The following is a 56,226-nucleotide window of genomic DNA, read 5'->3' on the forward strand; positions in this document are numbered from 1 at the left end:
CTCCCCCTGCCCATCCGCCCCCCCGTGCCCTTCCGACGCCGAGCCCCGTTGCCACTGCGCCCCGACGCCCCTCGGCATGCACCCGCTGCGTCCCCGTCCCGTTCTCTCCGCACCGTCCATTCCCAGGAGCTCGCCATGACCGCCGCCTCTCCCCGTTCCCGGCTCCGGCCCCGTTCCCGGCTCCGGCCCCGTTCCCGGCTCCGGCCCCGTTCCCGGCCTCGGCCCGCCCCGCGCGACCGCGGGGCCGTCACCGCCGAGACGGCCGTGCTCCTGCCCGCGCTCGTGCTGCTCCTGGCCGTGCTCCTCGCCGCGGCGGCGGCCGGGATGACACTGATCCGGTACGAGGAGGCGGCGCGGGCCTCGGCCCGCGCCGCGGCCCGGGGCGAGAGCGCCGCCGTGGTCCGCTCCACGGCGCTGCGAGTGGCCGGGGAGGACGCCGCCGTCCGCCTCGGCGGGGACTCCGGTACGGCCACGGTCACGGTGACCGGCCCGGCCCCGGGCATCCTCGGCACCTGGGGCGGCTGGGAGCTGCGGGCGGACGCCTCCGCCGAGACCGAGGGGGCCGGAGCGGCCGGTGGGAACGGTGGCTGAGCCGCGCGGCCGCCGCCAACGGCTCGACCGCCGCCCCGACCGGCACCGGGACCGAGACCGCGGGAGCGGCACGGTGCACGCGCTGACGCTCACCATGGTGCTGGGGGTGCTGCTGCTGGCCGTGCTGATGCTCGCCCAGGCGGGGATCGCCACCCACCGCGCCGGCAAGGCCGCCGACCTCGCGGCGCTGGCCGCCGCCGACACGGCCCGGGGACTCGTGGCCGGCGACCCGTGCGGCACCGCTGCGCGCGTGGCCGGGGACAACGGGGCACGGCTCGAGCTGTGCGAGCTCGTGGAGCCGGAGCGGGTCGTCGTCGACGTGCGCACCACCGTGGCCCTCGAGGGGCCGTTCGCCCGGATCGGTCCCGCCCGCGGCGTGTCCCGGGCGGGGCCGCCGGCGTCCTCCGGCGGCCCGTGAGGGGCTCAGGTCCGGGGGGCGTCGTGCAGCACCGCGTCGATCAGCCGCACCGCACCGCGCTTGTCCAGCGGGTTGTTGCGGTTGCCGCACTTGGGCGACTGCACGCAGGACGGGCACCCGTGCTCGCACTCGCAGGAGGAGATCGCCTCCCGGGTGGCGTGCAGCCACGCGACGGCCGTGTCGTAGCCGCGCTCGGCGAACCCCGCCCCGCCGGGGTGGCCGTCGTAGACGAAGACCGTCGGCAGCTCCGTGTCGGCGTGCAGGGCGGTCGACAGCCCGCCCACGTCCCAGCGGTCGCACGAGGCCACGAGCGGCAGCAGGCCGATCGCGGCGTGCTCGGCGGCGTGCAGCGCCCCGGGGACGTCGGGCTCCTCGATCCCCGCACCGCTCAGCACGGCGCCCGGCACGGTGAACCACACGGACTTCGTGAACAGGTCACGGGCCTCGAGCTCGAGGGGCTCCTCGCCCAGCACCTCGTTGGAGAGCACGGACTTGCGCTGGAACGAGACCACCTTCGTGGTGACCTGGACCCGGCCGAAGTGGACGGTCACGGGCCCCCAGCGCTCCGAGCGCTCCTCGGCCACCACGCTCACCTGCGTGATGTCCCGCGCGGTGGTGTAGAAGTCGGGGTGCGCCCGCGTCACGGCGGCGACCGAGCCCTCTTCGTCGAGCTCGTCCACGAGATAGGTCCGGCCCTGGTGCACGTACACGGCCCCCGGGTGGGCCTGGTAGTGGGACTGGGGGGAGTCCATCGTGCCCAGCACCGCGCCGGTGTCCGTCTCGATGATCCGGATCGGCCCGCCGCCGTCCGAGCGCAGGGACACCATCCCCGCCGCGGACTGCGGATGCGTCCAGAACCAGCCGTTCGGCCGTCGGCGCAGGTGCCCGCTGTCCACGAGCGAGCGGAGCACCTCCGGGGCGGTGGGTCCGAAGCGGCCGACCTCCTCCGCGCGCAGCGGCTGCTCCGCCGCGGCCGCGCACAGGTGCGGCGCCAGCACGTAGGGGTTCGACGGGTCGAAGACGGTGGCCTCGACGTCGACGTCGAAGATCGCCTCCGGGTGGTTCACCAAGTACGTGTCGAGGGGGTCGTCGCCGGCCACGAACGTGGCCAGGGCCTCCTGCCCGGCCCGGCCCGCCCGGCCGATCTGCTGGAAGAAGGACGCCCGGGTGCCGGGCCACCCCGCCACGACCACGGCGTCGAGTCCGGCCACGTCGATGCCGAGCTCGAGCGCCGACGTGCTGGCGATCCCGAGCAGCCGTCCGTCCCGCAGCGCCTCCTCGAGCGCCCGGCGCTCCTCGGGGAGGAACCCGGAGCGGTAGGCCGCCACCCGGTGGGCCAGCGAGGGATCGACCTCCTCGAGCTGCCGGTGGGCGATCTGGGCGATCGTCTCCGCCCCCCGGCGGGACTTGATGAACGCGATGGTGCGGACCTGGCGGAGCACCAGGTCAGTGAGCATGTCGGCGGTCTCGGCCAGGGCGGTGCGGCGCACCGGGGCGTCGTTCTCGCCGCCGCCGGCCGTCTGCTCCGGCTCCCAGAGCACCACGGTCACCGGCCCGTGCGGGGAGAAGTCCGTGGTCACCGGTGTCACGTCCGCCTCCGGGACGCCGACCAGCCGGGCGAAGGAGGCGTGCGGCTTGAACGAGGTCGCGGACGCCCCGATGAAGACCGGGTCCGCCCCGTAGAGCCGGCAGATCCGGTGCAGCCGCCGCATGAGGTTGGCCACGTGCGAGCCGAAGACGCCACGGTACGAGTGCGCCTCGTCCACCACGACGTACTTCAGCCGGCGGAGGAAGCGGGACCAGCGGGCGTGGTTGGGCAGCACCCCGTAGTGCAGCATGTCCGGGTTGCACAGCACCACGTCGGCGTGGTCCCGGACCCACCGGCGCTCGGCCGGGTCGGTGTCGCCGTCGTAGGTCGCGGCCCGCAGGGTCGGCAGCCCGAGCGCGTCCAGGCCCTTGAGCTGGTCGGCGGCCAGGGCCTTGGTGGGCGAGAGGTAGAGGGCCGTCGCCTCGTCCGGGTGGCGGACCATGCCCGGGTTCGCCAGCGCCGCGAGCCGGCCGCGGTGCACGGCGTCGGCCACGGGCGCCTGGTAGGCCAGGGACTTCCCGGACGCGGTCCCCGTCGCGACCACCACGTGCCGGGGGGCCAGCACCGCCTGGACCTGGTGCAGGTACGGCGCGTGCACACCGAGCCGTTCGTAGGCGCCGACCACGTCCGGGTGGAGGTGCTCGGGCCACGGCGCCGTCACGGCGTCCCGGTCCGGGATCTCCCGGACGTGGCGCACCTGCTCCGGCGCGTCGCCGCGGCCGAGCAGGGGAAGCAGGGAGTCGTGGTCGGGAGACGGCACCGGTTCATTCTGCCACCGCCGCCCCGGCGGTCCCACCGGCGGACGAGACGGCGGACGAGACGGCGGAACCGCGGCGGGAGGTGCCGGCCCGGGACTCAGCCCCGCGCCGCGGCGGCGGTCCGCCGGTGCACGCGGGCCTCCCACGGACGCAGCACCCCCTCGTCCCCGGGGGCGACGACGTCGGTGCGGTTGCCGATCAGCACCTCGGCGCCGGCCCAGCCGCCGGGCAGGTCGGTGCGGACGTCCTCGCCGGAGACGTTGGCCAGCACCAGCAGCTCCACGTCTCCGAGCCGCCGGGTGAAGGCGTAGAGCTGCTCGTGGTGGGGGAGCAGCATGGTGAAGTCGCCCAGGGCCACGACGGGCTCGGTGTGGCGCAGCTCGATGAGCCGCCGGTAGTGGTGGAACACGGAGTGCTCGTCGGCGCGGGCGGCCTCGGCGTTGACCACCCGGTGGTTGGGGTGGACGGGGATCCACGGGGTGCCGGTGCTGAACCCGGCGTGCTCACCGGCGCTCCACTGCACGGGGGTGCGGGCGTTGTCCCGCCCGGTCCGGCGCAGTCCGGCCAGCACGGCCTCCGGGTCCGCGCCGGCGGCCACGGCGTGGTGGTAGTGGTTGACCGACTCGATGTCGCGGAAGTCCTCGATCGAGCCGAGGTCGGCGTTGGTCATGCCCAGCTCCTCGCCCTGGTACACGTAGGGGGTGCCGCGGTGCAGGTGCAGCAGCGTGGCCAGGCACGTGGCGGAGGCCACCCGGTGGGCGGGGCTGTCGTCGCCGAAGCGGGAGACCACCCTCGGCTGGTCGTGGTTGTTCCAGTACAGCGAGTTCCACCCCGTCTCCTCCAGGCCCTCCTGCCAGCGGCCCAGCGAGGCCTTGAGGTCGGTCAGCCGCAGCGGGGCCGGGTCGAACTTCCCGCCGGGGCCGTGGTCCAGGCCCACGTGCTCGAACTGGAAGACCATGTCCACCTCGGCCCGGGCCGGATCCGTGAACAGGACCGCCTGCTCCACGGTGACCCCGGGCATCTCGCCCACCGTGATGAGCTCGGCGTCCCGGTGCGCGAAGACCTCCCGGTGCATCTCCTGGAGGAACTCGTGGATCCGCGGACCGCAGAGGTAGGAGCCTGACCCGTCGCCCCAGGGCGTCCCGTCCACCGGCGGCCCGTCGTGCAGGCGGCCGTCGGGGGCGACGTCCTTGCTGATCATGTTGATGACGTCCATCCGGAAGCCGTCCACCCCGCGGTCCAGCCACCAGCGCATCATGGCGTACACCGCCTGCCGCACCCGGGGGTTCTCCCAGTTGAGGTCCGGCTGCTTGGCCGAGAACAGGTGCAGGTAGTACTCGCCCGAGGCCTCGTCCAGCTCCCACGTCGAGCCGGAGAAGAAGCTCTGCCAGTTGGTGGGCTCCGCCCCCGGGGCACCGGCCTCCATGCCCGCCCGGGGGGACCGCCACCAGTACCAGTCGCGCTTCGGGGAGTCCGGGGAGGAGCGGGACTCCACGAACCACGGGTGCTCGTCGGAGGTGTGGTTCACCACCAGGTCCATCACCAGCTTCATGCCGCGTCCGTGCACCGCGGCGAGCAGCGCGTCGAACTGTTCCAGGGTGCCGAAGACCGGGTCGACGTCCTGGTAGTCGCTGATGTCGTAGCCGTTGTCGTCCTGCGGGGAGGAGTAGATCGGCGACAGCCAGATCACGTCCACGCCCAGGTCCTGCAGGTGGTCCAGGTGGGCGAGGACGCCGCCGAGGTCGCCGATCCCGTCGCCGTCGGAGTCGGCGAAGGACCGGGGATAGATCTGGTAGACGACCGCGTCGGTCCACCACGCGGGGGCGCCCCCGGTGCCGCTGCCGGTGCCCGGCCGCTGGGCGGTGCTGTCCTGCTGCTGGTGATCGGTGCTCATTCGGCTGCTCCTCGGGTGACGCCGCGGACGACCGCCCGGCGGCAGGCGACGGCACCCCCGGGTGGCGGCGTCGTCGCGCCGGGGCGGCCGGTCTCGATACCCGACCAGTCTGCTCGAACGGAGTGCGTCGGCGACACCGCCGGCCCCGGACGGGAAGCAACACCATCGCACGCGAAGTGTGTTCAAATGAACACCATGTGGATGGCGTCCGTCCGAGCGCCACGATGCACCGCACGGACGGCCCGACCGACCAGGAGAACGGATGACCGACATGCTTCCCGACCGTCGACGCCGGGAGATCCTCGACCGCGTGCGTGCCGCCGGTGCGGTGCGGGTCGCCGACCTGGTCGCCGAGCTGGGCGTGTCCGACATGACGGTGCGCCGGGACCTGGACCGGCTGGCCCGGGACGGGGAGCTGCAGAAGGTGCACGGCGGCGCGAAGCTGCCGGCGGGGTCCTCCGCCGCCGAGCCCGGCTTCGCGCGCAAGTCCGAGCTGCAGCTGCCGGAGAAGGCGGCGATCGCCGCGGCCGCCGAGGCGATGGTGGTCCCGGGGATGTCCGTCGCGCTGAACTCCGGGACCACCACCTTCGCCCTGGCCCGCGCGCTGCGCCGCGTCTGCGGCATCACGGTGGTGACGAACTCCCCGCGCATCGCCGACGTGCTCCGGGACGCACCGGCCACCGGCCAGACCGTGGTCCTGCTGGGCGGCGTGCGCACGCCCTCCGACGCCCTGGTGGGCCCGCTGGCCACCGCGGCCCTGCGCACCCTGCACGTGGACCTGTGCTTCCTGGGCGTGCACGGGCTGTCCGAGCGGGACGGGCTGACCACCCCGAACATGATGGAGGCCGAGCTCAACCGCCTCTTCCTCCAGCGCTGCGACCGCAGCGTGGTGCTGGCCGACTCCACCAAGTGGGGTCTGTCCGGGCTCCACCGCATCGCCGGCCTCGACGAGGTGGACATCGTCCTGACCGACGACGGTCTGGGCGCCGCGGCCCGCGAGACCCTGAGCCGATCCGTCCCCGACCTGCGACTGGAGCCCGTCCGATGACACCGCCCCTGCCCACCGAGCGCGCCGCGACCGTCGCGCACCGGACCCACCACCTCGCCGACGGCCGGGAGGCCGTGTTCTTCAGCGACCGCGGCACCGCACCGGTGGAGCAGGTGGTCGACCGGCGGCCCCTGGACGCCCGCTCCGGGCACGGTGAGGTGCGCTTCGACCGGCTCACGGGGGAGTGGGTGGCGGTGGCCGCCCACCGGCAGGCGCGCACCTACCTGCCCCCGGCCGACCAGTGCCCGCTGTGCCCGTCGGCGGGCGGGCGGGAGTCCGAGGTCCCGGCGGCGGACTTCGACGTCGTCGTCTTCGAGAACCGCTTCCCGTCCCTGGGCCCGGAGCTGGGGGTGCTGCCCGATCCGCACGAGGCGGGGGAGCGGAGCCTGTGGGGCTCCCCGTGGCCGGCGTACGGGCGGTGCGAGGTCGTGGTGTTCACGCCCGAGCACCGGGGCTCCTTCGCGTCCCTGCCCCCGGAGCGGGCGCGGACGGTGGTGGAGGCCTGGGCCCAGCGCACCGACGCACTGTCCGCGCTGCGGGGGGTCCGGCACGTGTTCCCGTTCGAGAACCGGGGCGAGCAGATCGGGGTGACCCTGCACCACCCGCACGGGCAGATCTACGCCTACCCCTACCCCGCACCGCACGCGGCACGCCTGGCCGCGCGCTCCCGGGCCCACCTGGACCGGACCGGCCGGGCCCTGATGGGCGAGGTCCTGGCCGACGAGGCCGAGGCCGGGGACCGGATGGTGCTGGCGGGCGAGCACTTCTCCGCCTACGTCCCCTACGCCGCCCGGTGGCCGCTCGAGGTGCACCTGGTGCCGCACCGGCAGGTCCCCGACCTCGCGGCGCTCACCGGTGCCGAGCGCGACGAGCTCGCGGTGGTCTATCAGGATCTGGTCCAGCGCGTGGACCGGCTCTACGACACGCCGACCCCCTACATCGCCGCCTGGCACCAGAGTCCGGTCGCGACCGCCGACCGGGAGGCCGGCTGGCTGCACCTCCAGCTGACCAGCCCGCGGCGGGCGGAGGACAAGCTGAAGTTCCTCGCCGGCTCCGAGGCGGCCATGGGGGCGTTCATCAACGACGTCACCGCCGAGCAGACCGCCGCACGACTGCGGGAGGCCGCCCGATGACCCGCGGGCGCACCGCCCCGGGGTCCGGGCACGACGACGCCCGGGCGCGGCAGCTCGCGCGCCGCTTCGCCGGGGTGTTCGGCCACGCCCCGGACGGGGTGTGGCGGGCCCCGGGCCGGGTGAACCTCATCGGGGAGCACACCGACTACAACGACGGCTTCGTGCTGCCCTTCGCCCTCGACCGCTCGGCGATGGTCGCGGTCCGGCTGCGCCGCCCCGAGGAGCCGGGACCCGACGGCGGGGCGGCCGGGCACGACGTCGTCGACCTGGCCTCCACCTGGACCCCGGACGGCACCGGGCTGTCCCGGGCCCGGCTCCGGGTCGCGGACCTGGTCCCGGGAGCCGTGGCCGGGTGGGGGGCGTACCCGGCCGGGGTCGTGCACGTGCTGTCCGGGCCGGACGGCGTGCGGGTGCCCGGCTTCGAGCTGCTGCTGGACTCCACCGTGCCGGTCGGGGCGGGGCTGTCGTCGTCGCACGCCGTGGAGGTCGCCACGATCGTGGCGCTCGACGACCTGCTCGCCCTGGGACTGGACCGCCCGGCCATGGCGCGGCTGACCCAGCGGGCGGAGAACGAGTTCGTCGGCGCGCCCACCGGGATCATGGACCAGTCGGCCTCGCTGCGGGGCCGGGCCGGCGCGGCGCTGTTCCTGGACTGCCGCTCCCTGGAGGCCGAACTCGTGCCCCTGCCCCTCGCCGAGCACGGGCTCACCGTCCTGGTGGTCGACACGCGAGTCGCCCACTCCCACGCCGACGGCGGCTACGCCGCCCGCCGCGCCGCCTGCGAGCGCGGGGCCGCCGCCCTCGGGGTGGGCTCCCTGCGCGACGTCCCCCGCGACACCGACCTCGGGGCGCTGGACGAGGAGACCGCCCGGAGGGTCCGCCACGTGCTCACCGAGAACGACCGGGTCCTGGAGACCGTCGAACGGCTGCGGGCCGGGGACGTGACCGGGATCGGGGAGCTGCTGGCGGCCTCGCACGCCTCCCTGCGCGACGACTACGAGGTCTCCTGCCCCGAGCTGGACCTCGCCGTCGACACCGCACGGGGCGCCGGCGCGGTCGGGGCGCGGATGACCGGCGGGGGGTTCGGGGGCAGCGCGATCGCCCTGGTCCCCGCGGACGCGGCCGAGCGGATCGCCGCCACCGTGGCCGAGGCCTTCGCCCGGGCCGGCCACCGGGCCCCGGACGCCTTCCTCGTCGCACCCGGCGACGGCGCCGGGCGGGTGCTCTGAGGACCCGGCCCGGCGCCTCCGGTCACGAACCTGACACGGGTCACGTCCTCGGGGGCCGCGTGCCAGAATGACCGCATGAGCAACCCCATGAACATCTCCGGGCAGCACCCCGACCAGGAGGACCGCGCGCACCGGCCCCCGGTCACGGAGCTGTCCCCGGAGCAGTGCTGGGAGCACCTCTACAGTTCGCGCTTCGGCCGGATCGCCACCACGGACGGCGAGGAGATCGAGATCACCCCGATCAACCTCGTGGCCGACGACGAGAAGATCTACTTCCGCACCGCCCGGGGCACCAAGCTGCTGCACCTGGTGCTCGACGAGCACGTCGCCGTGCAGGTCGACCAGGCGCAGGGCGGGGAGGCGTGGTCCGTGCTCGTGCGGGGCCGGGCCCGCCGGCTGACCGACCCGGAGGAGACCGCACGGGTGGACCAGCTGCCGCTGCGGCCGTGGGTGGGCACCACCAAGCCCGAGTACGTCGAGGTGGCCCCGGCCAAGGTGACCGGCCGGGTGTTCCGCCTGGGCCACTGACCCGGGCCGCTGACCCGGGCCGCTGACCCGGGCCGCTGATCCGGTTCCGGCGGCGGGGCCGCCGTCCCGCACGGCGTCCCGGGCCCCGCCGCGCTTGTAGCCTGGAGGCGTGGCACAGCACCGGATCGTCCTCCACTACGTCTTCACCCCGCTCCCCGACCCCACGGCCGTGATGCTCTGGCAGCGCGCCCTGTGCGAGGGCCTGGGCCTGCGCGGACGGATCATCGTCTCCCGGCACGGGATCAACGCCACCGTGGGCGGCGAGATCACGGCCCTCAAGCAGTACACGCGGGCCACCCGCTCCTACCCCGGCTTCCGGGACACGGCGCCCACCTGGTCGGACGGCTCGGCCGAGGACTTCCCGCGGCTGTCCGTCAAGGTCCGCGACGAGCTGGTGTCCTTCGGTGCTCCCGAGGAGCTCGAGGTCGACGAGGTCGGGGTCGTCGGCGGCGGCATCCGCCTGGCCCCCGCCGAGGTGGACGAGCTGGTGGCCCGCCGCGGGGAGGACGTCGTGTTCTTCGACGGCCGCAACGCCCACGAGGCGCGGATCGGGCGCTTCCGCGGGGCCGTGGTCCCGGACGTGGCGCACACCCGGGACTTCGTGGCCGAGCTCGACTCCGGGAAGTACGACCACCTCAAGGACCGCCCCGTGGTCACCTACTGCACCGGCGGGATCCGCTGCGAGGTGCTCTCCGCACTGATGCGCAACCGCGGCTTCGAGGAGGTCTACCAGCTCGACGGCGGCATCGCCGAGTACGGCCGCGAGCGTGGGGACCGGGGGCTGTGGGAGGGCTCCCTGTACGTCTTCGACCGGCGGATGCACATGCGGTTCACCCCGGCGGCGGTCACCCTCGGGCGCTGCGACCGGTGCGCCGCCCCCGCCAACCGCTTCCTCAACTGCGCGGACGCGACCTGCCGCGCCCTGGTCCTCGTGTGCCCGGACTGCCAGGAGGAGCTCCCGGAGCTCACCTGCCCCGCCGGGTGCGGGGCCGATCCGGACGACCCGCCCGACGACGCCCTGGCCGCCTCCGTGCCGGCCGCGGGCCCCCGTGCCCGGACCGGGGAGCGCTGACATGGCCACCGACGTGCCCCGCCCCGCCGCGGGCCCCGCCTTCTCCCGGGTCCCGGGGACGCCCGCCTCCGACGACCCGCGGGCGCTGGCCGAGCTGCACACCGCCCTGCGCCGGACGGGCTTCACCCACGACCGCGTGGCGGACCTGCTGGGCGGGGCCGCCATGGACGCGCTCGCCCGGGACCAGGCCGTGCCCGCCCTGCGGGTGCTCGAGCCGGCCCTCGGCGCGCCGGGGCACCCGGACCGGGGACTGGCCGGCGTCGTCGCGCTCTTCCTGCTCGGGCGCACCGTCCCCGCGGACGTGCTCGGCGGGGCACCCGTGCAACCGGCGCAGCTCGTGGGCGCGGGTCTCGCGGAGGAGACGGCGGGCGGGCTGCGCGCCACCGTGGACCTGCGCCCCCACGCGTCCGACGACGGGACGGAGCTGTACGTGGCCAGCGACCTCGGCGAGTCCCAGCGCCCCGGCGTGCTGCGCCGCGACCACGTGCTGGGCATCGGGCAGGCGTCCCTGACACTGGCCCGGACCACCGACCGCCGCCGGGTGGACCGGGCGCTGGACCTGGGCACCGGGTGCGGCATCCAGACGTTCCACCTGCTCGCCCACGCGGGGCACGTGACCGCCACCGACGTCTCGGACCGGGCGCTCGGCTTCACCCGCTTCAACCTGCTGCTCAACGCCCGCGCCCTGGACGTCGACCCCGACCGGCTCGAGGACCGGGTGAGCCTGCGCACGGGCTCCCTGCTGGATCCCGTGCGCGGCGAGCAGTTCGACCTCGTGGTGTCCAACCCGCCGTTCGTCATCACGCCCCGGACCGCCGGCGAGGACGCGGAGGACCGCTTCACCTACCGGGACGGCGGCCTGCCGGGGGATCGGATCGTCGCCGACCTCGTGGAGGGCCTCCCCGGTGTCATGGCCCCCGGAGCCACCGCGCACCTGCTCGGCAACTGGGAGGTGGCCGCGCCGCCGCCCGGGGACGGGCGACCGGCCGCCGAGCGCTGGATGCTCCGGCCCGAGCGGTGGGTCCCCGAGGACGTGGACGCCTGGTTCGTGCAGCGGGAGCTGACCGGCCCGGAGGAGTACGCCGAGACGTGGCTGCGTGACGCCGCGGAGTCCCGCGACCCCGACCGCTACGAACGCGCCTACCGCGCCTACCTCGACGACTTCGCCGCCCGCGGCGTCGAGGCCGTGGGCTTCGGCATGATCAGGCTCCGCCGTCCGGCCCGGACCCGGCACGGCGGCGCGCTGCGCCGCTTCGAGCACGTCCCCCACCCGGTCCAGCATCCCCTCGCCCCCGCGCTCGCGGCGACGTGGGAACGGGCCGACTGGCTCGCCGCGCACCCGCAGGACTGGACGGACACCCGGTTCGTCGCCGCCGAGGACGTCACCGAGGAGCGCCACCAGCGTCCGGGCGCCGAGCACCCCGGCGTGATCCTGCTCCGGCAGGGAGCCGGGCTGCGCCGGACCGTGGTGCTCTCGAGCGAGGCCGCGGGCTTCGCCGGGGCGTGCGACGGCGAGCTGAGCGCCCGGCAGATCCTCGGGGCGCTCGCGGCCCTGCTGGAGTGGGAGGGCGACGAGCGCCGGAGGCTGACCGAGGAGGTCCGCCACCTCGTGCACGACGGGTTCCTGGTGCCGCAGGAACCCACGACGACTCCGGCCTGAGCACCCCGGTGGACGGATGGGCAGGAGACGCCGCGGCGGTGGCAGTGGAAGGATGGGAGCATGACCATCGGAGAGAACCTGAACCCCATCAAGACCCTCGACAAGGACACCGTCTGGAGGCTCCTCGACAAGCACCCGTTCGGCCGGCTGGCCGTCGAGGCGGCCGGACTCGTGGACATCTTCCCCGTGAACTACGTGGTCCACCAGCACAAGCTTTACTTCCGCACCGCCCAGGGGTCCAAGCTCTCGAGCCTCATCGTCAACGACCAGGTCGCGTTCGAGATCGACGAGGTCTCGCCGGACGACGTCGTGCGCTCCGTGGTGGTGCACGGGAGGGCCCGCCGGCTCGAGACGCGCGCGGAGATCGACGCCGCGGAGGAGCTGCCGCTGAAGCCGTGGGCGCCCACGCTGAAGTACAACTTCGTGGTCATCGACGTGGAGACGGCGACCGGCCGTGAGTTCACGATCGCCGACGAGCCCGAGCACCACCCCGCCTGAGCCCGCCCACCGCCGGCCCGGCCCCCGCCGTCCGCGGGCGGCCGGGCGCCCGTCCGGGGCCGCGGTCGTCCCCGGGTCCCGCCGCGCGGGGGTTGACGACGGTGACGCGTTATGGTGGAGCGCAACGGCGGGCCGACGCCCGTCCGCCCCGACGTCCAGCAGCGCCGCGGCCCGCGGCACCGCGGACCGCAGCAAGGAGTACCGTGCCAACGAAGGCCCCCCAGAGCCCGGGAACGGGCAAGAGCCTGCTCATCGTGGAGTCCCCGTCGAAGGTCAAGACCATCGCCGGGTACCTCGGCGACGCCTACGAGGTCGAGTCCTCGATGGGTCACATCCGCGACCTCCCGCAGCCCTCGGAGCTGCCGGCGGAGCTCAAGAAGGGGCCCTACGGGAAGTTCGCGGTGGACGTGGAGCACGGCTTCGAGCCGTACTACGTGGTGAACCCGGACAAGAAGAAGAAGGTCACCGAGCTCCGGCGCAAGCTCAAGGACGCGGACGCGCTCTACCTCGCCACCGACGGCGACCGCGAGGGGGAGGCCATCGCGTGGCACCTCCTGGAGGTGCTCAAGCCCAAGATCCCCGTCTACCGGCTGACCTTCTCCGAGATCACCCGCGAGGCCATCGAGCGCGCGTTCGGCGAGCTCCGTGAGCTCGACCAGGACCTGGTCGACGCGCAGGAGACCCGGCGCATCCTGGACCGGCTCTACGGCTACGAGATCTCCCCCGTGCTGTGGCGCAAGATCGCCTCGGGCCTGTCCGCCGGGCGCGTGCAGTCCGTGGCGACGCGGCTCGTCGTGGAGCGGGAGCGCAAGCGCATGGCGTTCGTGCCCGCCGACTACTGGGACCTCAGCGGGACGTTCGCCCGGGCCGACGGCGAGGACGCCGGCACCGCCTTCAGCGCCCGGCTGTCCTCCGTGGACGGCAAGCGGGTGGCCGGGGGCCGGGACTTCGGCGACGACGGCGTGCTCAAGGGCGCCGCCGACAAGCTCGCGCACCTGGACGAGCCGGCGGCGCGCGAACTGGCCGCCGGCCTCGAGGACGCGGCGTTCACGGTCCGGTCGCTGGAGACCAAGCCCTACACCCGCCGCCCGGCCGCGCCCTTCACGACCTCCACGCTGCAGCAGGAGGCGGCGCGCAAGCTGCGCTTCACCTCCCGCACCACCATGCAGGTGGCGCAGAAGCTGTACGAGAACGGCTACATCACCTACATGCGCACCGACTCCGTGGCGCTGTCCGACCAGGCGGTCACGGCCGCCCGGCGGCAGGCCACGGACCTCTACGGCGCCGACTTCGTGCCCGGCTCCCCGCGCCTCTACAGCTCCAAGGCGAAGAACGCCCAGGAGGCGCACGAGGCCGTGCGCCCCGCCGGCGACTCGTTCCGCACCCCGAACCAGGTCCGCGGGGAGCTCACCGCGGACGCGTACCGGCTCTACGAGCTGATCTGGAAGCGCACGGTCGCCTCCCAGATGGCGGACGCCAAGGGCTCGACGGCCACCGTGCGGCTCGGCGCGACGTCGTCCGCCGGTCGCGACGCCGAGTTCTCCGCGTCCGGCACCGTCATCACGTTCCGCGGGTTCCTCGCGGCCTACGAGGAGGGCCGGGACGAGGACCCCGCCGAGGGCAAGGAGGCCAAGGACGGCAAGGACGGCGACAAGCGCCTCCCGAGGATGGCGGAGGGCGACCGGCTGGACGCCGCCGAGGTCGAGGCGGACGGGCACCGCACCTCGCCGCCCCCGCGCTACACCGAGGCGTCCCTGGTCAAGGTGCTCGACGAGCTGGGCATCGGCCGGCCCTCGACCTACGCGGCCACCATCTCCACGATCATGGACCGCGGCTACGTCCGGGTGCGGGGGTCCGCGCTGATCCCCTCGTGGACGGCGTTCTCCGTGGTGCGCCTGCTCGAGGAGCACTTCTCCGACTACGTGGACTACGACTTCACGGCGGAGATGGAGGAGGGGCTCGACCGCATCGCCCGCGGCGAGGAGGACAGCACCGACTGGCTGCAGGACTTCTACTTCGGCTCGCAGGGCCACGAGAACGGGCTCAAGCCCATCGTGGACGACCTCGGCGAGATCGACGCCCGCGCGGTGAACTCGATCCCCGTGACCGGGGACATCACGCTGCGGGTCGGCAAGTTCGGCCCCTATCTCGAGGTGACCGGGGCCGTGGACCCGGAGACCGGGGAGATCACCGAGCCGATCCGGGCGAACGTGCCGGAGGACCTCGCCCCCGACGAGCTCACGCCGGACAAGGCCCGCGAGCTCATCGAGACGGGCAAGGCCGACGGGCGCGAGCTCGGCCGGGACCCGGAGACCGGGCGCGCCATCGTGGCCAAGGACGGCCGCTACGGGCCCTACGTGACGGAGGTGATCCCCGAGCCCACCGCCGAGGAGCTCGCGGCCCTGCCGGTCGAGTACTACAAGAACGGCAAGCCCAAGCCCCCGAAGAAGCCGGTCAAGGCGAAGCCCCGCACGGGGTCGCTGCTGTCCACGATGACCCTGCAGGAGGTGACCCTCGAGGACGCGCTCAAGATCCTGTCCCTGCCGCGCACGCTCGGCACGGACGCGGAGGGCACCGAGATCACCGTGCAGAACGGCCGGTTCGGCCCCTACCTCAAGAAGGGCTCCGACTCCCGCTCGCTGCAGTCCGAGGAGCAGCTGTTCACGGTGACCCTCGAGGAGGCCCTGCAGATCTACGCCCAGCCCAAGCAGCGCGGCCGCGGCAGCGCCAAGCCGCCGCTGGCGGACCTGGGGGTCGACCAGATCACGGAGCGGCCCATGGTGATCAAGGACGGCCGCTTCGGTCCGTACATCACCGACGGGGAGACCAACGTGACGGTCCCGCGCGGCGAGACCGTGGAGCAGATCACCCCGGCGCGCGCCAGCCAGCTGCTCGCGGAGAAGCGTGCCCAGGGCCCCGCTCCCAAGAAGACGGCACGCTCCGCGGCCAAGGGCACCACGACGAGGAGCAGCGCCAAGAAGACCGGCACGACGAAGACCGGCACGACGAAGAGCGCCGCCAGGAAGCCCGCGGCGGCCAAGCCCGCCCGGGCCGGGACCAAGGGCTGAGCCGCCCGCCCGCGGGTCGGACACGGAACTCGAAGGAGCACCACCGCATGCGTCTCGGAGTCCTCGACGTGGGGTCGAACACCGTCCACCTCCTCCTGCTGGACGTCTACCCCGGCTCCCGGCCCGAGCCGTACGCGTCGCACAAGCTCGCGCTGCGGCTGGTGCAGTACCTCGACGCGGACGGCAACATCTCCGACGCCGGCCGGGACGCCCTCACGGCCTTCGTGGTCGAGGCCCGGGACTTCGCCGTGGAGAACCGCGCCGAGGACTTCCTGGCCTTCGCGACGTCGGCGATCCGCGAGGCCGGCAACGGGGCGCAGGTGCTGGACCACGTGCAGTCGCGCTCGGGCGTCACCCTCACCGAGCTGGCGGGGGACCAGGAAGCGGCCGTCACGTTCTTCGCGGTGCGCCGCTGGTTCGGCTGGGGCGCGGGGACCGTCCTGGACCTGGACATCGGCGGCGGGTCCTTCGAGATGGCCCTGGGCGGCAACGCCCTGCCCACCGCGGCGACCTCCGTGCCGCTGGGCGCGGGGCGGCTCACCCGCACCTTCATCGCCGGTGACGTCCCGACCCCGAAGGAGATGAAGGCCATGCGCAAGCACGTGCGCCACGAGCTCAAGCCCGCCGTCGCCCGCATCCGCGAGGCCGGCGAGCCCACCTGCGTGGCCGGGACCTCCAAGACCTTCCGCTCCCTGGCCCGGATCTGCGGGGCCGCCCCCTACGACATGGGACCGTACGTGCCCCGCACCCTCCACCTCGAGGACCTGCGGCTGTGGGCCCGCCGGATGGAGGCCATGTCCCCGGACGAGCGCGCCGAGCTGCCGGGGGTCTCCTCGGCCCGGGCCCGTCAGATCCTCGCGGGAGCCGTGGTGGCCGAGTCCGCCATGGACGCCTACGGCATCGACTCGATCCGGATCTGTCCGTGGGCGCTGCGCGAGGGGCTCATCCTGCGCCGCCTCGACCAGCTGAGCAGCCACTCCGACGTCCGCACCGTGGACCCCCGCCACCTCGTGGGTGCCGCATGAGCGAGCAGCCGGGCTCCGCGGCGGAGCCGTACCGTCCCCACGTGGCGCTGTCCACGAGCTCCCTCTACCCGCTCGGCGTCCCGGAGACCTTCGAGGCGGCCGTGGAACTGGGCTACGACAGCGTGGAGGTCCTCGTCACGCACGAGCGGATGAGCCAGCTCACCCACCAGCTGCAGGACCTCGTGCAGCGTCACCAGCTCCCCATCTCCACCATCCACGCCCCCACCCTGCTGCTGACCCAGCAGGTCTGGGGCAAGTCCTGGACCAAGATCCAGATGGCCGCCGCGCTGACCGAGCAGGTGGGCGCCGAGGTCGTGGTGGTCCACCCGCCCTTCCGCTGGCAGCGCCGGTACGCCGCGAACTTCGTGGAGGGCGTGCGGGTGGTCTCCCGGGCCACGGGCGTGAAGATCTCCGTGGAGAACATGTACCCCTGGCGGGTCCGCGGTCGCGACACCGTCGTCTACGCCCCGCACTACAGCCCGCTGGGCCTGGACTACGACTGGGTCACGTGGGACTTCTCCCACGCGGCGACGGCCCGGATGGACTCCCTGGCCGCCATCCAGGAACTGGGCTCCCGGCTGGGGCATGTGCACCTCACCGACGGGTCGGGGGAGACCACGGCGGACGAGCATCTGCTGCCCGGCCACGGCGTGCAGCCGGTGGCCGAGTCCCTCGAGTTCCTCGCCTCCACCCGGTGGCAGGGCATCATCGGGGTCGAGGTCTCGACGCGCCGCTCGAAGAACGCCGAGGAGCGCACGCAGTGGCTCGCGGAGTCCCTCGAGTTCGCCCGCCGGCACACGAGCCTGCCCCACACGTCGGACGGCGCGGGCGGCACTGAGGACACCGGCAGCACCGGAGCCTCCGGCCGCACGGGGGTCGCCGACGGCTCGGAAGCCCCCGGCGGCACGGAAGCCACCGACCGCACCGAGGCCACCGACGGCTGACGTCCGCGGACGCCCCGCGCGACCGACCGCGCCCGTCGGTCCGCCCGTGACGATCCCACCGTGAAGTCTTATCGCGACGATCCCACCGCGACGATCCGACTGCACCGACCGCCCACGACCGAACCACCGTCACCGAAGCACCCGCACCGATGAGAGGACCTCACCGACCATGACCCCTGTACTCGCCTTCCTGGGCTGCGGCTCCATGAACGGATCCATCCTGCGGGGGGTGCTGGCCTCCGGCGTGCCCGTCGAGCAGATCAGGGCCACCGTGCGCTCCGCGGAGAGCGCCCGCCGGCTCGAGGACGAGACCGGGGTGCGCCCGTACGTCACGGGGGAGGACCCGGAGGCCAACCGGCGGGCCGCGCAGGAGGCCGACGTCGTGCTGCTCGGCGTGAAGCCGGTCGGCATCCTCGACCTCGCGCGCGAGATCGCCCCCGCCGTGCGCCCCGGCACCGTCGTGGCGTCGGTGGCCGCGGGCATCTCCGTCGGTGCCCTCGAGCGCGCTCTCCCCGCCGGGCAGCCGGTGGTGCGGACCATGCCGAACACGCCCTCCAGCGTGAGGCGCGGGGTCGTCTCGGTGACTCCGGGTGCCGCCACGACCCCGGAGCAGACGGACTCCGTGCGCGCCGTGCTCGAGGCCGTCGGCACCGTGGTCGAGGTCCCCGAGGAGCAGGTCGACGCCGTGACCGGCGTCTCGGGCTCCGGGCCCGCCTACGTGTTCCTGCTCGCCGAGGCCATGCAGCGGGCGGGAGAACGGATGGGGCTGCCCCAGGACGTGGCGCGGGTCCTCGCGAAGGAGACCGTCTCCGGCGCGGGGGAGCTGCTGCGGCCGGCGGAGGCCGACCCCGGGGCCCTGCGCAAGGCCGTCACCAGCCCCAAGGGCACCACGGACCGGGCCATCACGACCTTCCAGGACAACGGCTTCGAGGACCTCGTGGCGTCCGCCGCCCGGGCCTCGGCCGACCGCTCGGCGGAGCTCACCCGGGAGTTCAGCGCGGAGTGAGCCTGCCCGGGGGCGGACCCCCGGGTCAGGGACGGGCCGCGAAGCGCTCGAGCAGGTCCACGTGGCCCGAGACGATGAGCAGGTCGCGGGACGTGACCTTCGTGTCGGGGCGGGCGTACGTGAAGTCCTCGCCCGGCGACTTCACGCCCACCACCGTCACGCCGTACTTCGAGCGCACGTTGGAGTCGCCCAGTGTGAAGCCCTGCACCTCCCGCGGGGGATACATCTTGACGATCGCGAAGTCGTCGTCGAACTCGATGTAGTCCAGCAGCCGGCCGGAGACGAGGTGCGCGGTGCGCCGCCCCGCGTCCGCCTCCGGGAAGATCACGTGGTGCGCCCCGATGCGGGACAGGATCTTGCCGTGCGAGGGCGTGATGGCCTTCGCCCAGATCCGGCTCACGCCGAGGTCCACGAGGTTCGCCGTGATGAGCACGCTCGACTCGATGGAGGTTCCCACGCCCACCACGGCCGAGTCGAACTCGGCCGCGCCCAGCTGGCGCAGGGCGTCGATGTCCGTGGCCTCGGCCTCCACCACGTGGGTGAGCTGCCCCGAGAGCTTCTGGACCAGGTGGGCGTCCTTCTCCACGCCCAGGACCTCCCGGCCCTGGCGCGCCAGCTGGAGCGCGGTGGCCGTGCCGAAGCGGCCGAGGCCGATCACGAGGACGGGCACGCTGTGGGACGAACGGTCAGCCAATGATCGGCCTTTCCTCGGGGTAGTTGTACAGACGCCGGCGCGAGCGCAGCGCCAGGGCGGCGGCCACGGTGGTGATGCCGATGCGACCGACGAACATGGTCGCGACGAGCACGTACTTGCCCTCCGGCGGCAGCTCCGCGGACAGGCCCACGCTCAGCCCGCACGTGGCGTAGGCGGAGATCACCTCGAAGAGCACCCGGTCCAGGGGGGCGTCCGTGAGCGCCAGCAGGAACCCGCAGGCCACCAGCACGATGGTCGCCCCCATCATGATGACCGAGATGGCGATCCGCAACGCCTCCTCGGGCACGGTCCGGTAGAAGGCGATCACGGACCGGTCGCCGCGGGCCTCGGCCAGGACCGCGAGGAACACGACGGCCAGCGTGGTGACCTTGATGCCGCCGGCGGTGGACGCCGAGCCGCCGCCCGCGAACATCATGGCGTCCGTCATCAGCAGCGTCTGCTGCAGCTCGCTGTTGGTGTCGACCAGGGCGAATCCGCCCGAGCGCATGTTGACCGAGGAGAAGAAGCCGTTGAAGATCTTCTCGCCCACGGAGAGGTCCCGCAGCGTCCCCGGGTTGGACCACTCGAACGCGGTGTACATGATCCACGCCAGCACCAGCAGCACGGTCGTGGTCGTCACGGTGAGCTTCGTGTTGAGGTTCCACCGGGTGAACCGCAGCCCGACCTGCCGCACCACCAGGATGACGGGGAAGCCGAGGGAACCGATGAACACCCCGAGGGCGATGGGCACCACGATCAGCCACGAGGTCGTGTAGGGCCCGAGACCGGCCTCGTTCGGGACGAACCCGCCGTTGTTGAACGCCGAGATCGCGTAGAAGATCCCGTGCCACAGAGCCGTCGGGATCGGCTCGCCCTCGACCAGGAACCCGACCGTCAGCACCGCGGCCAGCACCGCCTCGATGCTCACGGACGTCAGCACGATGACCTGCAGGAGCGAGCCGACCTCGCCGAGCCGCCCGATGTTCAGGGCCTCCTGCGTCAGGAGCCGCGACCTCAGGCCCAGCTTGCGGCCCACGGCCAGCGCGAGGATCGACGTCATCGTCAGGGTGCCCAGCCCGCCGATCTGCATCGCGATCATGATGACGAACTGGCCGAAGAACGACCAGTGCGCGCCGGTGGGGACCGTGGTCAGCCCGGTCACGGTGACGGCGGACGTCGCGGTGAACACCGCGTCCTCCAGCGACGTCTGCACGCCGGGCGCGGCGGACACCGGCAGCCACAGCAGGAGCGAGAAGAGGGTGAGCACGACGGCGAAGACGATCAGCGCCAGGCGGGCCGGGGAGGACGCCGCGATCCGGTCCACGAGGTCGCGCAGGGAGGTCAGCCGCCAGAACCGGCCCCGCTCCTCAGGGGGGACCCACTGGCCGCGCTGCAGGTTGCTCACGGGCCCTCCTCGTGGTGTCCGGACCGCCGGATCGCACCGGGGCGGGCGCGGCGGTCGCCGCGGCCGCTGACAGTATCGCACTGCCCGTACCGCGGGGGCGCGACGACACATAGTCGGAGGCGGGCGGGCCCCGGGACGCCGGCCGGCGCCCCGGGTGATCTAATGTCGGTGTGACTCCTGCTACATCCGGGCCCGGCGCCCCGTATCCGACCCGTCTGTTCTGGGACCCCGCCCTGCTCGAGTACAACTTCGGGGACCACCACCCCATGCACCCGTCCCGGCTCGAGGCCACGTACCGCCTCGTCCAGGAGTTCGGCCTGGACGGCCGGGACAACGTCACCGTGGAGGCCCCGCAGGTGGCCCCGGACGAGGTCCTCCACCTCGTGCACCCGCAGCACTACGTCGACTCGGTCCGCGCCGTCAGCGCCGACCCGTCCGTCCACGTTCCCGACTGCGGCCTCGGCACCGATGACACCCCCGCCTATCCGGGGGTGCACGAGGCGAGCGCCCGGCTCGTGGGCGGCAGCTACCAGGCCGCGGCGGCCGTCCTCGCGGGGGACGCGGTGCACGCCGTGAACTTCGGGGGCGGGATGCACCACGCCCACGCGGAGAAGGCCAGCGGCTTCTGCATCTACAACGACTGCGCCGTGGCGGTCCAGCACCTGCTGGACCAGGGAGTCCGGCGGGTCGCCTACGTGGACGTCGACGGCCACCACGGGGACGGGACCCAGTCGATCTTCTACGAGGACCCCCGCGTCCTGACGATCTCGCTGCACGAGACGGGCCTGTCGCTGTTCCCGGGCACGGGGTTCGCCAACGAGACCGGCCGCGGTGCGGCGGAGGGCCACGCCGTGAACGTCGCCATGCCCACGGCCTCCGACGACTCCATGTGGCTGCGCGCCTTCGACGCCGTGGTCCCGCCCCTGCTGCGCCAGTTCCGGCCGGAGGTCGTGGTGAGCCAGCACGGCTGCGACTCCCACTTCGCCGACGAGCTCACCCACCTGCGGGTCAGCGTGGACGCGCAGCGGCAGACCGCCGTGGCCCTGGCCGGGCTGGCCCACGAGCTGTGCGAGGGCCGGTGGATCGCCACGGGCGGGGGCGGCTACAACTGCTACGACGTGGTGCCCCGCTCCTGGACGCACCTGGTCGGCATCGCGGCCGGCCACCCGATCGACGTGCGCACGGCGGTGCCGCAGCCGTGGCGCGACCACGTGCGCGAGCGCTACGGCGCCGACGCGCCCCGGGTCATGGGCGACGAGGTGGACCTGTGGTGGCGCTCCTGGGAGGTGGGCTTCGACCCGAACGACGAGACGGACCGCACCATCATGGCCACCCGCAAGGAGATCTTCCCCCAGTGGGGGCTGGATCCGTGGTTCGACTGAGCCCGCTGCACGAGGGCCGCGGCGACCCCGGCAGTGACCCGGGCAGTGACCCCGGCAGTGGCCCCGGCGGCGGCACGGACGTGCCGGTGCCGGGAGCCGCGGGGCATCCCGTTTACAGTGATCGGATGGGCAACAACGACGTGTTCGCGGTGATCGCCGACAAGACCCGGCGGGGCATCCTCACCGCACTGAAGGACGGCGAACGCCCCGTGGGGGACCTCGTGGCCGAGCTGGGCGTCTCCCAGCCCACCGTCTCGAAGCACCTGAAGATCCTGCGGGAGGCCGGTATGGTGTCCATGGAGGCCCAGGGGCAGCGGCGTCTCTACGCCGTGCAGCCGGAGCCGCTGGCCGAGGTGACCGCCTGGATCGACGAGATCGCGGACGGGGCGGCGCCGGTCCCCCCGGCGCTGCCGGATCCCGGCACCGAGGACGTCTCCGCGACCGGCCACGGGACCGAGGTGCCGGACGGTGCCGGCACGGAGGCCGGGCCGGGGCCCGCGGCCGCCGTTCCGCCGCCGCCCCTCGCACCCCGTCCGGAACGGTCCGCGGGCGGCACGACAGCACGCCCCGACCGGGGGACGGGGAGCCGCGCGGCGGACATCCTCTCGAGCCTCTCCGGCCTGCGCCGCCGCAGACGGCCCCCGCGGCGGTGACCGGCACGACCCACACGATCCGAAAGAGGAGCACCATGCACGAGGACCTGTACCCGATCCGACAGGCAGTACTGGCCCGCAACCCGGGAGAGGTCGAGTTCCACCAGGCCGTGGACGAGGTCTTCGACTCCCTCGGACCCGTGGTGGCGCGCCACCCCGAACTCCTCGACGCCGCGGTGCTCGAGCGGGTCTGCGAACCGGAGCGCCAGATCATCTTCCGCGTCCCGTGGACCGACGACCAGGGCCGGGTGCACATCAACCGGGGGTTCCGCGTGGAGTTCAACTCCGCCCTCGGGCCCTACAAGGGCGGTCTGCGCTTCCACCCGTCCGTCTACCTCGGCATCGTGAAGTTCCTGGGCTTCGAGCAGATCTTCAAGAACGCCCTGACCGGGATGCCCATCGGCGGCGGCAAGGGCGGCTCGGACTTCGACCCGAGCGGTCGCTCCGACGCGGAGGTCATGCGCTTCTGCCAGTCCTTCATGACCGAGCTCTACCGCCACATCGGCGAGTACACCGACGTCCCCGCCGGTGACATCGGGGTCGGCGGGCGCGAGATCGGCTACCTCTTCGGCCAGTACAAGCGGATCACCAACCGCTACGAGTCCGGTGTGCTCACGGGCAAGGGCCTGAGCTGGGGCGGGTCGCTGGTGCGCACCGAGGCCACCGGCTACGGGACCGTCGTGTTCGCCCAGGAGATGCTGCGCACCCGCGGGCAGTCGTTCGACGGGCAGACCGTGCTGGTCTCCGGCTCCGGCAACGTGGCGACCTTCGCGATCGCCCGGGCCCAGCAGCTGGGCGCCACGGTGGTGACGGCGTCGGACTCGAGCGGCTACGTGGTGGACCCCGACGGCATCGAGCTGGAGCTGCTCCGCCAGATCAAGGAGACCGAGCGCGGCCGGATCTCGGAGTACGCCGAGCGTCGCGGCGGACGAGCCCGGTTCATCGCGAAGGGCTCCGTCTGGGACGTCCCCGGCACCGTGGCCCTGCCGTGCGCCACGCAGAACGAGCTGGACGGCTCCCACGCCAAGAAGCTGGTCGAGCACGGCGTGCTCGCCGTGGCCGAGGGGGCCAACATGCCCACCACCGGCGAGGCCGTGCGACTGTTCCAGGAGGCGGAGGTGCTCTTCGGGCCGGGCAAGGCGGCCAACGCCGGTGGCGTGGCCACCTCGGCCCTGGAGATGCAGCAGAACGCCTCCCGCGACTCCTGGACCTTCGACTACACCGAGGAGCGCCTCGAGCAGATCATGACGTCGATCCACGACCGGTGCGCGGAGACCGCCGAGGACTACGGCATGCCCGGGAACTACGTGGCCGGCGCCAACATCGCCGGCTTCGTCAAGGTCGCCGGCGCCATGATGGCGCAGGGCCTCATCTGATCCCGGCCGGACCGGGCCCCGCCGCGCCCGGTCCGGCCGCCGACCGGGGCTCCCGACACGTCGGGACCCGCGATCACCCCCCGGAGGGCCGCATTGGCCCTACCCTGGAGACTATGGCAATGCATCAGCAGGTCCTGCAGTGGCTGGAGAACGAGCTGTTCGACGGCCACCTCGTGCTGGGCCAACAACTGCCCTCGGACCGCGATCTCGCGGCCATCCACCGCGTGTCCCGCAGCACCATGCGGGAGGCGCTCAAGACGCTCGAGGCCCAGGGCATCGTCCGTCTGTTCGACGGGCCGCGCAAGTCGATCCTGCCCATGCTGGTGCGGGAGCCGGCGGCCTCCGCGGGTCCCGCGCTGCAGCTGCACATGGCCACGTCCGACTACCCGCTGCGGGACATCGTGCAGACCAGGGTGCTGCTCGAGACGTGGGCCCTGGAGCGCTCGGACCCGGACCACCCGGCGATGGCCGAGCTGCGGGCGCTGCTCGAGCAGATGGCCCGGGACGACCTGTCCCTCAAGGAGTTCCACCACCTCGAGGTGAGCTTCCACATCGCCCTGTGCAAGACCGCGGGCAACTCGGTGGTCTCGGCCCTGATGTCCTCCCTGCGGGACTCGATCTACGAGTACACGATGGCGCTCGTGGGCCACGTCCCCCTGTGGAGCGCCACCTCGGAGCGGCTGCGCGCCGAGCACCAGGCGATCTACTCCGCCGTGGCGGCCGGTGACCGCCGGCTCGCGTCCCGCCTGGTGGCGGAGCACATCGAGTACCAGTACCGGGAGGCCGGCGTGGACCCCGAGCAGGAGCAGCGCACCCCGGGGCCGGCGCCGGAGGCGCCCACCGAGCTCAGCCCGGCCGGTCCGGCAGCGGGGCTGCCGGACGCGGTCGGGGAGGAACCGGGGAGCGGGCCCGCACCGGTGTCCCGCAGCGCCTGAGGCCTTCTCGCCCGGGCCGAATGCAGCATTCCCCGCCCGAGACGGTAGGGTGTCAGTGAACGTTTGCCCGGCCGTTCCCGTCCGAGGGCCGGCACCCCCGGTTCCCGCCTGTCGGGCGGAGATCCGGGGGACCACCACCGAGACATGAAGATGCGAGGGATCCTATGGGTTCAGTGATCAAGAAGCGCCGCAAGCGGATGTCCAAGAAGAAGCACCGCAAGCTCCTCCGCAAGACCCGTCACCAGCGCCGCAACAAGAAGTGACCCTGCGCTGAGCGCGCACCGGGGCCGCCGTCCACTCCAGGACGGCGGCCCCGGTGCGTTCCCGGCCCCGGTCGTCCGGTGCGGCGGGCCGTACCATGGGCCCATGAGCTCCTCCCCGCCGCCGGCCGTGACCCTCCTGACCCGGCCCGGGTGCCACCTCTGCGAGGACGCCCGGCGATCCGTGGACCGCGTCACGTCCGCGCTGGGACTGGGATGGGAGGAGGTCGACGTCGACGCCGATCCCGAGCTGGCCCGCCGGCACGCCGAGGAGATCCCCGTGGTGCTGGTCGACGGCGTCCCGCGCGACTTCTGGCGGATCGACGAGCGCCGCCTCGCCCGGCTGCTGCGCGAGCGCCCGGCCGGCTGAGCCGCCCGCCCTTTTGGGGCCTGCCCGTCCGGTCTGGGATCATGGGTGCCATGCCCTCCTCGACCGTCCACCTCCTGCGCCACGGCCAGGTCCTCAACCCGGACCGCATCGTCTACGGGAGGCTGCCGAGCTACGGCCTCACCGAGCTGGGTGCGCGGATGGCCGAGGCCGCCGCCGCCGAGTTCGCCCGCCGGACGAACGGCGGCGCCCGCATCGTCCACCTCGTCTCGTCCCCGCTGCAGCGGGCCCGGGAGACGGCCGCGCCCGTGGCCCGGGAGCTGCACCTGCCGGTGCACCCCGACGAGCGCGTCCTCGAGGCCCACAACCACTTCGAGGGCCTGCACGTGGACGCGGCCGAGCTGCTGAGGCCCCGGCACTGGCCGCACCTGCGCAACCCCCTGCGCCCCTCGTGGGGCGAGCCCTACCGGCTCCAGGTCGGGCGCATGGCGGAGGCCGTGCTGGACGCCGGGCGCACCGCCGCGGAGCGCGGCGGGAGCGGCGCGGAGGCCGTCCTGGTGTCCCACCAGCTGCCCATCTGGCTGACCCGGCGCTCCGCCGAGGGGCGCACCCTCCCGCACGACCCGCGCCGACGGCAGTGCAACCTCGCGTCCATCACCTCGCTCGTCTTCGACGATCTCGATTCCGGGCGCCCGCCCCGGGTCGTCTACAGCGAGCCGGCCGCCGCCCTCTACCCAGGGGTCAACCAGCTTCCCGGTTCATAATGGCCGGGCGCCGCAGCCCTCCCCGTCCCCTCCAGAGCACCAGGTGATCCGTCCGTGACCTCCCTCCCCTCGCCCGCCCCCCGCCCGAGCCGCCGCCGTGTGCTCTCGCTCGCGGGCCTCGGCGTCCTCGGGCTCGCCCTCGCGGGATGCGCGGAGGAGGACTCGCTGGCCCAGCAGGCGAACTCGGGCGACCGGAAGGGCTACATCGCCGGGGACGGCACGGTCTCCGAGTACCCGGCCGCCGAGCGCGGGCAGCCGGTGCAGTTCTCCGGGACCCTGTTCGACGGCACCACCGTCTCCGCCGAGGACCTGCGGGGACGTCCCGCGCTGCTCAACTTCTGGTACGCCGGCTGCGCCCCGTGCCGCGTCGAGGCTCCCGACCTGCGGGAGCTCGCGGAGCGGTTCGACGGGCAGGCCGCGTTCTACGGCGTGAACCTGCGCGACGAGCAGGCCACAGCCGAGGCGTTCGAGCGCACCTTCGAGATCCCCTACCCGTCCTTCGAGGACAAGGACGGGGGCGTGCTCATGGCGCTGAGCGCCTACGTGCCGCCGCAGGCCGTGCCCACCACCCTCGTGCTCGACGCCCAGGGGCGGGTGGCCGCCCGCATCCTCGGCGTCGCGGACCGTTCCGTGCTCGAGACCCTCCTCGAGGACACGGTGGCCGAAGCGGCATGACGGCAGGCAATCCCTTCGCCGAGATCGTCCTCGACGGCTCCCTCCTCGTCGCCCTGCCCGTGGCGCTGCTCGCGGGCCTCGTCTCCTTCGCGTCCCCGTGCGTGCTGCCCCTCGTGCCGGGCTATCTGGGCTACGTCACCGGACTGACCGGTGCGGATCTGCAGGAGCAGCGGCGCGGGCGGGTGCTCGCGGGGATCACGCTGTTCGTCCTCGGCTTCTCGGCCGTGTTCCTGGTGATGTCCGTGCTGCTGGCCCAGCTCGGCGCGTACGCGTGGTTCCTGGGCCAGCACTGGATCACCGTGGTCCTCGGCGCCCTCGTGGTGCTCATGGGGGTCGTGTTCCTCGGCGGGGTGTCCTTCTTCCAGCGGGACCGCAAGATCGGGCGCCGCCCACCGCCCGGCCTCTGGGGCGCGCCGCTGCTCGGCGTGACGTTCGGCCTCGGCTGGGCGCCCTGCATCGGCCCCACCTTCGCGGCCGTGCAGGCGCTCGTGTACGTGGACGGCGCCTCGACCGGCAAGGCGGCCGTCCTCACGGTCGCTTACTGCCTGGGCCTCGGCGTGCCGTTCCTGGTGCTCGCCCTGGCGCTGCGCCGGGGCATGGGCGCCATGGGTCTCTTCCGCCGGCACCGGCTCGGGATCCAGCGCGCCGGCGGGGGCCTGCTCGTCGTCGTCGGCCTGCTCATGATGACGGGGGCGTGGACCGCGTTCGTCTCGTGGGTGCAGGCCGAGCTCGTCACCGACTGGGTGATGCCGATCTGAGCACCTCCGAGCCCCGGTCGGACACCGCCAACAGAAAGGCCGGCATGAGCACCTCAGCGCCCCCGTCGTCGGGCCCCTCGTCCGCGGCGTCCCCGGAGCGGTCCGGGCGGGACGACGACGTCGAGCTCCCCGCGCTCGGGCCGCTCGGCATGGCCCGGTGGGCCTGGACGCAGCTGACGAAGATGAACACCGCACTGTTCCTCCTGTTGCTGCTGGCGGTCGCGGCGGTGCCGGGCTCCATCTTCCCGCAGCGGATCCAGGACCCGGCCGCCGTCCAGGACTACCTCGACAGCAACCCCGTCCTGGGGGAGTGGCTGGACCGGGTGCAGATCTTCGACGTCTTCTCGTCGGCGTGGTTCTCCGCGATCTACATCCTGCTCTTCGTCTCCCTCGTGGGCTGCGTGCTCCCGCGCGCGGCCAAGCACTGGCGGGCGTGGCGCGCCGAGCCCCCGCGCACCCCGCGCCGGCTCGAGCGGCTGCCCGAGCACCGGTCCCTGGCCCTGGGCGGGCGCGACGGCGCGGCGGCACCGGCCCCGGACGACGTGGTCGCCGACGCCGCCCGGCTGCTCCGCAGGCGCGGCTACCGCGTGGCGGTGCGGGACACCGGGACGGCCGCCCCCTCGGTGGCCGCCGAGCGCGGCATGTGGAAGGAGGTCGGCAACGTCGTCTTCCACCTGGCCCTGCTGGGCGTGCTGGTGTCCGTGGCCGTCGGCTCCCTCTTCGGCTACAAGGGCCAGCGGGTCGTGGTGGAGGGCGAGTCCTTCGTCAACACCCTCATCGGCTACGACTCCTTCACCCCGGGCACCAACTACGACGCCGACTGGCTCGAGCCCTTCTCCGTGCGGCTCGACAGCTTCGAGGCGGTGTTCAACCGCGACACCACCGACCCGCGCAGCTACGGGGCGCCCCTGGACTTCACGGCCGAGGTCACCGTGCAGGACGAGCCCGGCGCCGAGCCGCGGCAGGAGGTGCTGAAGGTGAACCAGCCGCTGAACGTGCACGGCGTGAAGAGCTACCTCGTGGGCAACGGCTACGCCCCGGTGGTGCGGGTGACCGACGGCAACGGGGACGTCGCGTTCGAGGGCCCCGTCGTGACCGTCCCCTCCGACGGCGTCTACACGTCCTCGCTCGTGCTCAAGGTCCCGGACGCCCGCCCCGACCAGCTCGGCCTCGTGGGGCTGCTGCTGCCCACCGCCGTGGGCGGGGAGGGCGAGATGCCGCGGTCGGTGGATCCCGGCCTCGCCAACCCCCGGCTGATCCTCTCCGCGTACGCCGGCGACCTGGGCTTGGACGGCGGGGAGCCGCAGAACGTGTACGTGCTCGACGTCGAGCCGCTCACCGAGCTCAACGCCATGACCAACGAGAACGGCGCCATCACGCTCGACGCCGCGAATCCCCGGTACGAGCTGCCCGGGGGCCGGGGCGCGGTCGAGTTCCTCGACGTCAAGCGCTACGTGGGCCTGGACGTCCACTACGACCCCGGCAAGACCGGCGCGCTCGTCTCCTTCGTCGCGGCCTTCACGGGCCTGCTGATGTCCCTGTTCATCGCGCGCCGCCGGGTCTGGGTGCGCGCGGCGGAGGGCCTGGACGGGGACGGCCGGACCTGCACGGTGCTCGAGTACGGGCTGCTGGCCCGCGGCGAGGACCCCCGGCTCGCCGCCGAGGCCGAGCGGCTGGACCGGCTGTGGACCGAGCAGTGGGAGGACGCCGGCGTGCGGGACACGGACACCCGGTCGGACAACGAGTGAGAGGATGGGCGGCATGACCGTCAACGAGACCCTGGGCGCCTGGAGCGAGCTGTTCATGCTCCTGGCGGCGATGACCTACCTGGTCGCCTTCGTGGCCTTCGCCTGGGACGTGGCGTCCCACTCCCGGACCCTGCGCGGGACCGCGGAGGCCGGTGGGCGGGAGCTCGTGGGCGCCGCCGCAGGATCCTCCGCGGCGACCTCGGGGGACGCCGCCGAGCCCGCCGACTCCCGCGCGGGCCACGGTGCGGGCCACCGCGGGCGCGGCTACCGGACCGGTGCGCGGTCCGCCCTCGCCGGGCACGTGGCGGACGAGGAGATGCGCTACACCGGCGAGCGCCGTCCCGCGGCCCGCGTGGCCGTGGCCGTCATGGTCCTCGGCTTCGCCGTCCACACCGCCGCGGTGGTCAGCCGGGCCTTCGCGGCCGGACGGGTGCCGTGGGGCAACATGTACGAGTTCTGCACCACGGGCGCCCTGGTGGTCGCCGGCGTGTTCCTGCTGGCCCTGCTGGCCCGGGACCTGCGCTTCGTGGGCTCCCTCGTGTCGGGGCTCGTGGTGATCATGCTGTGCGCGGCCACCATCGGTTTCCCCACCCCCGTGGGGCCGCTGCAGCCGGCCCTGCAGTCCTGGTGGCTGGTGATCCACGTGTCCATCGCCGTGGCCGCCTCCGGGGTCTTCACCATCACGTTCGCCATGGCGCTTCTGCAGCTGCTGCAGGCGCGCCGCGAGCGGGCGATCCTCTCCGGCGAGCGGCCCGGCGCGGGCTTCCTCGCCATGGTCCCGTCCTCCCAGGCGCTCGAGAACCTCTCCTTCCGGCTCAACGCGGTCGGCTTCGCGTTCTGGACCTTCACCCTCGCCGCCGGCGCGATCTGGGCCGAGCAGGCCTGGGGCCGCTACTGGGGCTGGGACACCAAGGAGGTCTGGACCTTCGTGATCTGGGTGGTCTACGCCGCCTACATGCACGCCCGGGCGACCCGTGGCTGGACCGGCAACCGGTCGGCGTGGCTGTCGATCGTCGGCTATCTGTGCGTCATCTTCAACTTCACCGTGGTGAACACGGTCTTCCCGGGCCTGCACTCCTACTCCGGGGTCTGATCCGCACCGGCCCGGCCCGGCCCGATCCGGCGCCCGCCCCGCCGACGACGAACGGCCCGCACTCGGTGCGGGCCGTTCGTCGTGCTGCGGTCGTTTCGGGCGGGCCCGGTCGGACGGTGCCGCCGGGCGGGTCAGTCGCGCGGAGGCCGGTTGCCGGGGGAGTCGTCGGACTGGCCGTCGGGACGGCCGGCGGAGGAGCCGCCCGAGGGGTCGTCGTCGGGCCGGTCCCCGGGGCCGTCGTCCTGCCCGGTGCCGTCGGACGTGCCCGGTCCGTCGTCGCGGTGCAGGTCCTCCTCCCACTGGCGGAGCTTCTCGGCCTGCTCCTGCTGCCGGCGCCGCTCCTCGAGGTTGCGCAGGAACTGGGGGTCGTCGTCGGGGCCCCTGCCGCGCACGGGCCGGGACGAGCCGGCGGTGCCCTTGGGGCGCCCGAGGAACAGCCACAGGAGGGCGCCGACGAACGGGAGGAGGAGGATCACCGCGATCCAGCCGCCCTTGCGGAGGCCCCGCATCTCGGCGCTGTCGGTCCGGGCGCACTCGATGAGGGAGTAGACGATGACGCCCACCGCGAGTGCGGCCGCGCCGATGATGAGGATGGCTCTGCCCATGCCGACAATCGTAGGGGAGTTGCCTGGACGTCAGCTCGGCGACCCGGGAGTTCTTCCAGGCAGCGCCGGTAGACTGGGGGCGTGAATTTCCTGAAGTACTCCCTGCTCCGTTTCGCGCTGGTCGTGCTGGCCTTCCTCCTCAGCATGTGGCTGGGCGTGGGGCTGGTCCTGTCCGGGATCGCCGCGGTGGTCATCTCCTTCGCGGTCTCCTACCTGTTCTTCCCACGCCTGCACCGGGCCGCGGGGGAGGAGTTCCACCGGTGGTTCGCGCGGGCGCCGAAGCCCCGCAACCGGGTGGCGCTCGAGGACCAGGAGGTCGAGGACGCCTACGTGGACCGGACGCTGCGCGAGGACGGCCGCGAGCTCTGAAGCCCTCGGCGTCCGGGGCCCCGGCCGGGGATCACCCCCACTGCCGCAGCAGCACCGCCAGCAGGAAGAGCACGGCCCAGCCGACGTTGAGCACTCCGCACTGCCGGAGCACGGGGATCAGCTGGCGCCGGTCCCGGACCCGCAGCACGGTGGCCACCGGGGGCAGCGCCAGCGGCACGAGCAGCAGGACCAGGAGCATCCACGGGTTGTAGGGCACCAGGAACAGCACCAGCGCGAGCGCCACGGCGATCTCGGCGGTGAACACCACCCGTGCCAGCGGGTCCCCCAGCCGCACGGCGAGGGTCCGCTTGCCGACCTCCCGGTCCCCCGGCAGGTCCCGGATGTTGTTGGCCATCAGCAGGGCGGTCGCGATCAGGCCGGTGGACAGCGCCGCGATCCACGCCTCGAGGTTGAGGGTGCCGGCCTGGGTGAGCGTGGTGCCGAGCACGGCCACGAGCCCGAAGTAGACGAACACGAAGAGGTCCCCGAGCCCCCGGTACCCGTACGGGGTCCTCCCGCCGGTGTAGCCCCACGCGGCCAGCACGGCCGAGAGGCCGACCGGGACGAACCACCACTGGCGGCTCAGCGCCACCAGGACCGCGCCGGCGACGGCGGCGAGGCCGAAGCAGAGCAGCGCGGCCGACCGCACCTGCCCCGGGGCCGCGACCCCGGAACCGGTCAGGCGCAGGGGACCCACGCGGACGTCGTCCGTGCCCCGGACGCCGTCGGAGTAGTCGTTGGCGTAGTTCACGCCGATCTGCAGGAACAGGGCGACCAGCAGGGCGAGGAGCGCGCGGACGAGGTCGAACGAGTGCAGGGCCTGGGCCGCGGCGGAGCCGGCCACGACCGGGGCGACGGCCATGGGCAGGGTGCGGAGCCGGGCCCCCTCGATCCACTGTGCTGGCGTGGCCACGGGGTACCTCCGTCGGGAACGACTCGCGCGCGATGCGGGATGCGGGATGCGGGCCGCGGCGGGGGTGCGGGGCCGCGCACCATTGTGCCACGGTCCCGCCACGGTCCCGCCCCGGTCCCGCTCCGGTGCCGCTCCGGTGCCGCCCCGGTGCCGCCCCGTTCCGGCCCCGGCCACGACCCGGTCCGGGCCCTGTTCCGTCCGCGCCCGCACCGGGGACCGGACGGTGGTCAGGCCAGCAGCCGGGCCACCGCCGCGCGGTCCGGCTTCCCGGTGGGCAGCAGGGGCAGCTCGTCCGGCCAGGCCCAGCGCCGGGGCACCGCGGCGGCGCCGTGCTCGGCGCGCACCGACTCCTCGAGCTCGGCGCGCAGCCGCTCCCGGTCGGTGCCGGGGGCGGCGACCACCGCCGCGCCCACCGCCTGTCCCCACTCGGCGTCGGGCACGCCCAGCACCAGGGCCTGACGCACCGCGGGGTGCCCGGCCAGCGCGGCGCCCACCAGCCCCGCGGCGACCTTGACCCCGCCGGTGTTCACGACGTCGTCGACCCTCCCGTGCACCGTGAGCACGCCGCCGGGGGAGAGCACGCCGAGGTCGTCCGTGCGGTACCAGCGGGTCCCCGCCGCCTCGCGGAAGTGCTGCGCGGTCTGCGCCGGGTCGCCGGCGTAGCCGGCCGCGACCACGGCGCCGCCGAGCCAGATCCGGCCCGGCCGTACCGGTCCGGGCTCGCCGGGGCGCGGGGCGTCGTCGTCGCTCCCCGCCGTCCCGACGTGCACGGACACCCCGTCCAGGGGCACGCCGTCGTAGACGCAGCCCCCGCACGTCTCGGACATCCCGTAGGTGGTCACCACCCGCACGTCCGCGGCCCGGGCGGCCGCCAGCAGCCGCGGCGGCGCCGCCGAGCCGCCCAGCAGGACGGCGTGGAAGCTCTTCAGCGCCGACACGGCGTCCCCGTTGCGCACCCCGGAGGGCGGCTCGAGGATCCGCTGCAGCTGGGTGGGCACGAGCGAGGTGAAGCGCACGGGATCCTTCAGCTCCTCGGCGGCCGCCGCGAAGCCCTCCGGGGTGAAGCGGGCCGCCGGGTCGAGGACCACGGGGTCCGTCCCGGCGTAGAGGGAGCGCACGAGCACCTGCAGCCCCGCCACGTGGTGGGCGGGCAGCGCGAGCAGCCACTGGCCCACCCCGCCGGTGCGCACCGCGGTGGCCATCGAGGACGCCGCGAGCGCGTCCCGGGTGAGGACCGTGCGCTTGGCCCGGCCGGTGGACCCGGACGTGCGCACGACGACGGCGGGGCCCTCGCGTCCCAGCGCACGGGTCAGCGGCGACAGCAGCCGCAGGGGGTCGCCGGGTACTGGCCCGTCCAGGACCACGGCGTCGCCGGGGACGATCAGCTCGGCCATCGGGGCCCTCCTCGTCGACCTGCCGGTGGGGCCGGGACCCGGTCGCGGCCCCACCCGCAGGACCTAGAAGTAGTAGGGGAAGCCGGACCAGTCCGGGTCGCGCTTGCCGAGGAACGCGTCCCGCCCCTCGACCGCCTCGTCGGTCATGTAGGCCATGCGGGTCGCCTCGCCCGCGAAGACCTGCTGGCCGACCATGCCGTCGTCGGGCAGGTTGAAGGCGAACTTCAGCATCCGGATCGCCTGCGGGGACTGGGCGGCCACGTCCCGGGCGGCGGCGATCGCCGCCTCCTCCAGCTCCGCGTGGGGGACGACCTCGTTGACCGCGCCCATCTCGTGCATCCGCTGCGCGTCGTACTCCCGGGCGAGGAAGAAGATCTCGCGCGCGGCCTTCTGCCCCACCTGCCGGGCGAGCAGCGCGGAGCCGTAGCCGGCGTCGAAGGAGCCCACGGTGGCGTCCGTCTGCTTGAACCGCCCGTGCTCGCGCGAGGCGATGGTGAGGTCGCAGACCACGTGCAGGGAGTGCCCGCCGCCCGCGGCCCACCCGGGGACGGCCGCGACGACGACCTTGGGCATGGTGCGGATCAGCCGCTGCACCTCGAGGATGTGCAGCCGCCCGGCGCGGGCCGGGTCGATGCCCTCGGCGGTCTCCCCCTCCGCGTAGCGGTAGCCGTCGCGGCCGCGGATGCGCTGGTCCCCGCCGGAGCAGAAGGCCCAGCCGCCGTCCTTGGCAGAGGGCCCGTTGCCGGTGAGGACCACCGCGCCCACGTCGGAGCTCATCCGCGCGTGGTCGAGGGCCCGGTAGAGCTCGTCGACCGTGCCCGGGCGGAAGGCGTTGCGCACCTCGGGCCGGTCGAACGCGATCCGCACCCACGGGAGGTCCCGGACCACGGAACCGTCCGCGTCCCGCTCCACGCCGCGGTGGTAGGTGATGTCCTGCAGGTCGCCGAAGCCCTCGACCGTGCGCCACTGCACGGGGTCGAAGAGCTCCGAGACCTGCTCGGGGAGGGCGCTGCCGGTGGTCGGGGTGGAGTCAGTCACGCCCCCGAGTCTACGTGGGGCGCCGACCGGAGGCGGGCGCCGGCGGCGCCCGCTGTCCGGGCCCGTGCCGGCTGTGGTCCCGCCGGCCGGAGGCGGAAGTGCCGGCGGCTGTCTAAGCTCGGGGCATGGCTGACTTCCGGACGAGCACCCTGCACACGACCCGCGTCGGGGACGACGGCGAGCCCGTCGTCTTCCTGCACGGCCTGTTCGGCCGGGGCAAGAACTTCACCCGGATCGCCAAGGACCTCCAGCCGGACTTCCGGAGCCTGCTGGTGGACCTGCCCAACCACGGTGCGTCCGAGTGGACGGACCGGGTGGACTACGAGCAGATGGCGGACTCCGTGGCCGAGACCCTGCGGAACGACGTCGCCTCGGGCGGACCGGTCGCCGTCGTCGGGCACTCCCTCGGCGGCAAGGTGGCCATGGTGCTGGCGCTGCGGCACCCGGAGCTCGTCTCCCGGCTCGTCGTGGTGGACATCGCGCCCGCCCGGGCCGGGGGCGGCGAGGGCGAGTTCGCGCACCTGCTGGACAGCCTCGCCGCCGTGGACCTGACGGCCGTCGAGCGCCGCTCGGACGCGGACGAGGCCCTCCGGGAGCCCATCCCGCAGGACACCACCCGGAGCTTCCTGCTGCAGAACCTGCGCCGCGGCGAGGAGGGCCTCTCCTGGGAGCCGAACCTCGAGCTGCTGCGCTCGAGCCTGGACAGCATCGGCGGCTTCCCCGACACCGGGGACGCCGTCTACGAGGGGCCGGTGCTCTGGGTCGCCGGGGGCCGGTCGGACTACGTGCGGGACGAGCACGCGCCGGTCATGCGCGGCCTGTTCCCCAGGACGCACCTGGTGACGATCCGCGAGGCCGGGCACTGGGTCCACTCGCAGGAGCCGGAGACGTTCGTCGAGGTGCTCCGCCAGTTCCTGGCGCACACCGGGGACTGACCGCCCTCCCCGTGCGGGACCCGGCCGTTCCGGACGGCGGCCGGCGGGGCGGCGGCTCCCGGACCACGACCGGCACCGGTGGGACACTGGGACGATGAGCTCCGTCCCGTTCGACCTCGCCCGGATCGGCGCCGGGCTGCCGGTCGCCGGGGTGCTCGGCGAGCTCCGCGCGGCCCTGGCCGGCGGCGCCGCCGTGGTGCAGGCCCCGCCGGGCACCGGCAAGACCACCCTGGTGCCCCCGCTGGTCGCCGATCTGCTGCACGAGCGCGCCGGCGGGACCGGCCCGGGCCGCGTGGTCGTCACCCAGCCCCGGCGGGTCGCGGCGCGCTCGGCGGCCCGCCGGCTGGCGCACCTCGCCGGGACCCGGGTGGGGGAGCTCGTCGGGCACACGGTGCGCGGCGACCGGCGCACCGGCGCCGGCACGGTCGTCGAGTTCGTCACCCCCGGCGTGCTCCTGCGCCGGCTGCTGCAGGACCCCGGGCTGCCCGGCGTGGGCGCCGTGGTCCTCGACGAGGTGCACGAGCGCGGCCTCGAGTCCGACCTGCTCGTCGGCATGCTGGCCGAGGTCCGGCAGCTGCGCGAGGAGCTGGTCCTCGTGGCGATGTCCGCGACCCTCGACGCCCCGCGCTTCGCCGGCCTGCTCGGCGCGGAGGGCCCGGTGCCGGTGGTCGACTGCCCGGCCGCCCTCCACCCGCTCACGGTCCGGTGGGCTCCGCCGCCCGGCCGGCGCACCGACGACCGCGGGGTCACCCGCCCGTTCCTCGACCACGTCGCCCGGACCGCGGCCGACGCGCACGCGCAGGCCCTGGCCCGGGACGGCGCCACGGACGCGCTCGTGTTCGTCCCCGGCGCCCGCGAGGTCGCCCAGGTCGCCCGGAGGCTGCGCGAGAGCCGCCCCGGGACGGAGGTGCTCGAGCTGCACGGCCGGGTCGGGGCCGCCGAGCAGGACCGCGCCACGTCGGGACGCCGCCCGGGGGACCCGCCCCGCGCGGTCGTCACCACGTCCCTCGCGGAGTCCTCCCTCACGGTGCCGGGGGTGCGCCTCGTGGTCGACTCCGGCCTGTCCCGCGAGCCCCGGCGCGACGCCGGCCGCGGCATGACGGGCCTGGTCACGGTCGCGGCCTCCCGGGCCTCGGCCGAGCAGCGGGCCGGCCGTGCGGCCCGGCTCGGCCCCGGCGAGGTCGTGCGCTGCTACGACGAGCGGACCTGGGCCGCGATGCCCCGCCACCTGACCCCGGAGCTCGCGGCCGCCGACCTCACCGGGGCGGCCCTGCTGCTGGCCTGCTGGGGCGCCCCCGGCGGCCGTGGCCTCGCCCTGCCGGATCCCCTGCCGGCGGCGGCCCTGGCCGACGCCGTCGCGGTGCTGCAGGGGCTCGGCGCGCTCGACGACGACGGCCGGGCGACCGCGACCGGCCGGCTGCTCGCGACCGTGCCCGTGGATCCGCGCCTGGCCCGCGGCCTGCTCGACGGCGCCCGCGCCGTGGGCGCCCGTCCGGCGGCCGAGGTCGTCGCGATGGTCTCGGACGACCACCGCCCGACCGGCGGGGACCTCTCCCGCCTGCTCGCCGACCTGCGCTCCGGGCGGGCACCGGACGCCCGCCGGTGGTCCGAGGAGGCCCGCCGCCTGGAGCGGGCCGCCGCGGCCCCGCAGCCGGCGGCACGGCCCGCGCCGCCGGGGACCGGCCGGGTCCCGGCCGAGCTCGTGACCGGTGCCGTCGTGGCGCTGGCCCTGCCGGAGCGGGTCGCCCGGAAGGTGGGCGACACCTGGCTGCTCGCCTCCGGGACCCGCGCGGGCCTGGCCCCGGGCAGCGCCCTGGCGGGCCACGAGTGGCTCGCCGTCGCGGACGTCACCCGCGCGGCCGGACAGGCCGCCGCCGGCACGGGGGCCGTCGTGCGCGCCGCGGCGGCGCTCGACCGGGAGACCGCCGAGCGCTGCGCCGAGCACCTGCTGAGCGACGAGGTGCGCACGCGCTTCGAGAACGGGCGGGCCGTCGCCCGCCGGGTCCGTGCGCTCGGGGCGATCGAGCTGTCCTCGACCCCCGTGCGCCCCGCCCCGGAGGCGGCGCGCGGCGCGGTGCGGGCCGCCCTCGCCGCGCAGGGTCTCGGGCTGCTCGGCTGGTCCGACGGCGCCGACCGGCTCCGGCGCCGGCTCGCGCTGCTCCACCACCGGCTCGGGGAACCGTGGCCGGACATGGCCGACGCCGCCCTGCTCGAGCGGATCGACGCGTGGCTCGCCCCCGAGCTCGACGCCCTCGCCGGCGGCGCCCGGGTGGACCTCGCCGCGCCCCTGCGACGGCTGCTCCCGTGGCCCGAGGCGTCCCGCCTCGACGAGCTCGCGCCCGAACGACTGACCGTGGCGAGCGGGTCGCGCGCCCGGATCGACTACCCCTCGGCAGACGACCCCACGGGCCGGCCGGTGGTCAGCGTCAAGCTCCAGGAGTGCTTCGGGTGGGCGGCGTCCCCGGCGGTCGCCGACGGCAGGGTCCCCGTCCTGTTCCACCTGCTCTCGCCGGCGGGGCGGCCGCTGGCCGTGACCGACGACCTCGCCTCGTTCTGGTCCGGTCCCTACGCCCAGGTGCGGGCCGAGATGCGCGGGCGCTACCCGAAGCACCCCTGGCCCGAGGACCCCTGGACCGCGCCGGCGACCGCACGCACCGCCCGGCGCTCCTGAACGGCGCCCGGGTGGCACCCGGGTGTGATCTGCGTTACGGTGGGATCACCGCACCTGCCGAGCGCGTTGATCCAGCGCGCACGGACCGGCTCGCCCACCTCGCGATCCCCGGCCCGAAGGCACGCACCGGACGGACCCCCGCGACGCGATCGTTCCCGCGGGCCCGCCACCGGGCACGGTTCCGCCGGGCAGCACCCGCCCTCCCAGCACGGATGCCCCGGCACGCTCTCGCACCGCAGTTCGCTGCGCCACACGGAAAACGGGTACGCCCTCATGACTGCCACCTCGACCGAGACCTCGTCGACGACCCCGAGCACCTCCTCCCTGCCGCTGGTGCCCCCGGCCCCCGCTCCCGCGGTCGGTCCGGAGCTCGCCCGCTCCTGGCTGCTCGTCAACGGCGCCCAGGCGGAGCGCTTCGCGGCGGCCCGGGCGAGCGCGGCCGACGTCGTCGTCCTGGACATCGAGGACTCCGTGGCGCCCAAGGACAAGGAGCGGGCCCGCCGCAACGTCATCAGCTGGCTCGACGCCCGGGACGAGGACGGCGGACAGCACCGCGCCTGGGTGCGGATCAACGGCTTCGGCACGCAGTGGTGGGAGGAGGACCTCCGCGCCCTCGCCGGCGTCCGCGGCCTCGAGGGCGTCATGCTGGCCATGGTCGAGTCCCCCGAGCACGTCACCCGCACCGCGGAGCTGCTCAAGGACACGAGGATCGTGGCGCTCGTGGAGACGGCCCGCGGCGTGCAGCACCTGCAGGCCATCGCCGGCGCCCGCTCCACGTACCGCCTCGGCTTCGGCCTCGGCGACTTCCGCCGCGACACGGGCTTCGGCGAGAACCCCATGACGCTGGCCTACACGCGCTCGCAGTTCACGATCGCCTCCCGGGCGGCCAACCTCCCCGGACCCATCGACGGCCCCGCCGTCGGGGCGCTGGGGCCCAAGCTGGCCGAGGCCACGTCCGTGACCCTGGAGTTCGGCATGACGGGCAAGCTGTGCCTGATGCCCGAGCAGACGGCCACCGTCAACGAGGGCCTGAGCCCGTCCCTGTCCGAGCTGTCCTGGGCCTCCGAGTTCCTGCAGGAGTTCGACGCCGACGGCGGGGAGATCCGCAACGGCTCCGACCTGCCGCGGCTCGCCCGGGCGAAGAAGATCCTCGGCCTGGCCACGGCCTTCGGCCTGAGCATCCCCGAGGGCTACGACGTCCACTTCGAGGCGCCGACCGACACGTACCACTGCTGATCCGGTGGTGAGGGGCCGATCACCGGCCCCGCCGCGCGCCGGAGCGCACCCCCTCCCGGCGCGTCCGACGGACCGGTGGGCGCCGTGCAGACACGGCGCCCACCGGTTCTTCCGTGCCCGGCCCCGCCCTGTCCCGGCGGCGGTGGACGTACTACATTCGAGGACGTGCAGACCACTCCGAAGCACCGCACCCCGCGGCTGCCGACGCCCCGGGCGGTCCACCGGCGGACGCGGCCGGCGGTCGCTCTCTCCCTGACCGCCGGCCTGCTCGCCACCGGATGCTCGATGCTGTCCCCGGACGGCGGGCGGGAGGCCGCGGAGCGGGTGGCCGCGGCCCTGGCCGCGGGCGGGCTCGAGGAGCTCGACTTCGCGAACGTCGAGGGTCCGGCCGCCCAGGAGGAGTACGAGCAGGTGACCGGGGGCCTCGGGGACGCCGCCGCGGCCGTCGAGGTCGCCGGGGTGGATGATGCCGGGGCGGAGGAGGCCGGGGCCCAGGACCGCCGGGTGGCCACGCTGACCTGGACCTGGGACCTCCCCGGCACGGGGCAGGACTGGTCCTACGACTCGGCCCTCCCCCTGGTCCGGACGGAGTCCGGCGGATGGGCCCCCGAGTGGTCCCCGGCCGTGGTGCAGCCGTCGTTGCAGGAGGGAGGGACCCTCCGCTCCCGGGCCGTGGCGGCGGACCGCGGGGACATCCTCGGGGTGGACGGCGAGACGCTCGTGACGGAGCGGCCGATCCGCCGGGTCGGCATCGACAAGGCCCAGCTGGACGGGACGGACCCGGGAGAGGCTGCGCGTCGGCTCGCCGCGGTCGTGGACGTCGACGCCGATGCCTACGCGGAAGCCGTGCAGCAGGCCGGGCCCGACGCCTTCGTCGAGGCGCTGACGCTGCGGGAGGAAGCCTTCCGGGAGCTGGACGCGCGGCGGCTGGAGGAGGTCCCGGGGCTGCTCGCGGTCGAGGGCGAGATGCCCCTGGCCCCGTCCCGCGGCTTCGCGGCCGACCTCCTGGGCGGGGTGGCCGAGGCGACGGCCGAGGAGGTGGCGGAGTCGGGCGGGGAGCTCGCCGCCGGGACGGTGGTCGGCCGCGGGGGAGTGCAGGAGCGCTTCGACGACCGGTTGCGCGGCACGCCCGGCGTCGTCGTCGAGGCCGTCGTGGGAGACGCCGGGGGGCAGGGCGGCCCGGGGCCCGGCGGGGAGGCGTCCCCGGGCGAGCCCCTGTACGAGGTGCCGGCGCAGGCCGGCGAGCCCGTCACGGTGACCCTGGACCGTGGGCTCCAGGCCACCGCGGAGGAGCTCCTCGCCGGGATCGAGTCGCCGTCCGCCGTCGTGGCGGTCCGCCCCTCGACGGGCGAGCTCGTCGCCTCGGCCAACGGTCCGGGCTCCGCGGGATACTCCACCGCGCTGCTGGGCCAGTACGCGCCGGGCTCCACCTTCAAGGTGGTCACGGCCCTGGCGATGCTCCGGGAGGGCGACACCCCCGAGACCGTCGTCCGGTGCCCGCCGTCCACGACCGCGGCGGGCGTGCGGATCGACAACGCCGAGTCCTATCCGGCCGAGTTCACCGGGTCGATCACCCTCACCGAGGCGATCGCCCACTCCTGCAACACCGCCTTCGTGGACCAGCACGACCGGATCAGCCAGGCGGAACTGGCCGCGGCCGCGGCCGCGCTCGGGATCGGGACCGGGACGGACCTCGGGGTGCCGGCGTTCTCCGGTGCCGTCCCCGAGGAGGAGGAACCGGCCCAGCACGCCGTGGCGATGTTCGGGCAGGGCCGCACGCTCGTGTCCCCGCTGAGCATGGCGAACCTCACCGCCTCGGTCGCCGCAGGTCGTCTCGTCACCCCGCGGCTGGTCGACACCGAGGGGCTGCTCGAGGAGGACGCCACGCCCGGACCCGCCCCGGAGGAGCCCTTGACCGCCGAGGAGGCGGAGCAGCTGCGCACCATGATGCGGGCGGTCGTCACGTCCGGGCACCTGGACGTTCTGCAGGGCCTGGAGCCGGACACCGCGGTCGGCAAGACCGGCACGGCCGAGTACGGCGACGAGGACCCGCCCCGGACCCACTCCTGGGTGATCGCCGAGCACGACGACCTCGCCGTCGCGGTCTTCGTCGAGGACGGCGACCTGGGCTCCGTCACGGGCGGACCCATCGCGCGCGACTTCCTGCAGGAGGCCGCCGCCTCCGGCGCCGCCTGAGCCGCGCGACGACACGGCCCCGCGGCCCCTTCCGCGGCCCGCGCCGCTGACCCAGGATGGACACGTACCGTCCGCCGTCGCGGACCGCCGAACCCGCAAGGAGCTCCCGTGCCCGAGACCGTGCCCACCACACCCGCGAGGACCAAGATCGGCGTGGTCGGCGCCGGCTCCGTCGGCTCGTCCCTCGCCTACGCGGCCCTGATCAAGGGCGTCGCGCAGGAGGTCGCCCTGTACGACCTCGCCGGGGACCGCGTCCGCGCCGAGGGCCTGGACCTGGCCCACGGGGCCATGTTCACCCCCAGCTCGCGGGTCACCGGCTCCGACGACATCGCCGTGCTGGCGGGCTCGGACGTCGTCTTCGTCACCGCCGGCGCCAAGCAGCGGCCCGGCCAGACCCGGATGGAGCTCGCGGGCGCCAACGCGTCGATCCTCGAGGCGCTGATGCCGCGCCTGGTGGAGCAGGCGCCCGAGGCCGTGTACGTGCTCGTGACCAATCCGTGCGACGTGCTCACCGTGATCGCGCAGAAGCTCACCGGGCTGCCCCCGGAACGGGTGATGTCCTCGGGGACCGTGCTGGACACCTCCCGCCTGCGGTGGCTGCTCGCCGAGGAGGGCGGGGTGTCCACCTCGAGCGTGCACGCCACGATCGTGGGAGAGCACGGGGACACCGAGTTCCCCCTGTGGTCGAACGCGAACATCGGGCAGATCCCGCTGCGGGACTGGACGGTCGAGGGACGCCGGCCCTTCACCGAGGAGCGGCTGGACGAGATCACGCACCGGACCATCAACGCGGCCTACACGGTGATCCAGGGCAAGGGCGCCACCAACTACGCCATCGGACTGGCCGGCGCGCGCGTGGCCGAGGCCGTGCTGCGCGACGAGCACGCCGTGCTGCCCGTGTCCACGGTCCTCGACGACTATCGGGGGATCAGCGGGATCGCCCTGTCCGTGCCGTCGGTCGTCGCGCGCCGGGGCGTCGTCGACCGCCTGGTCGTGCCCATGGACGAGCAGGAGCTGGCCATGCTGCACCGCTCCGCGGAGGCGATCAGGGCCACCCTGGCCACGATCGGGTACTGACCCGCGGACGGCGACGGGGCCCGTTCCGGCGTGCGGAACGGGCCCCGGTCGGCCGGGAGGAGGGGTCAGCGGCTCGCCATCTCCTCCTGCGCCGCGTGGGTGAGGCGCACGGCGTCGTCGAACTCCCGCTCGACGTCCTCGTCACGCCGGTAGGTGGCCTTCGAGACGAGCATCGCGGACACGAGGCACACGACGAAGCCGGGGATGATCTCGTAGAGGTCGGCCCACGGCGTCACGGTCCAGGCGAACACGGTGACCGCGCCCAGGACCATGCCGGTGATCGCGCCCAGGTTGGTCAGCTTGCGCCAGAACAGGGACAGGATCACGATCGGCCCGAACGAGGCGCCGAAGCCGGCCCACGCGAAGGCGACGAGACCGAGGATCGTGTTGTTCTGCTCCCAGGCCAGGAACGTGGCCACGAGGGCGACGAGGGCCACGCCCGCGCGTCCCATCCACACCTGCTTGCGCTCGGACGGGCTCTGCTTGACGGTGAGCTTGTACAGGTCCTCCACGAGGGCGGAGGAGGACACGATGAGCTGCGAGGACACCGTGGACATGATCGCCGCGAGCACGGCCGCCAGGACGAAGCCGGCGATGACCGGGTGGAAGAAGACCTGCGCCAGGTCCAGGAACACGGACTCGGGGTCGGTCGGGCTCTCGTCCGGGCGGTTGCCGTAGTAGGCGAGACCGACCAGTGCGGTCGAGATCGCGCCGAGCACGCTCAGCACCATCCAGGTCAGCCCGATCCGGCGGCCCGCCTTCGCGTCCGAGGGGGAGCGCATGGCCATGAAGCGCACGATGATGTGCGGCTGGCCGAAGTAGCCGAGCCCCCAGGCCAGGGCGGAGATGACGCCGACCACGGTGGCGCCGCGCACGAGCGAGAGGGCGTCCGGGTCCACGGCCGTGATGTTCTCGGCCATCTGCCCGAAGCCGCCGACGTTCACGAGGCCGACGACCGGGACCATGATCAGCGCGATGAACATGAGGATGCCCTGGGCCACGTCGGTGTAGGTCGCGCCCAGGAAGCCGCCGAAGAGCGTGTAGGCGATGGTCACGCCGACGACGAGGAGCAGCCCGGAGTGGTAGGTGGAGCCGAAGGAGGACTGGAAGAACAGCCCGCCCGCGACCATGCCGGAGGAGACGTAGAAGGTGAAGAACACCAGGATGATCAGGCCGGAGACGATGCGCAGCAGCCGGGAGCCGCTCTTGAGCCGGTTGTCCAGGAAGGACGGGATGGTGATCGAGTTGTGCGACACCTCGGTGTAGGAGCGCAGCCGGGGCGCGATGAACTTCCAGTTGACCCACGCGCCGATGATCAGCCCGATGGCGATCCACGCCTCGACCAGCCCGGAGAGGAAGACCGCGCCCGGCAGGCCGAGGAGCAACCAGCCGGACATGTCGGAGGCTCCCGCGCTGAGCGCGGCGACGCCCGGCTTGAGGTTGCGCCCGCCGAGCATGTAGTCGTCGAGGTTCTTCGTCCTGCTGTTGGCGTAGAGACCGATCGCGATCATGGCGGCGAAGTAGACGACGATCGCGATCGTCTGCGATATCTCTTGGGTCATGGCGTCCTTTCCGCCCGGTGCCGGCCCGGTGGAGCGCAGCATCCAGGAGGGTGGGTGGGGTCAGAGGTCCCACAGGACTGTACGCGCGCTCCCGGGCAGTGGCCAGCTCCTACGGGTATAGGCAGACAACCGGGTGGCCGCGACGGGCCCGCTCAGGCGTCGTCGTGCGCGTGCAGGAACTCGTAGACCTCGCGCTCGTCGACCCCCGGGAAGGCGCCCTCCGGCAGGGCCGCGAGCACGTGCGAGTGCGCCCGGGTGTTGGGCCAGGCGTGCCCCGCCCACACCCGGCTGAGCTCCTCCGGCGGACGCCGGCAGCACGAGGGGTCCGGGCACGCCGACACGGTGCGGTGCGGGGTGTCGCGGCCGCGGAACCAGCGGGCGTCGGTGAACGCGACGCCCACCCCGATCGAGAACACGCCCTGGCTCGAGTGCTCCGTGCGGGTGGAGCACCAGTACGTGCCGGAGGGCGTGTCCGTGTACTGGGCGAACGCCGTGAACTGGTTGGGCTGGTCGAACACGGTCCGCCCGGACCACTTGCGGCACGAGATCTGGCCCTCGATCGCCCCGGTGTGGTCGGTGGGGAACGCGAGACCGTCGTTCTCGTAGGCCTTGTGGATCACCCCGGACGAGTGCACCTTGTGGAAGTGGGTCCGGATGCCCAGGTGCCGGGTCGCGAGGTTCGTGAAGCGGTGCCCCGCCGTCTCGTGGGAGACGGCGAAGCGGTCCTTGAGGTCCTCGAGGAAGAGGTCGCGGTCCTTCTTCGCCTCGAGCAGGAAGGGGACGGTCTTGTCCTCCGGCAGCATGACCGCGGCGGCGAAGTAGTTCGTCTGCACCCGCTGGGCCAGGAACCCGGCGTAGTCCTTCGGGGGCTCGTGCCCCAGCACCTGGTGCCCCACGGCCTGCAGCAGCACGGCGCGGGGGTCGTGGTCCGCCCGCGGGCTCTGCACCAGGTAGATCCGCCGGTTGAGCAGGTCGGTCACCGAGCGGGTCGAGTGCGGGAGGTCGGTGACGTGGTGGATGCTGTAGCCGAGCCGCCCCACCATCTCGGAGATCACGGAGTTGGACACGGGGCCCGAGGAGTAGCCGCCCAGGGCCAGCAGCTCCTTGGCGGCCTGCTCCAGGTCGGGGAAGTAGTTGTCCTGCTCACGCATCAGCCGGCGCAGCTGCACGTTGGCCCGGCGGGCCTCCTCCGGGGTGGCCGAGTTCTTCTCGAGGGCCTGGGCGAGGCGGTCCTGCAGGCCCACGAGCGCCTCGAGCACCTCGGTGGACAGGGCGGAGCTCACCCGGACCGTCGGCAGCCCGAGCTGCTCGTAGAACGGGGAGCGCTGGGCGCGCTCGAGCTGGATCTCCAGCGCCTCGCGCCGGTTCCCCGGCTCGGCCCCGAGCAGGGCGTCCACGCTCGAGCCCAGGACGTCGGCGAGCCGCTGCAGCAGGCTGAGCCGGGGCTCGCGCCGCCCGTTCTCGATCACGGACAGCTGCGACGCGGCGGTGCCCGCCCGGTCCGCGAGCTCCGCGAGCGTCAGCCCCCGGTCCTTGCGCAGCGACCGGATGCGCCGGCCCAGACCGATGAGATCGGTCGTGCCGGGCTGCTCCGCGGCCGTCGGTTCCTCGTAGCCCCACGCGCTGGTCGTCATTTCTTCACGATAAGCGAATAACGCCGAAAATTCATCACGACTTGTCGGTTCAGGTGCGCTCGACGGAGGGCAAAGTGGGATGTGTCACCGCGGCAGAGTGAACTTCCCGGTGAACCCCGCACCTGATGAACCCCCGTCCACGGACGACTCAACGAGGAGCCGACATGATCTACCCCAACGCCCCCAAGACCGCCGACGAGATCCGCCAGGAGTGGGACGCCGACCCCCGCTGGGCCGGCATCACCCGCGAGTACACGGCCGAGGAGGTCGTCCGCCTGCGCGGGACGGTGCAGGAGGAGCAGACCCTGGCCCGCCGCGGCGCCGAGCAGCTGTGGGAGAAGCTGCACACCGAGGACTTCGTCAACTCCCTCGGCGCGCTGACCGGCAACCAGGCGGTCCAGCAGGTGAAGGCCGGTCTCAAGGCCATCTACCTGTCCGGCTGGCAGGTCGCCGGCGACGCGAACCTCGCGGGCCAGACCTACCCGGACCAGTCGATCTACCCCGCGAACTCCGTCCCCGCCGTCGTGCGGCGGATCAACAACGCCCTGCTGCGGGCCGACCAGATCGAGCACGCCGAGGGCACGCGCAGCGTCGACGACTGGCTGGTCCCGATCGTGGCCGACGCCGAGGCCGGCTTCGGCGGCCCGCTCAACGCCTACGAGCTCATGAAGTCCATGATCGCCTCCGGCGCGGCCGGCGTGCACTGGGAGGACCAGCTGGCCTCCGAGAAGAAGTGCGGCCACCTGGGCGGCAAGGTGCTCATCCCCACCCAGCAGCACATCCGCACGCTCAGCGCGGCCCGGCTCGCGGCCGACGTCGCCGACGTCCCGTCGCTGATCATCGCGCGCACCGACGCGGAGGCGGCGTCCCTGATCACCTCGGACGTCGACGACCGGGACAAGCCGTTCGTCACCGGCGAGCGCACCGCGGAGGGCTACTACAAGGTCCGCAACGGCCTCGAGGCCTGCATCGCCCGCGGCAACGCGTACGCCCCGTACTCCGACCTGCTGTGGATGGAGACAGGCACCCCGGACCTGGAGCTGGCCAGGAAGTTCGCCGAGGGCATCCACGCCGAGCACCCGGACCAGATGCTGGCGTACAACTGCTCGCCGTCCTTCAACTGGAAGAAGCACCTCGACGACGACACGATCGCCAGGTTCCAGCGGGAGCTGGGCGCGATGGGCTTCAAGTTCCAGTTCATCACCCTGGCGGGCTTCCACGCCCTGAACTACTCGATGTTCGACCTGGCCCACGGCTACGCGCGCCACCAGATGACGGCCTACGTGGAGCTGCAGGAGCGGGAGTTCGCGGCCGAGGAGCGCGGCTACACCGCCACCCGGCACCAGCGCGAGGTGGGCACCGGCTACTTCGACCTGGTCTCCACCGTGCTCAACCCGGAGTCCTCCACCACGGCGCTGGCCGGCTCCACGGAGACCGCCCAGTTCTGAGCAGGACGGACGCGGTGCGGCCGGGAGCACGGAAGGCCCCCGGCCGCACCGCATCCGACGTCGTCGCGCACCGGCCCGCGCCGGAGCCGCCCCACCCGATCTCCCAGGACACTCCGCAGGCGAGGAACCAGCCATGATGACCATGACCAGCAACCCCGTGACGATCAACGGCGTGACCCTCACCGGTCACCACGTGCCCCGGCAGGACAGTGTGCTCACCCCCGACGCGCTCGGCTTCCTGGCGGCGCTGCACCGCGAGTTCGAGCCCCGCCGGCGCGAGCTGCTCGCCGCCCGCGAGGAGCGGCGCAGGGCGATCGCCCGCGGCACCGACCCGACCTTCCTGCCGGAGACGCGCAGGATCCGCGAGGACGACTCGTGGCGCGTCCCGCCGCCCCCGCCCGGGCTCGAGGACCGCCGCGTGGAGATCACCGGCCCCACCGAGCGGAAGATGACCATCAACGCGCTCAACTCCGGGGCCGAGGTGTGGCTCGCCGACATGGAGGACGCCAACACCCCGCACTGGACCAACGTGGTCACCAACCAGCTCAACCTCGTCGACGCGCTCGAGGGGACCATCGAGTTCACCAACCCGGACGGCAAGAAGTACGCGCTGCAGAACAAGGACGCCCGGGCGAACCCGACGATCGTGGTGCGCCCCCGCGGGTGGCACCTCGAGGAGAAGCACCTGTCCGTGCGGGACGAGCCCATCGCGGGCGCCATCGTGGACTTCGGCCTCTACTTCTTCCACAACGCCCGCCGGCTCCGGAAGCTCGGGCTGGGCCCCTACTTCTACCTGCCCAAGACCGAGTCGCACCAGGAGGCGCGGCTGTGGCACGACATCTTCGGCCGCGCGGAGTCCATGCTCGGGGTGGACCGCGGCACCATCCGCGCCACCGTCCTCATCGAGACGATCACCGCGGCCTTCGAGATGGAGGAGATCCTGCACGAGCTCGGCGAGCACGCCGCAGGGCTCAACGCCGGCCGCTGGGACTACATCTTCTCGATCATCAAGAACTTCCGGACCCGCGGGCCCCGCTTCATCCTCCCGGACCGCAACGCCGTGACCATGACGCAACCGTTCATGCGGGCCTACACCGAGCAGCTCGTGCGGGCGTGCCACCGCCGCGGGGCGATGGCCATCGGCGGCATGGCCGCGTTCATCCCCAGCCGGCGGGACGAGGAGGCCAACCGCACCGCGATCGAGAAGGTGCGGGCCGACAAGACCCGCGAGGCGGAGGACGGCTTCGACGGCTCCTGGGTGGCCCACCCCGACCTGGTCCCCGTGTGCCGCGAGGTCTTCGACGCGGTGCTCGGCGAGAGGCCCAACCAGCTGGACCGGCTCCGCGAGGACGTGGTGCCGGACGACAAGGCGCTCATCGACATCGCCTCCGCCACGGGGAAGATCACCGAGGGTGGCATCCGCGGCAACATCGAGGTGGGCATCCGCTACATCGAGGCATGGCTGCGCGGCAACGGCGCGGTGGGCATCCACCACCTGATGGAGGACGCCGCGACCGCGGAGATCTCCCGCTCGCAGATCTGGCAGTGGGTGAACACGCGGGCGATCACGGACGAGGGCGAGGAGATCACCCGGGACTGGGCCCGGGAGCTGCTGGAGGAGGAGTTCGCGGGGATCGAGCGCGCCCAGGGGGACCGGTTCGACGACGCCCGCTCCGTCTTCGAGGAGGTGGCCCTGGGCGACGACTACCCGGCGTTCCTCACCACCACCGCCTACGAGCGCTTCCTGGCCGAGCCCGAGGACCCGCACGTCCCCGAGGAGGCCGCCTCCTCCGCGTCGTCGCGCTCCTGAGCGGTCCACCGGGCCGGGTCCACGACCCAGGGCACCCGGGGCAGGACGTCCTCGTCGAAGACGGCGAGGACGTCCTGCGCCGTCCGGGCCGGGCCGGGCAGGCGCAGCGACGCCGCGAGCCGGCCGAGCACCTCCTCGGCGTCGTGCCCCGCCGCGGCGAGCTCGGCGAGGGTCACCGCGCCGTCGCGCTTGGCCAGGCGCCGGCCGTGCGGATTGAGCACGAGGGGGACGTGCACCCACTCCGGCTCGTCCAGCCCCAGCACCTCCGCGAGGTGTGCCTGCCGCGGGGTGGAGGGGAGCAGGTCGTCGCCCCGCACCACCTGGTCCACGCCCTGGTGGGCGTCGTCCAGGACCACCGCGAGGTTGTAGGCCGGACGGCCGTCGTTGCGCAGCAGCACGAAGTCGTCGACGAGCCCCGTGTAGGCGCCCGCCCAGCGGTCCACGACCGTGCGGGAACGCACGTCCGCACGCAGCCGCACGGCGGGGGGCCGCTCGCGCCGGCGCCGCGCCCGCTCGGCGCCGGTGAGATCCCGGCACGTGCCGGGGTAGGCCCCCGGGGCCCCGTGCGGCGCGCCGGCCGCCGCCTGGATCTCGCGGCGGGTGCAGTAGCACTCGTACGTGCGGCCCGCCGCGGTGAGGCCCGCCACCACGGCCCGGTGCTCCGACTCGCGCGCGGACTGCAGCAGGGGTGGGCCGTCCCAGTCGAGGCCCAGCCGGGCGAGGTCCGACAGCTGCCGCTCGGCCGCCCCCGGGCGCACCCGGTCGATGTCCTCGACGCGCAGGACGAAGCGCCGGCCCGTGGACCGCGCGAGGGCCCACGCCAGCAGCGCCGTGCGGAGGTTGCCGAGGTGGAGGTCCCCCGAGGGCGAGGGAGCATAGCGGCCGGCGCCGCCGACCGCACGGTCCGGGGGCGAGGAGGTCATGGTTGCCAGGATAGACAGCGGCGGTCGGTACCCTGGTCGGGTGGCGCGCATCAACGAAATCCGCGACGGCGTCTTCGCCGTGAGCACGGACAACTGGAGGCTCAACTCCGGTCTCGTGCTCGGGACCCGTCGCGCCCTGGTGATCGACACGGGGGCGGGTCCGCGCCAGGCCCGCGAGATCCTGGAGGCCGTCCGTTCGCGCACGGCCCTGCCGCTGACGGTGGTGAACACCCACGCCCACTACGACCACTTCCTGGGCAACGCCGTGTTCCAGCGCGCCGGGGCCGTGGACTTCTGGGCCCACCGGGGCTGCGCCGCGGCGATCCGGGCGCACGGCGACTACCAGCGCTCGTTCGTGGGCACCCACGAGCCCGAGATGGCCGCCGCGGACGGGCCGGACACCCGTCTGGTCGTGCCCAACCGGCACCTGCCGGGCTCGGGGCGGCGTCCCGCCCTCACCCGGATGGACCTGGGGGAGCGGGGAGCGGTGCTCTTCTCGCTCGGCCCGGGCCACACCGACAACGACGTCTGCGTGGGCGTCGACGACGTCGTCTTCACCGGCGACCTCGTCGAGGAGGGCTCCGATCCCTGCTTCGACGACTCCTATCCGCGGGGCTGGTCCACGGCGCTCGAGAACCTCGCCGCCCTCGCCCGGTACCGGGTCTTCGTCCCCGGCCACGGCAACCCCGTGGAGCGCGGCTTCGTGCTCCAGCAGGCGCAGCTGATGCGCACGGCGATCGAGCGCGTGGACGCGAGCGCGGCCGCCGCCGCGCAGCCCGACGGCATGCGGCCCGTGACCGCCTCGATGTTCCGTCTGCCCTACAACCCGGGCGCGGCGCGGATCCTCCTGGACCGCCTCGAGCGGATCAGGGCCGAGGACGCCGCGACCGAGGAGCTTGCAGCGCTGTCAGTGCCGCAGCCACGAGCAGACTGACGCCGAGGATCGCCGCGCACGCCGCGACGGCCGCCCAGCCCCCGCCCGTCACCCGCAGCGCCGCCCACAGCGGCAGCAGACCCGCGAGCAGCGACCCCGCGCCGAACACGGCCAGCAGGGCGGTCAGGCCTCCCCCCGGCGCGGGACGCTCCACCGGCCCGGTCATGCGCAGCACGAGCCCGCCCAGGGCCGCCCAGCCGGCCACCACCAGCAGGGCCGCCACGACGTCCGAGGGCCGGTGCCATCCGTTCAGCAGCGTGGCCACACCGGTCGCGGTCGTCGCCCCCGCCCCGAGCAGCGCCACGACGGGCCGGGACGGGGCGGGCGCGGCGAGCAGCACCACCGCCACCGCGGACGCCGCGGCGGCCGTGTGCCCGGACGGGAAGGAGTTGACGACCACCTCCTGGATGCCGAGGTCCGGCTTGTCCAGCAGCACGCGCTTGAGCAGCTGCACCGTGAGGTTGGACAGCAGGACCACCCCGGCGCCGATCACGGCCGGAGCGAGACGCCGGGAGCGCACCGCCAGGACCGCCAGGCACAGGGCCGACACCGCGCCCACCGCCCACGGGACCGAGTCGAGCAGCTGCGCGGCGCGGTCGGAGAGGTCCGGGAAGGCGTTCTGCGCCTGGCGCAGGGCCAGCTCGTCGAGCCACTGACCGGTCGGGGTGGTCAGGGCCACGACCGCCACCGCAGCCGCCGCGGCCCACAGCGCGGCGGCACCGAACAGGTGACCCAGGACCTGCAGGACGGTCGGGGAGGGCCGATGGGCGATCGCGGTCATGGGACTCCTGGGCGGTGGGGCGGGTCGGCGCGGGGCCGGCACGACGTCGGCACGGGCACGGCGGTGCCGGCTCTGGCGGAGCACTCATCATTCCACGGGTGGATCGGTGCGGGCTGGGAGGACCCGCCTAGGCTGGACCGCATGATCCCGCCGGAGACCCTGCCCCCGCTCGACGACCTGCTCGCCCGCGCGCACGTCGTCGCCCTGCCGATGCGCGTGCGCTTCCGCGGGGTCGAGGTGCGCGAGTCGGTGCTGGTCCGCGGTCCGGCCGGGTGGGCGGAGTTCGGCCCGTTCCCCGAGTACGGGGACGCCGAGTCCACCGCCTGGCTCCGGGCCGCGGCCGACGCCGCGTGGCGCGGCTTCCCACCGCCCCGGCGCACGCGCATCCCGGTCAACGCGACCGTGCCGGCCGTCCCCGCGGCCCGCGTCCGCGAGGTGCTCGCCGGTTTCGGGAACGGCGTCCGCGCCGTGAAGATCAAGGTCGCCGAGCGCGGCCAGGACCTGGCGGACGACGACGCCCGTGTCGCGGCCGTGCGGGCCCTGCTGCCGGAGGCCGAGCTGCGGGTGGACGCCAACGGCGGCTGGGACGTCCCCACCGCGCTCGCGGCCCTGGACCTGCTGGGGCGGCACGGCCTCGCGTACGCGGAGCAGCCCGTGCCCACGATCGCAGGACTCGCGGCCGTCCGGGAGGGGCTCGCCGACCGGGGCGTGCCGGTGCTCGTGGCCGCGGACGAGTCCGTGCGCCGGGAGAGCGACCCGCTCGCGGTGGCCCGGGCGGGAGCCGCCGACCTGATCGTGGTCAAGGCCGCTCCCCTCGGCGGGGTGCGCCGCGCCCTGGACGTGGTCGCGCAGGCCGGCCTGCCGGCCGTGGTGAGCTCCGCCCTGGACTCCTCGGTGGGCATCCGTGCGGGTCTGGCGCTCGCCGCCGCCCTGCCCGAGCTCCCCTACGCCTGCGGGCTCGGGACCGTGTCCCTCATGCGGGAGGACGTCCTGCGCGTGCCGCTGCGGCCGGTGGGCGGCATGCTCGAGCTGCAGGACGCGGTCCCGGACCCCGCGCAGCTCGAGCGGCTCGCGGTGCCCGCGGACCGGCGCCGGTGGTGGCTGGACCGGCTGCGCCGCGTGCACGCCCTCGCCGGGGCGGCCCCTCAGGCCTGAGCCACGGCGACCAGGACCTCGGCCCGGAGGAGGTCCAGGTCCACGGACTCGCCCTCGTGCAGCCCGTGACCCCGGACCCAGGCCCGTGCGGCGCGCCACACGTCGTCGCAGCCGAGCTCCACGTCGGGGTGGGCGGCCCCGATCCGCGTGCGCGCGATGTGCTCGGGGTCGTCGCCCGTGAAGGAGAACACCGCCACGGGGCTGCAGGCGAGCCCGACCACCCCGTGCACGGACGCGATGACCCGCCCGTGCAGGCAGTCCCCGGGGTGCAGGTCCCAGGCGCGGCGCACACTCAGGCAGTCCACGCCCGGACGCCGGTGGCCGCGGGCACCGGGATCGAGCGGACGCGACGTCCTGCTGTCCTGGGGGGCGAGCAGCCCCGCTTCCGGTTCTCCACTCATCACGAGCCTCCTCCACCCGTGCCGGGGCCGGCACCTCCGCGGCGGCGGCGGGGCCCGTGGACGGGCGGGGCAGGAGGAGGGGGGTCTTCCGGCGCTCCCGGTCAGGGTCCGGATCGCTGGGCGGACGGGACGGCCTGGCGGCCTGATGGAACGAGCATCCCAGACCGGGGTCGTCCGCGGAATCGGCCGCGGCTTTGTGTCGTGCAGTGAACCGGCACGGGCCCGGTGGCGCTGACCCGGGGGCCGAGCCCCGGCCGGTCACGGGGCGTTCACCCGCGGTTCGCGCGGCCGCTCCCGGCTCCTCACCGGGTGGTGGTGCAGTGGCGGAGCACCCGTTCCCCGGCCGCGGTCCTCCGCGGGCCCCGTCTCCTGGGAGAGTCATGACCGAGACCGCCAAGCGCCCCCTCCTGCCCATGCTCGGGCACACCCGTGGCAGGCGCAGCCCCGTCACCTGCGAGCTCAAGTGCGGCAGCGCCTGCGCCGGCCCGGAGTGCAACACCTCCGGCAACGGCTACTTCCGCGACATCGCGAGCGCGGCCCTGTCCCGCCGTTCCGCGCTCGGCCTGGGAGCCGCGGCGGCCGTGACCGTCGGCGTCGTCGGCGCCACCCCGGAGGCCGCCCAGGCCGCCGGCCGCGGCCGCTCCGGGCTGTCCTTCGGCCCGATCGCCCCGGTCCCGAACACGGTGGACGACCTCACGGTGCCCGAGGGCTACGACTGGTCCCCGATCATCCGCTGGGGCGACCCCCTCTTCGCGGACTCCCCGGAGTTCGACCCGTACCACCAGACGGCCGAGGCCCAGGCCCAGCAGTTCGGCTACAACTGCGACTACCTGGACGTCCTCCACGACCGCGGCGGGCGCACCGGCCTGCTCGTCAGCAACTTCGAGTACACCAACGAGGACATCATGTTCCCCGCCGAGCAGCGCGAGGACATCGAGTTCGTGACCCGCGTGGCCATGGCGGCGCACGGCATGGGCGTGGTCGACATCACGCGCACCGAGGTGGGCGAGCCCTGGTCCTACGTCCGCGGGGGCGCCCGCAACCGCCGGGTCACTGCGTCCACGCCGATCACGATCGACGGCCCCGCCGCGGGCTCCGACCTGCTCAGGACGGTGGACGATCCCACCGGCACCGTGGTCCTCGGGACGCTCAACAACTGCGCCGGTGGAACCACCCCGTGGGGCACCGTCCTGTCGGGGGAGGAGAACTTCAACCAGTACTTCCGGGGCCTCGCCTCGGACGAGTTCGCCCGCTACGGCATCTCCGAGGAGGCCCCGTCCCGCCGCTGGCACGAGGTGGAACCGCGCTTCGACTCGACCCTGCCCGGCTACGAGAACGAGCCCAACCGCTTCGGCTGGATCGTGGAGCTGGACCCCTACGACCCCTCCTCCACCCCGGTCAAGCACACGAGCCTCGGCCGCTTCAAGCACGAGGGCGCCACGGTGCGCGTGGCCGAGGACGGGACCGTGGTCGCCTACTCGGGCGACGACGAGCGCTTCGAGTACCTCTACAAGTTCGTCTCCTCGAAGAAGTACGTCGAGGGCGACCGGGCGCACAACATGACGCTGCTGTCCGAGGGCGACCTCTACGTGGCGAGGTTCACCGGTGACACCGCCGCCGAGATCGACGGCTCCGGCCGGGTGCCCTCCGACGGCGCGTTCGACGGCTCCGGGCAGTGGCTGCCGCTCGTCGTGCAGGGCGAGTCCGCGATCGAGGGCATGGGGGTCGACGAGGTGCTCGTGTACACCCGGACCGCCGCCGACAAGGCCGGGGCCACCAAGATGGACCGGCCGGAGGACGTCGAGCCGTCCCCGCGGACCGGCAAGGTGTACCTGGCGCTGACCAACAACACCCAGCGCGGCACCGAGGGCAAGGCCGGCCCCGACGAGGCGAACCCGCGCACCCAGAACCGCACCGGGCACGTCATCGAGCTCACGGAGCGCCACGGCCGGGCGGACGCCCGGGAGTTCGACTGGAACATCCTGATCGTCGCCGGTGACCCCGGGAAGGACCCCTCGACCTACTTCTCGGGCTTCCCTGCGGACCGGGTCTCCCCGATCTCCTGCCCCGACAACCTGGCGTTCGACTCCCAGGGGAGCCTCTGGATCTCGACCGACGGGCAGCCGAGCACGATCGGCTACAACGACGGCCTGTTCCTCGTGGGCCTGTCGGGAAGCAACCGGGGCAGCGTCCAGCAGTTCCTGGCCGTGCCGCAGGACGCCGAGACCTGCGGTCCCGTGATCCACGACCGCGAGAACATGGTCTACGTCAACGTCCAGCACCCGGGCGAGGACGGCACCTTCGAGGAGCCCCGCTCCTACTTCCCGGACTACGTCGTGCCCACCCAGCAGGGGGACGGCGAGTGGTCGGTGGCCCGCCCGTCCGTGGCCCAGGTCTTCCGCGTCGGCCGCGGCGCGGGGCCCGAGTTCCCCGGCGCCGTCCACGACGCGCCGGGACGCGAGCGCAACCAGCACAAGCGTCGTGCGAACGGGGAGCGCGGCCCCCGGTACTGCGGCTACAAGGGCAAGGCGACGCCCGAGACGAAGAGGGCCGCGAAGCAGAGCCGTCGCACCTACTGAGCGGCCCTGCGTCCCGGCCGGTCCCCGGTCCGCC

The 56,226-nt window shown here is 74.0% G+C and carries 48 protein-coding genes; 35 read left to right on the forward strand and 13 right to left on the reverse strand.

Annotated features, from left to right (window positions below; all coding sequences use genetic code 11):
- Positions 1-135: 135 nt before the first annotated feature.
- Complete coding sequence (locus tag ACH9D3_RS09230) at positions 136-591, forward strand: TadE family type IV pilus minor pilin (protein ID WP_396410712.1); 456 nt, start codon at positions 136-138, stop codon at positions 589-591.
- A gap of 73 nt (positions 592-664) precedes the next feature.
- The gene (locus ACH9D3_RS09235) at positions 665-1,009 is read left to right on the forward strand and encodes an Rv3654c family TadE-like protein (protein ID WP_449555778.1); all 345 of its coding nucleotides are present in this window, start codon (positions 665-667) and stop codon (positions 1,007-1,009) included.
- 5 nt (positions 1,010-1,014) lie between these two features.
- On the opposite strand, the gene ACH9D3_RS09240 is transcribed toward ACH9D3_RS09235, so the two are convergent.
- Entirely contained in the window at positions 1,015-3,357 is a 2,343-nt protein-coding gene (locus tag ACH9D3_RS09240) for a DEAD/DEAH box helicase (RefSeq protein ID WP_396410714.1), read from the reverse strand.
- 95 nt (positions 3,358-3,452) lie between these two features.
- Entirely contained in the window at positions 3,453-5,249 is a 1,797-nt protein-coding gene (locus tag ACH9D3_RS09245) for an alpha,alpha-phosphotrehalase (protein WP_396410715.1), read from the reverse strand.
- 262 nt (positions 5,250-5,511) lie between these two features.
- On the opposite strand from ACH9D3_RS09245, the gene ACH9D3_RS09250 reads away from it, so the two are divergent.
- The 11 genes from ACH9D3_RS09250 (at position 5,512) to proC (ending at position 18,460) form a co-directional block, all read left to right on the forward strand.
- Positions 5,512-6,297: a DeoR family transcriptional regulator gene (locus tag ACH9D3_RS09250; protein WP_396410716.1), complete on the forward strand. Its 786-nt coding sequence runs from the start codon at positions 5,512-5,514 to the stop codon at positions 6,295-6,297.
- The gene (galT, locus tag ACH9D3_RS09255; RefSeq protein ID WP_396410717.1) at positions 6,294-7,430 is read left to right on the forward strand and encodes a galactose-1-phosphate uridylyltransferase; all 1,137 of its coding nucleotides are present in this window, start codon (positions 6,294-6,296) and stop codon (positions 7,428-7,430) included. The genes ACH9D3_RS09250 and galT overlap by 4 nt, the downstream gene beginning before the upstream one ends.
- Complete coding sequence (galK, locus tag ACH9D3_RS09260) at positions 7,427-8,659, forward strand: galactokinase (RefSeq protein WP_396410718.1); 1,233 nt, start codon at positions 7,427-7,429, stop codon at positions 8,657-8,659. The genes galT and galK overlap by 4 nt, the downstream gene beginning before the upstream one ends.
- A 75-nt stretch (positions 8,660-8,734) precedes the next feature.
- Entirely contained in the window at positions 8,735-9,187 is a 453-nt protein-coding gene (locus ACH9D3_RS09265; protein ID WP_396410719.1) for a pyridoxamine 5'-phosphate oxidase family protein, read from the forward strand.
- 109 nt (positions 9,188-9,296) lie between these two features.
- On the forward strand, positions 9,297-10,259 hold the full coding sequence (gene trhO / locus ACH9D3_RS09270) for an oxygen-dependent tRNA uridine(34) hydroxylase TrhO (RefSeq protein WP_396410720.1): 963 nt from the start codon (positions 9,297-9,299) through the stop codon (positions 10,257-10,259).
- A 1-nt stretch (position 10,260) separates the two neighbouring features.
- Positions 10,261-11,919 (forward strand): DUF7059 domain-containing protein, encoded by a 1,659-nt coding sequence (locus ACH9D3_RS09275; RefSeq protein ID WP_396410721.1) that lies wholly within the window; start codon positions 10,261-10,263, stop codon positions 11,917-11,919.
- Between the two features lie 60 nt (positions 11,920-11,979).
- On the forward strand, positions 11,980-12,417 hold the full coding sequence (locus tag ACH9D3_RS09280; protein WP_396410722.1) for a pyridoxamine 5'-phosphate oxidase family protein: 438 nt from the start codon (positions 11,980-11,982) through the stop codon (positions 12,415-12,417).
- A gap of 203 nt (positions 12,418-12,620) precedes the next feature.
- A complete protein-coding gene (topA, locus tag ACH9D3_RS09285) occupies positions 12,621-15,485 on the forward strand; it encodes a type I DNA topoisomerase (protein WP_396410723.1) in 2,865 nt (954 codons plus the stop codon).
- A 47-nt stretch (positions 15,486-15,532) separates the two neighbouring features.
- A complete protein-coding gene (locus ACH9D3_RS09290; RefSeq protein WP_396410724.1) occupies positions 15,533-16,510 on the forward strand; it encodes a Ppx/GppA phosphatase family protein in 978 nt (325 codons plus the stop codon).
- Positions 16,507-17,454 carry a TIM barrel protein gene (locus ACH9D3_RS09295; RefSeq protein ID WP_396410725.1) on the forward strand — a complete coding sequence of 316 codons (948 nt, stop codon included), beginning with the start codon at positions 16,507-16,509 and terminating at the stop codon, positions 17,452-17,454. The genes ACH9D3_RS09290 and ACH9D3_RS09295 overlap by 4 nt, the downstream gene beginning before the upstream one ends.
- Before the next feature lie 169 nt (positions 17,455-17,623).
- The gene (gene proC, locus ACH9D3_RS09300) at positions 17,624-18,460 is read left to right on the forward strand and encodes a pyrroline-5-carboxylate reductase (RefSeq protein ID WP_396400811.1); all 837 of its coding nucleotides are present in this window, start codon (positions 17,624-17,626) and stop codon (positions 18,458-18,460) included.
- Between the two features lie 25 nt (positions 18,461-18,485).
- On the opposite strand, the gene ACH9D3_RS09305 is transcribed toward proC, so the two are convergent.
- Positions 18,486-19,154 (reverse strand): potassium channel family protein, encoded by a 669-nt coding sequence (locus tag ACH9D3_RS09305; protein WP_396400810.1) that lies wholly within the window; start codon positions 19,152-19,154, stop codon positions 18,486-18,488.
- Positions 19,147-20,559: a potassium transporter TrkG gene (locus ACH9D3_RS09310; RefSeq protein ID WP_396410726.1), complete on the reverse strand. Its 1,413-nt coding sequence runs from the start codon at positions 20,557-20,559 to the stop codon at positions 19,147-19,149. Before ACH9D3_RS09310 ends, ACH9D3_RS09305 begins: the two co-directional genes overlap by 8 nt.
- Positions 20,560-20,729: 170 nt before the next feature.
- Here ACH9D3_RS09310 and ACH9D3_RS09315 point away from each other — a divergent pair, with 170 nt between their 5' ends.
- The 11 genes from ACH9D3_RS09315 (at position 20,730) to ccsB (ending at position 30,531) form a co-directional block, all read left to right on the forward strand.
- Positions 20,730-21,941 carry an acetoin utilization protein AcuC gene (locus tag ACH9D3_RS09315; RefSeq protein ID WP_396400809.1) on the forward strand — a complete coding sequence of 404 codons (1,212 nt, stop codon included), beginning with the start codon at positions 20,730-20,732 and terminating at the stop codon, positions 21,939-21,941.
- Between the two features lie 125 nt (positions 21,942-22,066).
- Complete coding sequence (locus ACH9D3_RS09320) at positions 22,067-22,594, forward strand: ArsR/SmtB family transcription factor (RefSeq protein WP_396400808.1); 528 nt, start codon at positions 22,067-22,069, stop codon at positions 22,592-22,594.
- Between the two features lie 35 nt (positions 22,595-22,629).
- Positions 22,630-23,970, forward strand: coding sequence for an NADP-specific glutamate dehydrogenase (gdhA, locus tag ACH9D3_RS09325; RefSeq protein WP_396400807.1), 1,341 nt, complete (start codon positions 22,630-22,632; stop codon positions 23,968-23,970).
- A gap of 119 nt (positions 23,971-24,089) precedes the next feature.
- Complete coding sequence (locus ACH9D3_RS09330; protein ID WP_396410727.1) at positions 24,090-24,905, forward strand: FCD domain-containing protein; 816 nt, start codon at positions 24,090-24,092, stop codon at positions 24,903-24,905.
- Between the two features lie 164 nt (positions 24,906-25,069).
- Positions 25,070-25,168, forward strand: a complete 99-nt coding sequence (locus ACH9D3_RS09335; RefSeq protein ID WP_005504750.1) for a 30S ribosomal protein bS22 — start codon at positions 25,070-25,072, stop codon at positions 25,166-25,168.
- A gap of 103 nt (positions 25,169-25,271) precedes the next feature.
- Positions 25,272-25,535 (forward strand): glutaredoxin family protein, encoded by a 264-nt coding sequence (locus ACH9D3_RS09340; RefSeq protein ID WP_396410728.1) that lies wholly within the window; start codon positions 25,272-25,274, stop codon positions 25,533-25,535.
- A 50-nt stretch (positions 25,536-25,585) separates the two neighbouring features.
- Positions 25,586-26,257, forward strand: a complete 672-nt coding sequence (locus tag ACH9D3_RS09345) for a histidine phosphatase family protein (protein ID WP_396410729.1) — start codon at positions 25,586-25,588, stop codon at positions 26,255-26,257.
- Between the two features lie 54 nt (positions 26,258-26,311).
- The gene (locus tag ACH9D3_RS09350) at positions 26,312-26,932 is read left to right on the forward strand and encodes a redoxin domain-containing protein (RefSeq protein ID WP_396410730.1); all 621 of its coding nucleotides are present in this window, start codon (positions 26,312-26,314) and stop codon (positions 26,930-26,932) included.
- Positions 26,929-27,690, forward strand: a complete 762-nt coding sequence (locus tag ACH9D3_RS09355; RefSeq protein ID WP_396410731.1) for a cytochrome c biogenesis protein CcdA — start codon at positions 26,929-26,931, stop codon at positions 27,688-27,690. The genes ACH9D3_RS09350 and ACH9D3_RS09355 overlap by 4 nt, the downstream gene beginning before the upstream one ends.
- Before the next feature lie 44 nt (positions 27,691-27,734).
- Positions 27,735-29,438, forward strand: coding sequence for a cytochrome c biogenesis protein ResB (gene resB, locus ACH9D3_RS09360; protein ID WP_396410732.1), 1,704 nt, complete (start codon positions 27,735-27,737; stop codon positions 29,436-29,438).
- A gap of 13 nt (positions 29,439-29,451) precedes the next feature.
- A complete protein-coding gene (gene ccsB, locus ACH9D3_RS09365; RefSeq protein ID WP_396410733.1) occupies positions 29,452-30,531 on the forward strand; it encodes a c-type cytochrome biogenesis protein CcsB in 1,080 nt (359 codons plus the stop codon).
- 131 nt (positions 30,532-30,662) lie between these two features.
- Here ccsB and ACH9D3_RS09370 read toward each other — a convergent pair whose 3' ends face one another.
- Positions 30,663-31,136: a PLD nuclease N-terminal domain-containing protein gene (locus ACH9D3_RS09370; RefSeq protein WP_396400799.1), complete on the reverse strand. Its 474-nt coding sequence runs from the start codon at positions 31,134-31,136 to the stop codon at positions 30,663-30,665.
- 81 nt (positions 31,137-31,217) lie between these two features.
- Here ACH9D3_RS09370 and ACH9D3_RS09375 point away from each other — a divergent pair, with 81 nt between their 5' ends.
- A complete protein-coding gene (locus ACH9D3_RS09375) occupies positions 31,218-31,505 on the forward strand; it encodes a DUF4229 domain-containing protein (protein WP_396410734.1) in 288 nt (95 codons plus the stop codon).
- A gap of 31 nt (positions 31,506-31,536) precedes the next feature.
- Here the strand turns inward: ACH9D3_RS09375 and ACH9D3_RS09380 are convergent, their stop codons facing one another.
- From ACH9D3_RS09380 to ACH9D3_RS09390, 3 genes are all read right to left on the reverse strand, one after another.
- Positions 31,537-32,418 carry a 1,4-dihydroxy-2-naphthoate polyprenyltransferase gene (locus tag ACH9D3_RS09380; protein ID WP_396410735.1) on the reverse strand — a complete coding sequence of 294 codons (882 nt, stop codon included), beginning with the start codon at positions 32,416-32,418 and terminating at the stop codon, positions 31,537-31,539.
- A gap of 227 nt (positions 32,419-32,645) precedes the next feature.
- Positions 32,646-33,812: an AMP-binding protein gene (locus ACH9D3_RS09385; RefSeq protein WP_396410736.1), complete on the reverse strand. Its 1,167-nt coding sequence runs from the start codon at positions 33,810-33,812 to the stop codon at positions 32,646-32,648.
- 63 nt (positions 33,813-33,875) lie between these two features.
- Positions 33,876-34,850, reverse strand: a complete 975-nt coding sequence (locus ACH9D3_RS09390) for a 1,4-dihydroxy-2-naphthoyl-CoA synthase (RefSeq protein ID WP_396410737.1) — start codon at positions 34,848-34,850, stop codon at positions 33,876-33,878.
- 125 nt (positions 34,851-34,975) lie between these two features.
- On the opposite strand from ACH9D3_RS09390, the gene ACH9D3_RS09395 reads away from it, so the two are divergent.
- The 5 genes from ACH9D3_RS09395 to ACH9D3_RS09415 all read left to right on the forward strand — a co-directional run bounded on the left by ACH9D3_RS09395 (position 34,976) and on the right by ACH9D3_RS09415 (position 42,965).
- Positions 34,976-35,785, forward strand: coding sequence for an alpha/beta fold hydrolase (locus tag ACH9D3_RS09395; RefSeq protein WP_396410738.1), 810 nt, complete (start codon positions 34,976-34,978; stop codon positions 35,783-35,785).
- A 94-nt stretch (positions 35,786-35,879) separates the two neighbouring features.
- Positions 35,880-38,456 (forward strand): ATP-dependent helicase HrpB, encoded by a 2,577-nt coding sequence (hrpB, locus tag ACH9D3_RS09400; RefSeq protein WP_396410739.1) that lies wholly within the window; start codon positions 35,880-35,882, stop codon positions 38,454-38,456.
- Between the two features lie 273 nt (positions 38,457-38,729).
- Positions 38,730-39,692, forward strand: coding sequence for an HpcH/HpaI aldolase/citrate lyase family protein (locus ACH9D3_RS09405; RefSeq protein WP_396400792.1), 963 nt, complete (start codon positions 38,730-38,732; stop codon positions 39,690-39,692).
- A 165-nt stretch (positions 39,693-39,857) separates the two neighbouring features.
- Positions 39,858-41,888 (forward strand): penicillin-binding transpeptidase domain-containing protein, encoded by a 2,031-nt coding sequence (locus ACH9D3_RS09410; protein WP_396410740.1) that lies wholly within the window; start codon positions 39,858-39,860, stop codon positions 41,886-41,888.
- 108 nt (positions 41,889-41,996) lie between these two features.
- On the forward strand, positions 41,997-42,965 hold the full coding sequence (locus ACH9D3_RS09415) for an L-lactate dehydrogenase (protein WP_396400791.1): 969 nt from the start codon (positions 41,997-41,999) through the stop codon (positions 42,963-42,965).
- A gap of 65 nt (positions 42,966-43,030) precedes the next feature.
- Here the strand turns inward: ACH9D3_RS09415 and putP are convergent, their stop codons facing one another.
- Positions 43,031-44,527, reverse strand: a complete 1,497-nt coding sequence (gene putP, locus ACH9D3_RS09420) for a sodium/proline symporter PutP (RefSeq protein WP_396410741.1) — start codon at positions 44,525-44,527, stop codon at positions 43,031-43,033.
- Between the two features lie 152 nt (positions 44,528-44,679).
- Positions 44,680-46,161 (reverse strand): helix-turn-helix domain-containing protein, encoded by a 1,482-nt coding sequence (locus tag ACH9D3_RS09425; RefSeq protein WP_396410742.1) that lies wholly within the window; start codon positions 46,159-46,161, stop codon positions 44,680-44,682.
- 164 nt (positions 46,162-46,325) lie between these two features.
- Between ACH9D3_RS09425 and aceA the strand changes: the two genes are divergently transcribed.
- Entirely contained in the window at positions 46,326-47,609 is a 1,284-nt protein-coding gene (gene aceA, locus ACH9D3_RS09430) for an isocitrate lyase (RefSeq protein ID WP_396410743.1), read from the forward strand.
- 136 nt (positions 47,610-47,745) lie between these two features.
- Positions 47,746-49,419 (forward strand): malate synthase A, encoded by a 1,674-nt coding sequence (aceB, locus tag ACH9D3_RS09435; protein ID WP_396410748.1) that lies wholly within the window; start codon positions 47,746-47,748, stop codon positions 49,417-49,419.
- Here aceB and gluQRS read toward each other — a convergent pair.
- Positions 49,341-50,342, reverse strand: coding sequence for a tRNA glutamyl-Q(34) synthetase GluQRS (gene gluQRS, locus ACH9D3_RS09440; RefSeq protein WP_396410744.1), 1,002 nt, complete (start codon positions 50,340-50,342; stop codon positions 49,341-49,343). The two genes, aceB and gluQRS, sit on opposite strands and share 79 nt — an antisense overlap.
- A 40-nt stretch (positions 50,343-50,382) precedes the next feature.
- Between gluQRS and ACH9D3_RS09445 the strand changes: the two genes are divergently transcribed.
- The gene (locus ACH9D3_RS09445) at positions 50,383-51,276 is read left to right on the forward strand and encodes an MBL fold metallo-hydrolase (protein WP_396410745.1); all 894 of its coding nucleotides are present in this window, start codon (positions 50,383-50,385) and stop codon (positions 51,274-51,276) included.
- On the opposite strand, the gene ACH9D3_RS09450 is transcribed toward ACH9D3_RS09445, so the two are convergent.
- Positions 51,209-52,057: a phosphatase PAP2 family protein gene (locus tag ACH9D3_RS09450; protein WP_396400785.1), complete on the reverse strand. Its 849-nt coding sequence runs from the start codon at positions 52,055-52,057 to the stop codon at positions 51,209-51,211. The two genes, ACH9D3_RS09445 and ACH9D3_RS09450, sit on opposite strands and share 68 nt — an antisense overlap.
- A gap of 141 nt (positions 52,058-52,198) precedes the next feature.
- Here ACH9D3_RS09450 and ACH9D3_RS09455 point away from each other — a divergent pair, with 141 nt between their 5' ends.
- On the forward strand, positions 52,199-53,212 hold the full coding sequence (locus ACH9D3_RS09455; RefSeq protein WP_396410746.1) for an o-succinylbenzoate synthase: 1,014 nt from the start codon (positions 52,199-52,201) through the stop codon (positions 53,210-53,212).
- On the opposite strand, the gene ACH9D3_RS09460 is transcribed toward ACH9D3_RS09455, so the two are convergent.
- Positions 53,203-53,613 (reverse strand): hypothetical protein, encoded by a 411-nt coding sequence (locus ACH9D3_RS09460; RefSeq protein WP_396400783.1) that lies wholly within the window; start codon positions 53,611-53,613, stop codon positions 53,203-53,205. The genes ACH9D3_RS09455 and ACH9D3_RS09460 overlap by 10 nt on opposite strands.
- Positions 53,614-53,993: 380 nt before the next feature.
- Between ACH9D3_RS09460 and ACH9D3_RS09465 the strand changes: the two genes are divergently transcribed.
- Positions 53,994-56,192, forward strand: coding sequence for an alkaline phosphatase PhoX (locus ACH9D3_RS09465; protein ID WP_396410747.1), 2,199 nt, complete (start codon positions 53,994-53,996; stop codon positions 56,190-56,192).
- Positions 56,193-56,226 lie beyond the last annotated feature (34 nt).

The organism is Kocuria kalidii (assembly GCF_044462225.1).
In the GTDB taxonomy this organism is placed as follows: Bacteria; Actinomycetota; Actinomycetes; order Actinomycetales; family Micrococcaceae; genus Kocuria; species Kocuria kalidii.

Coding starts and splice junctions, on each gene's coding strand:
- ccsB (WP_396410733.1), top strand. CDS start 29,452: ATGACCGTCAACGAGACCCTGGGCGCCTGGAGCGAGCTGTTCATGCTC.
- ACH9D3_RS09465 (WP_396410747.1), top strand. CDS start 53,994: ATGACCGAGACCGCCAAGCGCCCCCTCCTGCCCATGCTCGGGCACACC.
- aceB (WP_396410748.1), top strand. CDS start 47,746: ATGACCATGACCAGCAACCCCGTGACGATCAACGGCGTGACCCTCACC.
- galK (WP_396410718.1), top strand. CDS start 7,427: ATGACCCGCGGGCGCACCGCCCCGGGGTCCGGGCACGACGACGCCCGG.
- aceA (WP_396410743.1), top strand. CDS start 46,326: ATGATCTACCCCAACGCCCCCAAGACCGCCGACGAGATCCGCCAGGAG.
- ACH9D3_RS09330 (WP_396410727.1), top strand. CDS start 24,090: ATGCATCAGCAGGTCCTGCAGTGGCTGGAGAACGAGCTGTTCGACGGC.
- galT (WP_396410717.1), top strand. CDS start 6,294: ATGACACCGCCCCTGCCCACCGAGCGCGCCGCGACCGTCGCGCACCGG.
- ACH9D3_RS09230 (WP_396410712.1), top strand. CDS start 136: ATGACCGCCGCCTCTCCCCGTTCCCGGCTCCGGCCCCGTTCCCGGCTC.
- ACH9D3_RS09450 (WP_396400785.1), bottom strand. CDS start 52,057: ATGACCGCGATCGCCCATCGGCCCTCCCCGACCGTCCTGCAGGTCCTG.
- ACH9D3_RS09405 (WP_396400792.1), top strand. CDS start 38,730: ATGACTGCCACCTCGACCGAGACCTCGTCGACGACCCCGAGCACCTCC.
- proC (WP_396400811.1), top strand. CDS start 17,624: ATGACCCCTGTACTCGCCTTCCTGGGCTGCGGCTCCATGAACGGATCC.
- ACH9D3_RS09345 (WP_396410729.1), top strand. CDS start 25,586: ATGCCCTCCTCGACCGTCCACCTCCTGCGCCACGGCCAGGTCCTCAAC.
- ACH9D3_RS09280 (WP_396410722.1), top strand. CDS start 11,980: ATGACCATCGGAGAGAACCTGAACCCCATCAAGACCCTCGACAAGGAC.
- ACH9D3_RS09290 (WP_396410724.1), top strand. CDS start 15,533: ATGCGTCTCGGAGTCCTCGACGTGGGGTCGAACACCGTCCACCTCCTC.
- ACH9D3_RS09335 (WP_005504750.1), top strand. CDS start 25,070: ATGGGTTCAGTGATCAAGAAGCGCCGCAAGCGGATGTCCAAGAAGAAG.
- ACH9D3_RS09455 (WP_396410746.1), top strand. CDS start 52,199: ATGATCCCGCCGGAGACCCTGCCCCCGCTCGACGACCTGCTCGCCCGC.
- ACH9D3_RS09340 (WP_396410728.1), top strand. CDS start 25,272: ATGAGCTCCTCCCCGCCGCCGGCCGTGACCCTCCTGACCCGGCCCGGG.
- ACH9D3_RS09245 (WP_396410715.1), bottom strand. CDS start 5,249: ATGAGCACCGATCACCAGCAGCAGGACAGCACCGCCCAGCGGCCGGGC.
- gluQRS (WP_396410744.1), bottom strand. CDS start 50,342: ATGACCTCCTCGCCCCCGGACCGTGCGGTCGGCGGCGCCGGCCGCTAT.
- ACH9D3_RS09295 (WP_396410725.1), top strand. CDS start 16,507: ATGAGCGAGCAGCCGGGCTCCGCGGCGGAGCCGTACCGTCCCCACGTG.
- ACH9D3_RS09460 (WP_396400783.1), bottom strand. CDS start 53,613: ATGAGTGGAGAACCGGAAGCGGGGCTGCTCGCCCCCCAGGACAGCAGG.
- ACH9D3_RS09355 (WP_396410731.1), top strand. CDS start 26,929: ATGACGGCAGGCAATCCCTTCGCCGAGATCGTCCTCGACGGCTCCCTC.
- ACH9D3_RS09385 (WP_396410736.1), bottom strand. CDS start 33,812: ATGGCCGAGCTGATCGTCCCCGGCGACGCCGTGGTCCTGGACGGGCCA.
- hrpB (WP_396410739.1), top strand. CDS start 35,880: ATGAGCTCCGTCCCGTTCGACCTCGCCCGGATCGGCGCCGGGCTGCCG.
- ACH9D3_RS09370 (WP_396400799.1), bottom strand. CDS start 31,136: ATGGGCAGAGCCATCCTCATCATCGGCGCGGCCGCACTCGCGGTGGGC.
- ACH9D3_RS09320 (WP_396400808.1), top strand. CDS start 22,067: ATGGGCAACAACGACGTGTTCGCGGTGATCGCCGACAAGACCCGGCGG.
- resB (WP_396410732.1), top strand. CDS start 27,735: ATGAGCACCTCAGCGCCCCCGTCGTCGGGCCCCTCGTCCGCGGCGTCC.
- gdhA (WP_396400807.1), top strand. CDS start 22,630: ATGCACGAGGACCTGTACCCGATCCGACAGGCAGTACTGGCCCGCAAC.
- ACH9D3_RS09265 (WP_396410719.1), top strand. CDS start 8,735: ATGAGCAACCCCATGAACATCTCCGGGCAGCACCCCGACCAGGAGGAC.
- ACH9D3_RS09395 (WP_396410738.1), top strand. CDS start 34,976: ATGGCTGACTTCCGGACGAGCACCCTGCACACGACCCGCGTCGGGGAC.
- ACH9D3_RS09425 (WP_396410742.1), bottom strand. CDS start 46,161: ATGACGACCAGCGCGTGGGGCTACGAGGAACCGACGGCCGCGGAGCAG.
- putP (WP_396410741.1), bottom strand. CDS start 44,527: ATGACCCAAGAGATATCGCAGACGATCGCGATCGTCGTCTACTTCGCC.
- ACH9D3_RS09275 (WP_396410721.1), top strand. CDS start 10,261: ATGGCCACCGACGTGCCCCGCCCCGCCGCGGGCCCCGCCTTCTCCCGG.
- ACH9D3_RS09250 (WP_396410716.1), top strand. CDS start 5,512: ATGACCGACATGCTTCCCGACCGTCGACGCCGGGAGATCCTCGACCGC.